We start from the raw sequence: 57,671 nt of genomic DNA, 5'->3' as shown, positions 1-57,671 counted from the left end.
AAAATTGGACGACAATGGTGCTCAAAACGCTTTGGTAGAAAATATTCTTAATAAATCTAACCTTAACTAATCAGGATGCTGACATCTAAAGTAGCTAAAAGATACGCACAAGGTTTACTGGATTTCACACAGGAATCTGGTAATACAGAATCTGTTTTCAATGAGATGAAAGACATTGTTAAAATAATGTCGCAATCTAAAGACCTGAATCAGTTTTTCAGTACACCCATCATTGATGCAAGAAAGAAAGAAGCAATTGCTTTAGAAATATTCAAGGATTTTTCACCTGTTGCTAAAAATATCATCAGATTGATCATCAAGCAAGGGAGAGAATCTCAGCTCAAAGGTATTGCTCAGGAATTCATTAATAAAGTAGAAGACATCAAAGGGACTCAGAGAATTTCTTTGACAAGCGCTTCTAAGTTATCAGAACAAAATATTCAAAAGATTATTGCTGATTCCAAAATGGTCAATGTTACTAACTATGATTTGGAAACGATTATCAAACCAGAAATTCTCGGAGGTTATATCCTGAGAGTAGGTGATCAGCAAATTGATGCTTCAGTTAGAACTAAACTTAGCAACATCAAAAAAGAATTTCAACTTAATTAAGAAAAAACAACCATATAATGGCAGAAATAAATCCGGCAGAAGTATCAGCGATACTGAAGCAGCAATTAGCAAATTTCGATACTCAATCTAACGTAGAAGAAGTTGGTACTGTTCTTACAATAGGTGATGGTATTGCTCGTGTTTACGGTTTAGAAAACGTTCAGTACGGAGAATTGGTAAGATTCGAAGCTGGTGTAGAAGGTATCGTTCTTAACCTTGAAGAAGATAACGTAGGTGTTGCTCTTCTTGGTGAATCCAAATTGGTAAAAGAAGGCGATACTGTAAAAAGAACTAACAGAATTTCTTCTATCAAAGTTGGAGAAGGAATGCTTGGTAGAGTTGTTGATACTCTAGGAAATCCAATCGATGGTAAAGGATCTATCGAAGGTGAGCTTTACGAGATGCCTTTGGAAAGAAAAGCACCAGGAGTTATCTTCCGTCAGCCGGTAACTGAGCCCCTTCAGACTGGTATCGTTGCGATTGACTCAATGATTCCTGTAGGAAGAGGACAAAGAGAGTTGATTATTGGTGACAGACAAACTGGTAAAACGGTTGTAGCTATCGATACCATTATCAATCAAAAAGAATTTTATGATGTTGGTCAGCCAGTATATTGTATATATGTTGCAATTGGACAAAAAGCTTCCACTGTAGCACAAATCGTTAAAACGTTAGAAGATAAAGGCGCTTTGGCTTACACTGTGGTTGTGGCTGCAAATGCTTCTGACCCAGTTCCAATGCAGGTTTACTCTGCAATGGCAGGTGCTTCTATCGGAGAATATTTCCGTGATACTGGTCGCGCTGCTTTGATCGTTTATGATGATTTATCAAAACAAGCGGTTGCTTACCGTGAGCTTTCTCTTCTATTAAGAAGACCACCAGGACGTGAGGCTTACCCAGGAGACGTTTTCTACTTACACTCAAGATTGTTGGAAAGAGCAGCAAAAGTAATTGCTGATGATTCTATCGCAAAACAAATGAATGATTTGCCAGAATCTCTTAAGCCAATCGTGAAAGGAGGTGGTTCATTAACAGCTCTTCCTATCATCGAAACTCAAGCTGGTGACGTTTCTGCATACATTCCTACAAACGTGATCTCAATTACAGACGGACAGATTTTCCTAGAGTCTGATTTGTTTAACTCAGGTGTTCGTCCAGCAATTAACGTTGGTATCTCTGTATCTAGAGTAGGAGGTAACGCTCAAATCAAATCAATGAAAAAAGTGTCTGGTACCTTGAAATTAGACCAGGCTCAATATAAAGAATTGGATGCGTTTGCTAAATTCGGTTCTGACCTAGATGCTGCAACTTTGGCGGTAATCTCTAAAGGAGAAAGAAACGTGGAGCTTTTGAAACAGCCGGTGAACTCTCCACTTCCTGTAGAAAGCCAAGTGGCTATGATTTATGCAGGAACAGAGAATCTATTGAGAAATATCCCTATCAGAAAAGTGAAGGAGTTTCAGGTAGAATATGTTGATTTCCTGAGAAATAAACACCCAGAAGTTATGTCAGCGCTTAAAGCTGGTAAGATTGATGACTCAATCACAAGCACTTTGAAACAAGTTGCAACTGACCTTACAGCGAAGTATAATTAATAAAATTAGTTGATGGTTTTTGGTTGATAGTTGACAGAATTTTCTAAAACTAACAACCAACAACCGACAACCAACAACTAAATATATATGGCAAACTTAAAAGAAATACGAGGCAGAATTTCATCTATATCTTCTACGATGCAAATTACCAGTGCTATGAAAATGGTTTCCGCTGCGAAACTAAAGAAAGCACAAGACGCAATCGTAATGCTGAGACCTTACTCAGAAAAACTTCAGGAGATTATAGAGAACGTAAGTGCTGCTTCTGATGCAGAAAACATCTCTGAGTTCGCAGTAGAAAGAGAAGTGAAAAAAGTCCTTTTTATTACCGTAACTTCCAACAGAGGTTTGGCTGGTGCTTTCAACTCTTCTGTTATCAAAGAATTGAATACTCAGTTCGCAGCTAACGAAAATGTAGAAGTTGAAGTTTTAACCATCGGTAAAAAAGCTTTTGATGCGTTGAGAAAAAACAGAACGGTTTATGAAAACCACAGTTCTCTGTTTGATAACCTTTCTTTCGACTACGTTTCAAATATGACGGGCAAAGTAATGGCGGATTTCAAAGCAGGAAAATTTGATAAAGTCTATGTTGTTTACAACAGGTTTATCAATGCTGCAACGCAGGAAGTGGTTACTGAGCAGGTTTTGCCAATTGCTGTTTCAGCGGAGAAAACTACATACGAGGTTAACGTAGATTACATCTTCGAACCTGGAAGACAAGAGATTTTGGAAACATTGATTCCTAAGTCTATCAAAACTCAAATCTTCAAAGCTGTTTTGGATTCTGTAGCATCAGAACACGGTGCAAGGATGACAGCAATGCACAAGGCAACCGATAATGCAGAAGCACTTAGAAATGACCTAAGAATCTTCTACAACAAAGCAAGACAGGCAGCCATTACCAATGAGATATTAGAAATTGTTTCTGGAGCAGAGGCTCTTAAGAACAGTTAAGAAAAATAAGTTAAAGTTAGTAGTTAGTTATAAAAAGCATTGGAGGTCAAACTTCAGTGCTTTTTATTATTTTGGGCAGCTTTATCCGCCCTCCGCTCCCAAACCTAACGAAGTGGTTCGACGAAGTCAATCTTTTCACTCCACTGCGTTGCGTAAAAAGGATTTCCGCTCAAATCGAGGAACGAGATTCATCGATTCAAATGAAAAAATATATAAATAGGAGATAAGTCGGGCTGCGAGCGATTCAATGTTTCAATCATTTTCTCAGACTTAATACACAGTACAAATTCAAATTAAAAAAAATATCTATCTTTGCAGATATTGTATATAACAAAATTAAATGGACCCCGATAGTTTAGTCAAACTTCTCATTGCATTATTTTTAGTTCTTCTGAATGGCTTTTTCGTAGCCGCCGAATTCTCAATCGTCAAAGTACGATACTCTCAAATCCAGTTAAAAGCTGCCGAGGGAAACACAATGGCTAAACAAGCCGAAAACATTATCAAAAATCTTGACGCTTACTTGTCAGCAACTCAGTTAGGAATTACCCTGGCATCATTGGCGTTAGGTTGGGTTGGAGAAAGCGCTTTGCATCATATCATAGAATCTATTTTCCATTCATTGAATATAGAATTAGCTGAAGCTACAGTAACAACAATCTCTGTAGTTTGTAGTTTCTTGTTGATTACTGTGATGCACATTGTTTTTGGAGAATTGGTTCCAAAGTCGATTGCTATTAGAAAGTCTGAAGCTACAACACTTTTCATTGCATATCCGTTGCATTTATTTTACAATGTTTTCCGTCCATTTATTTGGTTGATGAATTCATTATCTAATGGATTTTTAAGAGTGATTAAAATTCATCCAGCTTCGGAACAAGATATTCACTCTACAGAAGAACTTCAGTTGTTGGTAAAACAATCTGCTGACAGCGGAGAAATAGAAGAGGAAAATTACGAAATCATAAAAAATGCATTTGATTTTACAGACCACAATGCAAAGCAAATTATGATTCCGAGACAAAATATCTCTTCTATCGATATCGAAGATAGCACGGAAGAAATTATTTCTCAAATAATGGACAGCGGATATTCTCGTATTCCTGTTTATGAAGGTTCTATTGATAATATTGTAGGTATTTTCTATACCAAAGAAATCATCAGAGAATACATCAAAAGCAAAGGCGAATTGACTCACGAAGATTTGAAAGGGCTTATGAGAGAAGCGTTTTTTGTTGTGGGAAGCAAGAAAATTTCTGATTTGTTGAAAGTATTCCAATTCAAGAAACAACATATGGCGATTGTCATTGATGAATTTGGTGGAACCGAAGGTATTATTACGCTGGAAGATATTCTGGAAGAGTTGGTTGGAGAAATCCAAGATGAGGAAGATGAAGAAGAGAAAATCGTTGACAAAGTAGGAGAGAATACTTTTTGGGTAAAGGCAACGCAACCGTTGGACGAAATCAACGAGCAACTACCAAGAAAAATTCCGCTTTCTGAAGAAGGAGAATACAACACGTTAGCAGGATTTATTCTAAATGAGTTACAAGATATTCCAGAAGAAAATCAAGAATTCGATTATGACGCTTATCATTTTAAGATTCTTAAGATGCAGAATAAAAGTGTGGAATTGGTAGAATTGTTCTACAACAAATCTTTGATTGAAGATATTACAGACGAAATTACAGAAGCTTAAAAATGAAAATCTATAATAACAAGTCTTATGACCAGCCAAAACGCCAGTACGAGGAAGAAGTATTGGTGATGGAAGAAGTAGATGAAGTGTATAAATTGGTGCTTCATAATGACGATGTCAATACATTCGATTTTGTGATAGAATGTTTGATTGAGATTTGTGAACATACTTTGGAACAAGCGGAACAATGTACAATTCTAGTTCATTACAAAGGAAAATGTACCGTTAAAACAGGCGCATTAGAAAAACTTAAACCAATGAATCAGGCGTTGCTTGACAGAGGATTAAGTTCAGAAATAGTTTAAAATAAAGCGATTGCAGAGGTAATCGTTTTTTTTAGTTTATTAACTTCATTTTCAAAATACAAATATTTGTCTGCGATTTATATTATAGTTAATTTCGTTAAACAATAATTAGTACTCTAAATATTTTAAATTATGATTTCTTACAACGTTACTATTCCAGATGAGAAACAATCTTTTTTTCAAGAATTTTTGGAAATTATTGGAGCAGATTATGAAAAAAAACAAAATGATTTTCAACTATCTAGCGAACAGAAAAAAATCTTGGATGAAAGATTGAAATCAGATAAAAAAGATTTTGTCCCAGCTAGAGAAGCTTTGAATAAACTTCGTCAAAAATATGAATTATAATCTTGTAATTCCAGACCAAGCGCAAGAGGATAAATCAAGCTTATGAATATTACTCTGAAATTTCCTTATCTGTATTACAATCTTTTGATGGCCAATTAGAAAGAGTTTATCAATCTTTAGAAATAAATCCATTCTTCCAATTTCGATATAAAAAATTAAGAGCTTTGCCTTTTAAATCTTTTCCTTATATGGTTTTCTTTGATATAAATGAACAAGAGAAAGCAATCTATATCTATTCCGTTTTCAATACCAACCAAGACCCAGAAAAATACCCAAAGGTGAAATAAATATTGTTTTAATGAAATCTATAATTGGCTTCGGGCAAGATATTATTCTTCAGAAATTCCTCATATTCTGGCGAAAGTGTTGCTCTTCCATAAGTGTTTTTTCCAGACATTCCACCCAGACGAATTTTATCTTTCCCATATTTTGAATTAAGCTTGTCGATGGCTTTCATAATAGGAATATGTTTAGAATCAATGTCTTCTTCAAAAAGATTAATCAATCTTTCATTATCTGGAACAAAACTTGAAACCATAACACCTGCTTTTTTATAATGAAATCCTTCTTTGAAAATCGCTTCAAAAATCGAATTCGCATACTTTGCCAGAACAATAGACGAACTGCTCGGATTCGGCAAAACAATAGAAAATCCGTCTTTATATTCGCCTAACTCTTTTCGGAATCGGTTGGTTTGAATAAAAACACTGATAACTTTACAGCAAGAATTTTGTTTCCTTAATTTCTCGGCACAATAGATTGCAAAAGTTTCTATACGTTCTGCGATTTCTTCTTTGTTGGTAAGCATTTTCATAAAACTTCTGCTCACAACAATCGATTTTTTTGCAGACGGAGAATCGAGTTCTAGTTGAGGAATGCCTTTTAGTTCATTAATCATTCTAACACCTTGGATTCCCATTATTTTCCGAATCCACATCTCGGGTTTATCGAGCAAATCCCAAGCTTTATAAATACCGTGATCCATCATTTTAGCTGCTGTTCTTCTCCCGATTCCCCAAACATCTCCGATATCCAAATCTTTCAATGCAGATTCAATTTTCTCTTTTGTATCCATTATATAAACACCATTGGAATATTTCTCGGTATTCTTTTTTACAATATGATTAGCTACTTTACAAAGTGTTTTCGTTGGAGCTAAACCGATGCTGACAGGAAGCTTGAGTTCGTCTTTAATCTGTTTTCTGATTTGACAACAATATTGATTCAAATCAAAATATTTGAAACCGTGGAAGTCAAGAAATAATTCGTCAATACTATAAATTTCATAATCTAAAACAAAGCTTTTTGCCATTTTCATTACTTGTTGGCTACAATAATTATAAAGTTCAAATTTTGCAGAAAATGCTTTCACATTATGTTCCGCAAACAAATCTTTGTATTTGAAAGCTGGCGCACCCATCGGAATTCCCAATGCTTTAGCTTCGTTGCTTCTGGAAACCACGCATCCATCATTATTAGACAAAACAACCACAGGCTGATTCTCTAGCGTAGAATCTAGAGTTCTTTCGCAGGAAACAAAAAAATTGTTACAGTCTAGGAGTGCATACATATCAAAAATAATGGATTGAATTTCTTAATGTCAAAATTAGTTACATTTTAAAACATTATTATTATATTTGTCGTTACAAATTATAACAATGTCTATTTTTTCAGATAACATCAGGTTTTTGAGAGCAAAGAAAATGACAACTCAACAAGAGCTGGCAGACACATTAATTATAACAAGGTCGAGATACGTTTCGTATGAAGATGGACGTTCAGAACCTCCGTACGATGTTTTGATTACAATGTCTAAGTTCTTTCATATCAGTATCGATTTGCTTTTGACAGTGGATATTAGGAAATATCCTTTGGAAGAAATGATGAATCTGCCGGATAATAGAATTGTCCTTCCAATTATAGTTGATGAGTCAGGAAATAACAGCATCGAAATCATACCTCAAAAAGCTTCGATGGGTTATTTGTCGGGTTACAGCGACCCTGAATATATAGAAAGTCTTCAGAGAATTTCTTTACCGTTTTTGACTAATGGAAAGTACAGAGCTTTTCCTGCACAAGGTGATTCTATGCCTCCTTTCAAAGATGGTTCGTTTATTATTGGAAAATATGTTGAAGATATTGAGGATTTGAAAATTAATAAAAGCTACATTTTCGTGACATTGAATGACGGGATTTCTTACAAACGATTCAAAGGTCAAAAGAAAAAATCTATCGAAGTTTCGGCAGACAATACTTTTTATCAACCTTATGAAATTCCGTTAAGTGAGATTGTGGAAATCTGGCAATATGCATCGGGAATTTTTCCTGAGGATTTTGAACCAGATAATTTTGATAATTATAATCTGAAGGATATGTTTTTGGAAATTAGAAGAGATATCAAAGAGTTGGATAACAAAGTTTCAAATGCAAAATAATTTTAGGACATATAGCACAAATATGCAACTCAGTTTGTTTGATGCAGGCGAATATTATCAGTTTCCTACTGAGTTATTAGATTACACCGAACATTTTTTGTCAGAGGAAAGGGCCACAGAAATCGAAAAAAATCTTATAAAAAATGTGCCTTGGAAACAAAGTACACAGAAATTATTTGATAAAGAAGTTCTGACGCCACGTTTGACAGCTTGGTACGGTGATGATGAAAAATCGTATCATTTAGGAGGCAATGAGTTCAGTGTCAATGCTTGGACACCCGAACTTCTGGGTTTGAAATATAAAATTCAAAAGCTGACAGGACATCAGTTTAATTCTGTTTTGCTCAATTTTTATAGAGATGGTAATGATTCGGTCGCTTGGCATCGGGACAAAGAAAGCGAATTAGGAAATCGTCCGGCAATTGCTTCAGTCAGTTTTGGGCAAGTAAGGAATTTCGATTTTAGAAAAAAAGATAATCATCAGAATAAATATAGTTTACCTTTGCAACACGGCTCTTTGCTTGTTATGAAAGGTGATTTGCAAACCCATTGGGAACATCGTATCGCCAAATCTAACAGACCAATGAAACCTCGAATTAATTTGACGTTTCGCCAAATCCGTGAATTGTAAATATAAAAAAAACCGATTGATAATTCAATCGGTTTTTTCATTTGGTTAGAATTTTACTGTGAATACTTTTTCTTCTCCGTTACGTTTTACGGTTACAGGATGTTCTTCTCCAGAATTCACTTTTGCCAGACAATCCATATAAGAATAGACTTCTTTCACCTCGCAAGTTCCGATTTTTGTGAGAATATCGCCTTGTAGGATTCCAGCATTGGCTGCTGGTCTATTATCTATTACACCATCGATTCCCATTCCGTCTTTGGTGTCTGCGTAATTTGGCATAATTCCTAGACTTACTTTGTATTTTGGGACAGATTTGGTTGCGGCAACTTTGGTTTTGGTGAAAGGAATTTCTTTCTCATTCCCTAAAGCATTCGCTAAATTGAAAACATAATTAGTGATAGTTTTTTGTCCAGGATAATTAATTTTTTCAGCATCATCAGTTGGTTTATGATAATCTGTATGAGTTCCTGTAAATAAAAACAAAACCGGGATATCTTTCAAATAAAATGACGTATGATCGCTTGGTCCAACACCAGATTCATCAAGAGATAAGTTAATACTTTCTGGTTTATATTTTTTCACCAAGTCAGGAAGAATAGGAGAGGTTCCAACACCACCAACTGTTAGATTGTTATCTTTATTCAGGCGTCCAACCATATCCATATTAATCATAAAAATGGTATTTGGATAATTGGTTTTGATGGTTTCTGCCAATTTTTTAGAACCCATTAATCCATCTTCTTCGCCTGAGAACAAAGCGAAAATATAATTGACGTTTTCCTTGGTTTTATTTTGCGAAAATAGACGTGCTAATTCCAAAACAGCTGCAGTTCCAGAAGCGTTATCATCAGCACCATTATGGATTTGGCCTTGCGAGTTTGCTAATGTCGAATTATGGTGTTCGTTAAGTCCAAGATGATCGTAATGTGCGCCAATTACAATCGTTTTCTCAGCTTTGTTGTCTAGAACGGCGATTACATTTTTGCCTTTTACTGTTGTAGATGTTTTATCATCGTGAGGATTGAGTTTTACGTTATATTCAAAATTTTGGATAAATTCCTTTCCTTCATAAAGCTTTAATCCTAATTTTTTGAACTCTGCTGAAAGGTAATTAGCAGCCTTTGTTTCGCCTTCAGAACCTGTCAGTCTTCCTTGTAATTCATCGGAAGCCAAATAATAAATATGCTTTTTGAGATTCTCTTCATTGACTTGCTCAGAGTTTGATTTTTGTTGAGAATAATATAACGTAGAAATTCCTAATAATGAAAGTATTGATACTTGTTTTAGTTTGGTTATTGATAAAAACACAAATTCTAATTTTTATTAAGAACAAATCTAATGTTTTTTGATTGATTTATTATCCCAATATTTATCATAAAAAATCCCGAGATATTTCTCAGGATTAATATTTGAAAGCATTTTAATTATTCAATAATAATTTTCTTGGTAATCTTATTATTTTCAATGGTCATTGTTCCAAGATAAACGCCAGGTTTCAGTTGAGAAATATTGATTTGATGACTATTGTCTTTGCTAGTCAAAATGTGATTTCCATTCATATCAATCATTTCAAATGTAAAATTCTTAACTGAGTTATCAATTTTCAAATTCAAAATATTCTTAGCTGGATTAGGATAAAACTTCACAGATTCCAATTTTTTTGATATTGATGAATCTTCTGCAGCCAAAGTCGTAGTAGAAGCTACTGCAAAATGCTGTATAGAACCCACAGCGGATTTTCCAACATTCAAAACGTAAACAGGATCCATATTGATTAAAAGATCATTGGCTGTATGGACATATGGATTGTTGTAACCGCCTTCATATTCCCAATAGCCTGTGATGATTTCTCCATTCTGTTGGAAAGGGACATAATCTGTGCTTTCCGCAGGATCGAAATCTACTGCTAATGGAGAATATAATAAAGTACAATTAGCTAATTCCTGAACTGCAGTAGCTGCTGCCGCATTATTGCTTGATGGATTGCTTTGATCTTTATCATGGTAAAGTTTGGTATTCGCTTTTGATGCTAATCCTCCGACTTGATCCAGATTTACTACAACCTTGATATCCATTTTGGGATTTGTTCCATTGACTACTTGAGAGACATATCTTGAACTACCCAAGAGACCTTGTTCTTCGCCGGAGAAATGAATGAACTTGATAGAATACTCAGTTGGGATGTCTTTTAAAATTCTTGCTAATTCCAAAATGATAGAAGTTCCGCTTCCGTTGTCATTAGTTCCCGGACCATTGATCGAATCAAAATGTCCGCAGACAATCACAAATTTATTGGGATAAAGAGTTCCCGTTTTGGTAACGATAAGGTTTTTAGAAGAATAGCCACTTGCTGTCCAAGAATGTTCAAAAAAATCTGCTGTTGTATAACCTAAAGCTGTGTATTTGGTTTTTAACCAATTGAACGCATTAGTATTTTGAGTCGTTCCGGTTCTTTTTACTCCGAGAGCTTCAAATTCTTGCAAATAAGTATTGATATTAGTTTGAGAAATCTGATTAGCCCTGTCTTGATATGCTTGTATAAAAGTCTGTGCTTTGGAAATCTGAACAGATGCGATTAATATAAAAGAGAAAATAGTTCTTTTTATCATTATTGAAAATTTATTAACAAAAATAAAAAATCCTGAGATATTTCTCAGGATTTGATATTGATAACAAAGATTTGTAATTATTTTACTTGATCTACAACAGCTTTGAAAGCTTCAGGGTGGTTCATTGCAAGGTCTGCAAGAACTTTTCTGTTAAGCTCGATGTTGTTTTTCTTAAGAGCTCCCATAAACTGAGAGTAAGATAATCCGTGCTCTCTAGCACCCGCGTTGATACGAGTTACCCAAAGGCTTCTGAAGTTTCTTTTCTTCTCTTTTCTACCACGGTAAGCATATTGCATTGCTTTTTCTACCGCGTTTTTAGCTACAGTCCAAACGTTCTTTCTTCTACCGAAAAAACCTTTAGCTTGCTTAAGTACTTTTTTTCTGCGCGCTCTAGACGCTACAGCGTTTACTGATCTTGGCATAATGTTAATTGTTTTTTTGAAATGTGCGGTAACTATTTCATTACTCTTAGTGGCTCCATTTCAGGGTTAAATTGTTGAATTTGTTTTGAATTCTTATAAACCGAATATAGATTTATAAAAACTACTTAATTGCTAATTGTCTCAAAACACTCTTTGTGTCCACAGCAGCAACGTAAGAAGTTTGCGTTAGATTTCTCTTTTGCTTAGTTTCTTTCTTTGTCAAGATGTGGCTTTTGAAAGCATTTTTTCTTTTGATCTTACCTGTTCCAGTAAGAGCAAAACGCTTTTTAGCACCTGATTTCGTTTTTAATTTTGGCATTGTTCTGCTTTTTATAGTTTGTTATCAATATTCTATTTTGATTCCTAAAACATAATTAGGAATAATAGTTTGCAAAATTACAAAAAAATTCTGAAACCATAACTTTAATAATTATGGAACAAATGAAAAACCTCAAAAATTAATTCGAGGTTTTATATATCATTGAATTTTATCAATATTATTTTGCTGGCTTCTTAGGGCTCATCATCATAATCATTCTTTTTCCTTCAAGCTTAGGAAGCTGATCTACTTTCCCAACGTGCTCTAGTTCTTGAGCTAATTTCAAAAGAAGAATCTCTCCTTGATCTTTGAAGATGATAGAACGTCCTTTGAAGAAAACATAAGTCTTCAATTTGGAACCTTCTTCCAAAAATTTTTCAGCGTGCTTTTTCTTGAAGTCGTAATCGTGATCATCAGTCTGAGGACCAAATCTGATTTCTTTTACAACTACTTTTACTTGCTTCGCTTTTAGTTCCTTTGTCTTTTTCTTTTGCTCGTACAAAAATTTTTTATAATCCAAAATACGAGAAATGTAAGGCTCTGCTTTATCAGAAATAACGACAAGGTCAAGCTCTTGCTCTCTTGCTATTTCTAAAGCTTTTGCTAATGGATAAACTCCTGGTTCAACGTTTTCTCCTACAAGACGTACTTCTCTTGCACGAATTTTATCGTTGATTTGATGAAGGTCTTCTTGGACTGGACGTCTCATCGGACCTCTGCTGTTGTTTCTTTTTAGTGCTATGGTTGTAAAATTTTAAAATTAATATTCTTTATAAGGTTTTATTAATTTGAGCCTAATTCAAATGCTGGTTTTGCCTGCTTTTTGAAATAAGTGATGAATGCATCAATCGTCATTTCTCCCAAATCTCCTTCGCCTCTTCTTCTTACAGAAATCGTACCGTTATTTTCTTCATTTTCACCTACAATAAGCATAAATGGAAGTTTTTTTAATTCGGCATCACGGATTTTTTTACCCGTTTTCTCGTTTCTGTCGTCAATCAATCCGCAAATATCGTGAATTTCCAATGATTCTGAAACTTTTTTTGCATAATCTGCATACTTTTCACTGATAGGCAAAATCGTAAACTGTTCCGGACTCAGCCAAAGTGGGAAATCTCCCGCTGTATTTTCAATCAGAATCGCAATGAATCTTTCCATAGAACCAAACGGCGCTCTATGAATCATCACTGGTCTGTGTTTCTCATTATCATTACCATTATACCAAAGGTCAAATCTTTCAGGTAAGTTGTAATCTACTTGGATTGTTCCAAGCTGCCAACTTCTTCCCAAAGCATCTTTTACCATAAAGTCAAGCTTCGGACCGTAGAAAGCGGCTTCACCGTATTCAGTTACAGTTTTAAGACCTTTAGCTTTTGCTGCAGATACGATGGCGCTTTCTGCTTTCTCCCAGTTCTCATCGGAACCAATATATTTTTCTTTGTTTTCTGGGTCTCTTAATGAAATTTGAGCTGTAAAATCAGCAAATCCAAGGGAACCAAAAACATACAATACAAGGTCAATAACTTTTTCGAATTCCTGCAATAATTGGTCAGGCGTACAGAAAAGGTGAGCATCATCCTGAGTAAACCCACGAACTCTTGTCAAACCGTGTAATTCTCCGGACTGCTCATATCTGTAAACTGTTCCAAACTCTGCATAACGTTTTGGTAAATCTTTATAAGACCATTGCTGCGCTTTATAAATCTCGCAGTGGTGTGGGCAGTTCATTGGTTTCAACAAAAACTCTTCACCTTCATTTGGTGTTTTGATTGGCTGAAAACTATCTTCGCCATATTTCTCCCAATGTCCGGAAGTGATATATAATTCTTTCGCTCCAATGTGTGGAGAAATCACGAATTCGTAGCCTTGTTTTTTCTGAGCTTTGGAAAGGAATTCCTCTAATTTTTTTCTAAGCGCAGCTCCTTTTGGCAACCAAAGTGGAAGTCCGGCACCAACTTTTTCTGAGAATGCAAAAATCCCCAATTCTTTCCCGAGTTTTCTGTGGTCTCTTCTTTTCGCTTCTTCAAGTCTTTCAAGATATTCTGTCAGTTCTTTTTGTTTTGGGAAAGAAACGCCGTAAACTCTTGTCAATTGCGGGTTTTTCTCGTCACCTCTCCAGTAAGCTCCAGCTGCGTTTAATATTTTTACAGCTTTTACAATTCCAGTTGAAGGGATGTGACCACCTCTACAAAGGTCTGTGAAGTTGTCGTGCGTCACAAAAGTGATTTCGCCATCAGACAAATTTTCAATCAATTCAGTTTTAAAAGGATTGTCTGCGTATTCTTTTAGTGCATCAGCTTTTGAAACTTCTCTAAGGTTGAAAGTGGAATTTTTCTTAGCGTTTTCTAAGATTTTCTTTTCCAGTTTTTCGAAGTCATTTTCAGACAAAGGCTTTCCTCCGAAATCTACATCATAATAGAATCCGTTTGCGATTGCAGGCCCGATTGTCAGCTTTGCGTCAGGATAAAACTCCATAATTGCCTGAGCCAAAAGGTGGGCAGAAGAATGCCAGAATGCTTTTTTACCCATATCGTCATTCCACGTCAAAAGCTGCACTGTAGAATCCTCCGTTATCGTGGTTTCTACTTCTGTCTGTTTTCCGTTAACGATTGCAGAAATGGTATTTCTTGCCAAACCGTCACTTATACTTTGCGCAACTTGTAGTGGAGTAACTGCTCCTTCATATTCTCTGATGCTGCCATCAGGAAGTGTAATTTTTAGCATTATGACTGAAATTTTTTAGGATGCAAAAATAGTGATTTTTTTAAAGAAAATTAATATTTATTTGGTCTTAACTTTCTCTTTTATAATCTCAATAACATCTACATTTCTCACTTTCGATATGATCCATCCGTGGATATCGATGTACATCAGCGTTCTTTTGTCGTACCGGTTGTTTTCGGATTCTTCCAGTTGTGTTTCGAATTCTTTGAAAGCCAACATCTGTTCTTTCGAATTTTTATCACCGATTTGCTTGAAGAAATTCACAATATTGAAATGTAAATCCGAAGGGTTTTTCATCTTTTTAGCAAACTTCAATGTGTTTTTTACGAAGTCATCATAATCGTCATCAAAACCGGCTTCGAATTTTGCCATCAAAATCAAAATCCTCGTGTGGAAAAGCAAATCCTCCTGAATATTTCCTTTCGAATTAATGATTTTCAAACCGTATTTAATGGTGTTCTGATAGTTTTTACTTCCAAAATACATTGATGCAATTTTCAGATAAAGTATCAGCAAATGATGTTCATCCACTTTATCACGGAATTTTTCTATTTTCAATTCCAGTTCAGGAATCAATTTTGTGCCTTTGAAAAAATCTCCTTTGATGAAATACAGATTCATTAAAGTGTTATAATAATTAAGGAAAATCAAAGACTGTGAATTCTCGTTATGAACAAAAATCTCAGATTTAACAACATTATTAAACTTTTCAAAACTCTTCTCAATTCCTCTGATGCTACCATAAATAAACAAAATCTTGAACAGATAAGTATTTCCTTTGATATACCAAACCGGGTGGCTTTTTATCATTTCAGGATTCTGATGAAACAATTCTACCCATTGATAGGCATATTTCAGAGTGTATTTATAATCCTGCAAAAGCTGATTTTTCCAAACGTGAGCTTTGTAATACCAAAGTTTTTCTGTGAAATTCAGTTTGCTAAGGTCTATTTTTGTTACTTTTTTATCAAAAAAATCAATGGTTTTTTCTCGGTCTTCATCATTTTTGATGTAACCGTGCGTCAGCATTTCGCTGTATAATTTCAAGGACAAATTAGAAAGTTTGGTTGCGTATCTGTTTTGCTGACTTATTTCACTGGATTGTCGGATAAGTTCGTCTGCTCGTCCAACGATGCTTCGTGTAATAAATTGAGATTCAATGACTTTTTCGAGTTCAATGATTTCGGAAGCGATTGTTTTTTCATCCAATTCCAAAGCCGATTGTTTGGCTTTGTCTAAGATTTTCAAAGCTTGTTTGTGTAAACCTTTTTGATAAAGAATATTGGCAAAATCAAGTTGTTCCCGAAGTTGCATTCTATTATTCTGATGACTTGGATTGAGTCTCAGACTTACCAAAATCTGCTTGTAAAGATGCGCTTTCAGATTCGAAAGCTGTTGTTTCGAGGATATTTTTTTCTCAAGAATGATTTCCTCATTGTATTCCTTCATTTTGTCCAATTCAGAAAAGAGCAGAAGAAATTTTGCATCGACATTAATCCCGAGGCGATTGACGTATAGCTTAAATTGTCTCTTTTCCGAGGTGGAAAGTGACTTAATAAGGACAAATAAAAAATCTTTCTGTAATTCTGACATTGTAAAAATTAAATATTTAAATACTTGATAATTAATTTTTTATAAATTATTTTGAGCAAATCGAATATTGTATTTTTTAGAGTGTTTCTATTATAAACAATAAATCAAATTCTACTTTTGAACATCAAAATTAGATAAAAACTCTATTATGAATCCTGAAAAAATTGAAATTTTTGATACGACACTGAGAGATGGGGAACAAGTCCCAGGATGTAAACTGAATACGGAACAGAAATTAGTTATCGCAGAGAAACTCGATTTTTTAGGTGTTGATATTATAGAAGCAGGTTTTCCGATTTCCAGTCCTGGCGATTTTCAGTCGGTTCAGGAGATTTCAAAAATCGTAAAAAATGCTAAAGTCTGCGGATTGACGAGAGCTAATAAAAAAGATATTGAAGTTGCGGCGGAAGCTTTGAAATATGCTAAAAGACCAAGAATCCATACAGGAATCGGGACTTCGGATTCTCATATCAAATTCAAATTCAATTCTACAAGAGAAGAGGTTTTGGAACGTGCAGTTGAAGCTGTGAAATATGCCAGGAATTTTGTAGATGATGTTGAATTTTATGCGGAAGATGCAGGAAGAACGGACAATGATTTCTTGGCAAAAGTTTGTGAAGAAGTTATTAAAGCAGGAGCAACGGTTCTTAATATTCCTGATACGACAGGTTATTGTTTGCCGGAAGAATACGGAAGAAAAATCAAATATCTGAGAGATAATGTAAAAGATATTGATAAAGCTATTTTATCTTGTCATTGTCATAATGATTTGGGAATGGCAACCGCCAATTCGATTTCAGGCATTATCAACGGCGCCAGACAAATCGAATGTACAATCAATGGACTTGGCGAACGTGCCGGAAATACAGCTTTGGAAGAAGTGGTGATGATTATCAAACAACATCCAGACCTTAATTTCTTCACTGATATCAATTCCAAAATGCTGAACGAAATGAGTTATCTCGTTTCTGACTTGATGGGAATGCCGGTTCAACCGAACAAAGCGATTGTTGGTGCGAATGCATTTGCTCACAGTTCAGGAATTCATCAGGATGGCGTCATCAAAAACAGAGAAACTTACGAAATCATCGACCCAAGAGAAGTCGGAATCAATGAATCTTCTATTGTTTTGACTGCGAGAAGTGGACGTTCTGCTTTAGCATATCGATTCAAAAATATTGGTTTTGATGTGACAAAAGTAGAGTTGGACTTTTTGTATCAGGAGTTTTTGAAAATTGCCGATACTAAGAAAGAAGTTAATAATGATGATTTAAGTTATATGATGAAATCATTTAATCAAAAAATTGGATAGAAATAAAATGAGCCAAAACAAAACATTATTTGATAAAGTCTGGGATGCGCACGTTGTAGAAACCGTTCCGGATGGACCTCAGGTGATTTATATAGACAAACATTTGATTCACGAAGTGACCAGTCCGCAGGCTTTTGCAGAGTTGGAAGCGAGAGGTTTAGAAATCTTTCGTCCGAATCAGATTGTTGCAACAGCAGACCACAATGTTCCGACTTTGGGACAAGAACTGCCTATCAAAGACGAATTATCAAGAACGCAAGTTCAGCAATTGACTGAAAATTGCAAAAAAAATAACATCGAATTATACGGACTTGGACATCAATATCAAGGAATTGTTCACATCATCGCACCGGAATTGGGAATTACTCAACCGGGAATGAGCATTGTTTGCGGTGACAGCCATACTTCCACGCACGGCGCATTTGGTTCCATCGCTTTTGGAATCGGGACAAGTCAGGTAGCACAGGTTTTTGCAAGCCAATGTCTGTTGATGAACAAGCCAAAATCTATGCGAGTTTCTGTGAATGGAAAACTGAATAAAGATGTTCAGGCAAAAGATGTGATTCTTTACATTATTTCAAAAACCGGAACCGATGCAGGAACGGGATATTTCTGTGAATATGCCGGAAATGTCTTTGAAGAAATGTCGATGGAAGGAAGAATGACAGTTTGTAATATGAGTATCGAAATGGGGGCTAGAGGCGGAATGATTGCACCAGACGAAACTACTTTCAATTATATCAAAGACAGAACATTTGCACCAAAAGGAGAGGAGTGGACCGAGAAAGTAGCGTATTGGAAAACTTTGAAATCTGATTCTGATGCGGTTTTTGATAAAGAATTTGAGTTTGCTGCAGAAGATATCAAACCAATGATAACTTACGGAACCAATCCGGGAATGGGAATTTCCATCGATTCTAAAATTCCGACTGCTCAAAACGAATCTGAGGAAAAAGCCTTGAAATATATGGGTCTTGATGCCGGACAATCAACAGCGGATATCAAAGTGAATTATGTTTTCATTGGAAGTTGTACTAATGCTAGAATTGAGGATTTCCGTTCTGCCGCAGATTATGTTAAGGGAAAACAAAAGGCTGAAAATATTGTGGCTTGGCTGGTTCCAGGTTCACAACAAGTGGCAAAACAAATTTATGATGAAGGTTTGGATAAAGTATTTAATGAAGCGGGTTTTCAAATCCGTCAACCGGGATGTTCGGCTTGTTTAGCAATGAATGAAGATAAAATCCCGGAAGGTGAATATTGTGTTTCCACTTCCAACAGAAACTTCGAAGGTCGACAAGGTCAAGGTGCAAGAACACTTTTAGCAAGCCCGTTAACTGCGGCGAAAGTTGCTGTGGAAGGTAGAATTCCCGCTTTTGAAAACTTGAATTAATTATACACTGGAATTTAAAACATTGAATTTTAAATTTTGAACACTGAATTATAAGTATGCAAAAATTAGTTTTAATCAATTCTCAGGCTGTTCCATTGCCTAGTGAAAATATAGATACAGATCAGATTATTCCGGCGCGTTTCCTGAAAAGTATCAGCAAAGAAGGTTTCGGAGAAAATCTTTTCAGAGACTGGCGATATAATGTTCATACAAATGAGCCAAACGCTGATTTCGTTCTGAATAATTCTAAATATTCCGGAGAAATATTAGTGGCAGGAAGTAATTTTGGATGTGGAAGCAGTAGAGAACACGCGGCTTGGGCGCTCACAGATTACGGTTTCAAAGTCGTTGTGTCCAGTTATTTTGCAGATATTTTCAAAGGAAATGCGCTTAACAATGGACTTCTTCCTGTGAAAGTTTCGGAAGGATATCTTAAAGATTTAATAGAAACGATTACTCAAAATCCTTCAACTCAAATTACTGTGGATGTTGAAAAACAAACCATTTCTTTTAATAATAGAACAGAAAATTTCGAACTCGATTCTTATAAAAAAATATGTCTTTTGAATGGCTATGACGACATCGATTTTTTAACCAGTAAGAAAGAAGCTATCCAAAAATTTGAACAACAAACACAGAAAGTATATGAGCAAAACTTATAAAATAGCAGTTTTAGCAGGCGACGGAATCGGTCCTGAAGTTACCAAGGAAAGTGTGAAAATATTGAAAATAATCGGTGAAACTTTTCAATATAAATTCCAATTCGATTATGGAAGTGTGGGAGCAGAAGCTATTTATCAGACAGGAAATCCACTGCCGGATGAGACTTTGGCATTGTGTAAAAATTCTGATGCTGTTTTGTTTGGAGCAATTGGTGATCCAGCATTTGACAATAATCCTGATGCAAAAGTTCGTCCGGAGCAAGGTTTATTGAAATTGAGAAAAGAATTAGGATTGTTTGCGAATATCAGACCGATAAAAACCTACGCTTCTTTGATTAAAAAAAGTCCGTTGAAAAAAGAAATCGTTGATGGAACGGATATTCATATTTATCGTGAGCTGATTAGCGGAATTTATTTCGGGGAAAAATTCACGGATGAAAATGGTGAATATGCTTACGATCTTTGCAAATATTCCAGAGAAGAAATCATTGGAATTACACATTTGGCATTCCAAGATGCGCAGAAAAGAAAGAAAAAACTGACATTGATTGACAAGGCTAATGTTCTAGATACATCCAGACTTTGGAGAAAAATCGTCAAAGAAATAGCTCTGGAATATCCGGATGTTGAATTAGATTTTATGTTTGTGGACAACGCTGCGATGCAAATGATTCTCAATCCAAAACAGTTTGATGTGATTCTTACAGAAAATATGTTTGGTGATATTATTTCAGACGAAGCCAGTGTAATTGGCGGTTCAATCGGATTATTGCCGTCAGCTTCTATTGGTGAAAATAATGGACTTTTTGAGCCAATCCACGGTTCTTATCCTCAAGCAAAAGGAAAAGGAATTGCAAATCCAATTGCTTCAATTTTAAGTGCTGCGATGTTGTTGGATTACCTTCAATTAAATGTCGCTGCAGAGAAATTGCGTCAAAGTGTAGAACACGCAATCGAAAGCAAATTTGTAACCGTTGATTTGAATGCTGAACAAAATTACTCAACTTCAGAAGTTGGAGATTTCATCGCAGATTACATCAGTTTCTCGGAAAAATCTTATTATAATTACGAAAATATCCAATTGGGAAAATCCACAATTGTATAAATATTAATATGAAACCAATAAAAAAGAACCGAAGAAATTCGGTTCTTTTTTTGCTATTTATAAAAATTACTCCCTTCAGGATTGGGGAAATAATTTTTTAATCTTTATTTCCCAAAGAATCCATTTCATCTACCATTCCTTCTTGTATAGTTGTCGTCGCTTTTCTGTCATCTGTGAAATACAAATCATTTTTAGCCTTGGCAATGATTCTTGCTTTTTTTGATTCGGAAATGGGATATTCTGTATGAGTATTTGGATGTTTTCCAGCCAAGTAACCTCTGGTTTTTTCTTCCACATCTATTGCGCCATTATCGTCTAGGATTGCTTTTGCTGCATTGGCATCTTCTTCGGTTTCTGTATAAACTGTAATGGTGTTGCTATCGATACTCGCGTATTCATAACGGTCTTTTTCAACAACATCTCTATCAAATAACCAGTCAAAAAAACTTGGCTTCTTCTCAGTATCAACTTTTTCAAGCGCTTCGATTTCGGACTTCGAAATCGTATATTCGTACAAACCCGCGTCTTCCAGTTTTGTAATCACATCTCTGCTTTCTGTTTCATTGGGGAAAATCCCGATAATCGTGTAAGACATAATAATATTTTTTTGGTGTTAAACATATTTGTCATTTGTTAAACAAAAATTGTGGCAGAAAGCAGAAATTCATTATTATTTAACAAATTTTAAGGTTTTGGGCGCCTTTATCCGTCCTCAGTTCTCGCTTTGTCACTGTCTTAGGTGCTCTTAATCATTTTACTTGAATTTTGTAAATACCAATCCATCGATTTCATCAGATATTCTTTTTTCGTGATGAGAATGTGGTTTTCTATTGTTTGTAAAGAATAGATTGTTCTTAGCTTTTGCAATGATTTTGGCATTTATACTTTCAGAATTCGAATAATTTTGTAACGTTTCGGAATGATTTTCAAACATATAGTCTCTAGTTTTCTCTTCTACATTCACTGCGCCATTGTTGTCTAGGATATCTTTCACGATGTGAGCGTCTTGTTCTGTTTTCAGATGTACGGTAATCGTGTTGTGGTCAATACTTGCATATTCGAAACGGGCAATATCGAGGTGGTCATCATCAAATAACCAATTCCAAAACCCATTTTTCTTCTCAATGGCTGCATTTTGTGAAATTTCCTCATCAGAATGAGAAAGAATGTAGTCATTGTAACCTGCGTTTTCCAATTTTAAAAGGACTTTATCAGCTTCCATCTGATTCGGGAAAAGTCCTACTACAATATAAGACATAGCTGTAATGTTTTTAAGTGAAACGGAATTTAAAGAACACAGCGAAATCAAATTGTTAACGTTTGATTTTCAGTGTTAAATATACATTAATTTCTTAAACAAAATCAGTTTTACTAAACTTTTTATGGTTTTTAGATTAAACAGATGTTTTATTTTGACAATTTTCAATAAAAAATCCTTTCAAAATTTTGAAAGGATTGATGAATTATTTTAATAAATAAATTACTTTTCTGTATTCTCGGTTTTTCCGTCTTTATTGATTTTCGAACTTTTGTCAATATCTTGTTTATCAATATCAGGCGGATTTTTTTTATCAGAAGCAGCAGGAATATTTTTAAAATCTTCGGTCTGCTTTTTATTTTCAGAATTGTTACTGTTTTCGGATTTTTTATCAGGATTCATAACGTTGGTTTTTTATAATTCGGTGGAAGGAAAAGTGTTAGTTTTGTCTTCTATCGAATAATGCAAGGCTTTTGCCAAAACAAAAATTTCGTTAAGATTTTCTTTAAGTTGTTTTTTACTTTGCTGTTTCAGACTTTCTTGATTCACGCTTTTTGCCATATTTTTCTTGGCAGATTCCATAATGCTGTTGATATCACTTTGTTTGAATCTATTCACCGCATAATCATCCATAAAATGAATTTTCACATCGGGAAAAATTTTGATTTCGGGTTGGGGCAATTCATTAATAATCACTTTTTTGCTAACTGTATCGATATCGATTTTCATTCTTTTCAAGTCGTAGGAAACCTGAGCTTTTGCAGTGGTATAAAGAACCATTTCTCTTGGCAGAATATCAAAACCTGCAACTGTGGCAGCAGAACTTTTGTGTGTCTGAAAACTGGAAAAATCCTGTTCCAAAACTACCATTTTGTTCATTTTTTGGATTTGATTCGTAATCAGATAATAATCTTGATTTACGAGTGCGCCTTCATCTTTTTTGTTGCAACTTCTCCACGACAGAAAAACGAAAACAGTTAAAATGATTCCGAAAATAAATGAAAGTAGTCCTGTGTATTTATTCATTGATTTAGAATTTATCAGCAATGTTTAATTAATAAAAAATATAAAACCACATAGGCACATAGAAAAAATAATTCTAAAAAAGATTAAATAGAAATAAAATACTATTTAATCTTTTAGCTATGTGTCTATGTGGTAAAAAAAAACATTTTGAATAATTTAGTTTTATTTAAACAAGCCTGAATTATTATCTTTTTTCAGAATGTTAAGCAAATCTCTTTCCAAATAGCCTGTTTCTGGCATTTCTGTGATTCTTCCGATTTCTTTTCCATATTTTTTCACGATGATTGTCGGAACTAGAGTGATGTTATACAAACCTTCTTCGCCGGCCGGAGATTCTTTTTTTCTATTGACTGCGATAATTTGCATTTTCTCAGTATTGTATTTCAAGGTTTCCAGAATTTTAATCAATCTCGGAAATTCTCTATGGCTATCCTCGCACCAGCTTCCCACAAACACAACCAAACTGTAAGAATTAAGTTTTTCTTTTTTCAATTCTGCCAAACTCGATTGATCAATCTGATAACGATTATATTCTTCATCAAACCAAGTTTTGAAAGGTTCTTTTCGGAATTGGTCTAGCGTCTGAGTTCCAAGCAACATTTTGCCATCATTTTTGGATTCTACTTCACGATTGACAATCACTCTTTCTGCACAAGAATTAATAGTCATTAATGCAATAATTCCCAATAAAATCGAAATTTTTTTCATCCTGAGTTTTTTATTTTAATAACGAAGCAATGTCCGCAGCAGAATAATATTTGTTCTTAAGAACTTTGTTGTCTGCAACTCTGTGAACATTGTATTTGTTCCCAGATTTTTCGTAATAAGCATCGGTTCCTTTGTCTTTGTAGAATTCTACAGTTTCCTGAGCCTGAACTTCATTATCACAAGCTTTGGACATATTAGAACGGTGAACTTCATTGAACAACTCCACGAATTTTTCTCCCAAACCAAACTCCAAAACAGCACCGCTCAAAACATACTGCAAATCACAAAGTGCATCAGCAACTTCTACCAAATCATTGTCTTCAATGGCTTTTTTTAGTTCGTCCAATTCTTCTTGTAGAAGACTAACTCTCAATGCAGCACGTTCTTTTGAAGGAATCTGTGGCGTGTCAAGAATTGGAGCATTGAAGGTTTTGTGAAATTCGGCTACCTGATTCAGGCTATCTAATTTTTCCATTATTTTTCTAAAATTTTAACAAATATAAAAAATGCCGTCCAAGGAGACCGCATTTATTTTTTATTAACCACAAAAGCCACAAAAGAAATTTAAAAAAAATAAAAGTTCAAAAAAGTCTAATAATTTAATTAGTTTCTTTTTGAACTTTTAAAATAAACTTAAAGCTTTTGTGACTTTTGTGGTTTATTAAAATATATTCTAATCACAAATATCCCTTCCAATCACCAATCTCTGGATTTCAGAAGTTCCTTCGCCAATTGTACACAATTTAGAATCTCTATAGAATTTTTCCACTGGGAAATCTTTTGTATAGCCATAGCCACCGAAGATTTGAACAGCATTGTTAGAAATTCTTACGCAAGCTTCGGAAGCGTATAATTTTGCCATTGCACCTTCGCGCGTCATTTTTTGTTTCGCATTTTTCAGGTCAGATGCTCTTCTGATTAACAATTCTGATGCATCAATTTCTGTTGCCATGTCCGCCAACATAAAGTTAACCGCTTGGAAATTCGAAATTGCTTTTCCGAACTGATGTCTTTCCTGAGCATATTTAAGAGCAGCTTTGTAAGCACCTCTCGCAATTCCCAAACTTAATGCTGCAATAGAAATACGGCCTCCATCCAGAATTTTCATTGCTTGTTTGAAACCGCTTCCAACTTCGCCCAATCTATGAGAATCTGGAACACGAACGTTGTCGAAAATCAACTCAGCAGTTTCGGAAGCACGCATTCCTAATTTATTTTCTTTTTTACCAGAAGTGAAGCCAGCCATTCCTTTTTCCAAAACAAATGCTGTGGAATTATTTTTTGCGCCTTTTTCTCCGGTTCTTGTCATTACAACTGCAATGTCTCCGGAAATAGCGTGTGTGATAAAGTTTTTGGCCCCGTTGATGATCCATTCATCACCATCTTTTACAGCTGTGGTGGACATTCCGCCTGAGTCAGAACCTGTGTTGTGTTCTGTCAATCCCCAAGCTCCAATCACTTTACCGGATGCTAATTGTGGCAGCCATTTTCTTCTCTGTTCTTCATTCCCGAATTCATAAATATGATTCGTACAAAGTGAATTGTGTGCCGCAACAGATAATCCGATGGAAGGGTCAACCTGAGAAATTTCGTCCAAAATGGTCACATATTCCTGATAACCAAGACCAGAACCGCCATATTCTTCGGGAATTACAATTCCCATAAAACCCAATTCTCCCAATTGATGAAACAATGCTACAGGAAAAGTCTGGCTCTCATCCCAATCCATAATGTTCGGGCGAATATTTTTTTCAGCGAAGTCTTTTGCCGTTTCGGCTATCATTTTTAAGTTATCCATAGTTTGGGTTTCCATATTTTTATCTTTGTGCCAAAATATAGAAAAATTAGGCTAAGCACAATTTTTTTTAAAAGTTTGTTTTTTCTTCTGTAAGAATCAAGGTTTTCATTATTTTAGCGCATAAATCTTCATCAATGAATCCAAAACTGAAAACCCTGTTTTTCTTTCTCATCGGCGCATTTGCCGGAATATTGACTATGTATCTCATTTCGAATTACCGAATCGAAAGGAAGTCGGACGTTGGAAGTCAGAAGACCGAAGTTGCGCAATCTGAGAATAAATCCGAAACTAAATTTGGTGCTGAAAAACCTTCTGAAGAAAGTTCATTAGAAGATTTGACAAATGAAACAAAAGTTATTTCTTTCGTCAAGTCCAATCATAAATTGCCCGATTATTATATCACAAAATCCGAAGCGAAAAGTAAAGGCTGGATTCCGTCCAAAGGAAATCTATGTGATGTTTTAAAGGGAAAAGCAATAGGCGGCGATAAATTCAGTAATCGTGAAAAACAATTGCCAAAAGGCGAACAATATTACGAAGCTGACGTCAATTATAATTGTGGAAACCGAAATGCAGACCGAATTGTCTTTACTAAAAATGGAGAAGTTTGGTTAACAAAAAATCATTATAAATCGTTTGAGAAACAATAATTGATTTGAAATGAAAATTTTGTTGGTAAACTTTCTTTTTGCAGTTCTTTTTTTAGTTTCGTGTAATGAAAATCAAAAAACTGAAATTACAAAAACAACTGAGAGAATTGTAATTCAGCTTCAGCCTTTTAAAGATATGAAGATGAATGAAGTTGATAATATTGCAAACCATATTGAAAAGATTTATCCGAATGTTGAAGTTTTGAAGGAAATTGATTTTCCGAAAAATTCATATTATCAACCTAGAAATAGATATAGAGCAGACTCAATAATAAAGTTTTTGAGTTCTCAAACAAAAGATAATTTTATCAAAGTTGGACTGACAACAAAAGATATCAGTGCAACGAAAGGAAGTGTAGAAGATTTTGGAATAATGGGCTTAGGATATCGTCCGGGAAAAGCTTGTGTTGCATCATCTTTTCGATTAAATCCTTCAAAAAGAAAAGAGCAGTTTTATAAAATAATCATTCACGAGATTGGGCATACTCAAGGGTTGAAACATTGTCCGGAAAAAACTTGTTTTATGCGAGATGCGGAAGGTGGAAATCCAACAGATGAAGAAACCGATTTTTGTGACAATTGTAAAGATTTTTTAAAGAATAAACATTGGAAATTTAATTAAAATGAAAGAAATATATATTGACTTCGCTAACATTGGCGATTACGAAGATTTTTATACAGAACTGAAATCTAAATTAGAATTACCAGAATATTTCGGAGATAATCTGGATGCGCTTTCGGATGTGATTTCCGGAGAATTGGAAATGCCACTTCATATCGAATTTGTCAATATGAGTGTGGACCAACTGGAAACTTTTGAAGACCTTCTAACAACCTTGGAAGATGCAGAAGATGAGGTAGCAGGTTTCACCTTTACTTATTACCTTGAACAATACGAAGATGAGGACGCAAATTCTGATGATGATGAAGACTAATACAAGAAAAGCGACCATCGACGATTTGTCTCAACTCGCACAATTGTTTGATGAATACAGAATGTTTTATCATAAAACATCTGATTTTTCAGCAGCTCAACAGTTTTTGTCCGAGAGATTGCAAAACAATGATTCTGAGATTTTTGTAGTGGAAGAGGACGGGAAATTGGGCGGTTTTGTTCAATTATACCCATTATTTTCATCCACAAGAATGAAACGTTATTGGTTGCTGAATGACCTTTATGTAAATTCAAATTCTCGTGGAAAAGGTTATTCTAAAGTTTTGATAGAAGAAGCAAAAGTACTTTGCAGAACATCCGATTCTTGCGGAATGTATTTGGAAACCGGAAAAGAAAATAGGATTGGAAATCAGTTATATCCAAGTGCAGGTTTCAAAAAATATGATGAAGTGAATTTCTATGAATGGGAAGTTGGTAATTAATTATGAATGATAAATTATAAATGATTATTGATTTTATTCATATTGAAAGGGCTTCGAGAGCCTTAGCCTGACAACAGACAACTATAAACCAACAACTAAACTATGACAGAATTCGATAAATACATCCAACGTTACCTTGATTTGGTTCCTTCGGAAAACTGGATTGAAGAACTTAAAATAACTTCAGACGCAACTTTAGAAATCTATGAATCACTTTCCGAAGAACAAGGAAATTATGCTTATGCAGAAGGGAAATGGAGTTTAAAAACACTCTTGCAACATCTTATTGATACAGAAAAAGTATTTGCTTATAGAGCTTTGAGGTTTTCAAGAAAAGACCAATCCTTAGTTTCGGGATTTGATGAAGAAGCTTGGGCGGACAATTCTTATGCAGAAACTCGAACTTTAAAAAGTCTGATTAAAGAATTCAAATTAACCAGAAAATTATCGATTAAATTCTTTAAAAATCTTCCCGAAGAAGCACTTCAATTGATTGGGATTGTGAACGGAAATGACATCAAAGTAGAAACAATCGGAAAACTAACCGTTGGTCACAACATTCACCATTTGAATATCATTAAAGAAAGATATTTACCGAATCTTTGAATTTGAGAGTCGGAGAGTTTTAGTGTGTTAGAGTTTAAGAATAACCCTCAAATTTCCTCACACTAAAACTCTCCAACTTATTATTTCTTCCTCGTCAAATATTTTCTACCAGGAATAAAAAGTAACAAGGCTCCAATTACGAAAAGACAAAGTCTGGAAAGAAAATCTCCACTTTTGGTGTAGAACGTTTCTTTGTCAATCAAATTAACTTTTGCTGTCAAAGCCCCTTTTGCACCATAAGGTAAATCATCTACGATGTCTCCTCTGGAATTGATATGAGCACTTGTTCCGCTGTTTGCCGCTCTAGCGATTTCTCGCCTTGTTTCTATCGCTCTTAGTTTGGCGTAATCCAACAATTGCTTATGTCCTTGTGAATATCCCCACCAAGAATCGTTCGTTACAATTGTTAGAAGATTTGCGCCTTTTTTGACATAATCTGTCACGAATTCTCCGTAAATACTTTCATAGCAAATAATCGGCGCGATCACAGATTTGTTATAAGGATTGGCGAAGACTTTTCTTTCTTTAGAAATCCCAAGTGAACGTGTTGTTCCACCTAAATCCAACATCACGTTTCCTAAGATTGGTTTGAAGAAATTGATGTAAGGAAAAATCTCAACACCGGGAACGAGCATTGCTTTGTGATAAACTTCCGGTTGTTGATTCGGGATGATTTGTATTGCCGAATTATATTCGTCCACCCAGATTCCTTGTCTGTCGAGATAGCTTGCTGTTACAGGTTTTTCTTCGTCTTCTTTGTAAACATAATAGCTGGAAATCCCGCCTGAGAAAACAGATTTCGGATGTTGAGAAAGAAATGCCTTGATGTTATTGATCAACAAACTATTATGAAATCCTCTTTCACTGAAACCTCCAATTCCGGGAAGTGACGTTTCCGGGGAAAGATATAAATCGATTTTTGACTTTTTATCACTCTGTAAAACCGAATTTTCTGAAGCTAATTTCAACAAATCATTTTCAATCGTCAAACTATCTTTTTGATATTTTTCATTATAAGGATCAAGCGCAGGCTGAAGCATCGTTACATTGATTGAACCAACAGTTTCCGGCGAATAATTGTAATATTTAACTAAAGAAATGACCATCGGTAAAATGATAAAACCTGCCGTCATTAAAACATTTTTGATTAGTGATTTTCTAATTCTTCCAGCTTCCCAAATTCTTATCGTATAAAAAACTAAAACATTACAAACCAAAATCCAGAAACTTCCACCTGTTGCGCCCAAAGTATCATACCATTGGATAAACTGATGATAATCTGCAAAAACATTTCCGAGATTCAGCCAAGGCCAAGTGAATTCCCAAACAAGATGAAGTTTCTCAAAACACATCCAAATCGCTACAAAAAATACCAATCCAAAATAAGTTCCCTGACTTTTCTTATAAAAGTGATAAGCCAAGAAAACCAAAGCCATAAAAAATGAGTTGGTCAAAACAGGAAACAGAACTGCTAACAGAGACTTGCTTCCGTCAGGCAATTGTGAATTATAAAGCCAGCCGGTTGTAACCCAATTCCAAATCAAAAAAGTAAGATAGGAGAAACCAAAAACTGCCAAGCTTTTCTTCTTGATATTACTGAACTTAGTGATATTATGTTCCGCCATCAAAAGCGGAACCCAAGCAAAAAATATAAAAAACGGAATCCCATAAGTAGGCCAGCAGATGGCTAACAAAACTCCGGAAATTAAAGCTAATAAAAGGTTTTTCATAATAAGTTGTTTTGAATATACAGAAATCCTTCGACAAGCTCAGGATGACATCTCTAATACTATCTATTATATTTCTTTTTGTCAGGCTGAGCCTGTCGAAGCCTTTGCATTTACGAAAACATTTTCTTTCTAAGAAAATAAAAGACAGCTCCCAAAACTCCCAAAATTCCTAAAGGTAAAAGCAGATTAATCCATTGCCATTTTGAGCGTTCTTCCTCTATTCTTTCTCGATCTAGTAAACGGATTTCAATCGTTCTGTTTCGGAGTTCCATCAGATTGCTGTCATCCAAAAGATAGTCTAATGCATTTCTTAGGAATTGCGCATTTCCATATTGAGCTTTGGTCAAAAGATCTTCTCCCAAAGGAAGCGATTTTCCTTTCCAGATTTGGTTTCTTGCAACATCGCCATCGGCAATTACGAGCATTTTATTTTCTGGACTTTGAGCTTTGAAATTAGGATAAGAATTTTTCTCGCTTCTCGTTGCATAAGCTGATTTGAATTTTCCTTCCAAAGCTACAGCAAAAATCTTCGGAGGAGTAGGACGTTCCATTTCTCCAATGCTGTCTGTTCTTACGATTTCAGATAGAGCAACATAGTTCGGAACCGTTTTGCTAATAGTTCTTTCGCTGGATTCGAAAAGAACTTTGGTTTTGATATTTGGTCTTCCCAAAGTATCAATCGAAGTTGGAAATTCGAATTTTACAGGATTGATGTTTTTCGTAATTGGATTTTTGGTTTCAGCAATTCCTAATGGAAAATATGGCCAAAGAAAACTACTATATTGCGGATTGCCGGCAATTTCACCAGAAACAATTCTTACTAAAGCCGATTTTTTCATATCCTTGGTCAAAGCAGGATTGATTCTCAGTCCATAATTGAACATAAAATCAGTCAGATTAAGGTCAAGCGGATAAGCCATTATTTTCTTGGCTTGGAAAAGAGTGTCCATTTCCGCATTCACGGCATCAATCATCCAAAGTGTTTTTCCGCCGTTCATAATATATTGGTCGAGAATCACTTTTTCATTATCTGTAAAAGCTTTTCTAGGCTTTGCGATGACAAGGGCGTCCATTTGTTTCAGCTTCGGAACGTCGGCTAGAGACAATTCAGTTTTGTTTTCAGGAATTATTGGTCCAATGTTATAGTTTTCCATCGCAACATCCAAGAATCCTCGGAATTCATCTGGTCCTAACTCCTGTTGATTCACTAAAAAACCTACATTTTTCACCGTTTCTTCGGTCATTCCTTTTATTGTGGAAACGAAGTTGTATTCTAAGTTTTCAATGGATTTATTAAGCTGAGTCGGCGCATCAATTCCGGATTGCTGAACCATTAGTGGAATAGAAGTTCCATAGCCATTATATTTGACCGCTGCATAAGGATAAAGAATGATCTGAGAATCTTTTCCTGCTTTTTTATCTACCAGTTGAGAAGGCTGAATTCCCATTGCCTGCAGAGTATCCATCGGGATTTTCTCAGCAATTGGATCACGGAATTTGTAATCGATTTTTGGATTGATTTTTCGGAACTCGTCCAGCATAAATTTGGTTTCGTTCTGAAGCTGTTTGAAAGAAGCTGGAAAATCACCATCCAAGTAAACTTCAAAAGTCATTGGTTTGTTGATGCTTTTCAAAACTTTAATAGTGGAATCGGAAAGTGTGTAGCGTTTTTCTGCCGTGAGATCGAAACGTTTATATATGAGTCCGCTCATCCCGATAATAAGAATGACAGTGATGATAATGAGCGCGATTTTATTTTTTTTATTCATTTTTAATATTAGTTGACAGTTGTTAGTTGTCGGTTGTCAGGCTAAGCTTCTAGAAGCCTTTTATCTTTTTACTTGATTCTTTTATTTCTTTTTACAAACAAACCAGCTTGCCAAGCCTAATCCTAAGAATATGACGAAAAGAAAATAGAAAACATCTTTGGTATCAATCTGTCCTCTTGTGAAAGCTAGAAAATGCTGATAAAATCCGATGTTTTGCAAGATATAATCTGCTCCTCCTAATAGTTTGTAACTCGCTAATTGTTCTATCCCAAAGTATGAAATGAAACAAATAAAAACGCCTAATAAATAAGCAGTAATTTGATTAGATGATAAAGATGAAGCCAAAATCCCAACAGCGGAAAATGAGGCAATCAGAATAATTAAACCAGCATAACTTCCGAAAGTCATACTTCCATCAATATTACCTTCTGGAACGCCCAAAACACAAACTGTGTAATAATAAATCAATGATGGTAAAAGGCAAAGAATCCCAACCAACCATACGGAAAGGAATTTTCCACCAACAATATCTGTGATTTTTACAGGTTGCGAAAATAACCAGAATAATGTTCCCGATTGTTCTTCCTCAGCCAAAGTTCTCATACTGATAGCCGGAATGATGAACATAAAAAGCCAAGGCGAAAGCACAAAGAAACTTTGTAAAGTAGCACTTCCAATATCGAAAATATTAAAATCGTTCTCGAAAAAAAATAGGAACAGTGCGGAGATGATGCTGAAACCAGCGATGATAATCCACGCGCTCCAGTTTCCGAAAAAATTCCAAAGTTCTTTTTTGAATATAGCTAGCATAAATGGGTTGTAGAGTTTGAGTGTATTAGAGTTTTTTGTTTAGTTCTTTTTTTGTCAGGCTGAGGTTCTCGAAGCCATTAATCCTGATTCTTTTGCCTTTTTTCTTTTATCTTATTTCTATTGACCAATTTGACAATGGATGTTATCAGGAAAATGATTCCGAAAAATCCGAGTAGTAATTGCCACCAATATTCTATAACGTAATATTTGAGAATAACTGTAAAAACAACAGCGAATAAAATAAAAGTTGCAATCTCATTGAATTGTCTAAGCTTGATATTAGGAGTTTGAAGAGTGTTCCCGTTGAGTTTTTTGAGTTCTTTCACTTTTTTCCAACACCAAAAATGATAAACTCCCAACCCAACCAGAAATGTTAGTTTCAAATGAAACCAAGGGGTTTTCATTAATCCTGAATTATAATAAATCATCGTCAATCCGCTTAATAACATTAAAACTCCTGCAGGAACAGTAATAATATTCCAAAGCCTCACAGCCATAAAACTATATTGATTTCTGAGAATATTTTGTTTGACATCATCAAACTCGTCAGTATCTTTATAATAAACAAACAATCTCACCAGATAAAAAATCCCGGCAAAATAACTTACCATAAAAATAATGTGAATCGCCTTAATAATAGAATACAGCATTGAAGCAATATTTTTTTGCAAAGATAGCTTAATGTACAAAAAACTAACACATATTTATTATTCAATATTTAGAATGTAAAAAAATGATATATTCTTAGTTTAATTGATTAATAATTGCTTTTTTTGTAAAGATTTAAAAAAAAGTTTATATGAAAAGAATTTTACAACTGTTTTTAACGGTTTTTGTTTTTATTCTTTCTTCTGCGCAGGCTGGTTTAAAACCTATAGCAAAAGAAGTAAAGGATTTTCAAAACAAGAAAGTAGTATTTAAGAAAGTCAATCCATTCACGTTGGATAATACAAGTGGTAAGCAGATGGTTTATCAACTAGCTGCGAGAGATGCTAAGGTGTTAAATTTGGATAAAAAACAATTAAGAAATTTGATAAGTGAAAAACCTGAAGCATTGGAGATGGATTTTCCTTTTGAAGATAGGCAGCTTACAGTAGAAATGGTAAGGGTTGATATTTATTCTCCAGAATTCAAAGCTGAGACCAACAAAAGACAAATTACTAATTATAAAAAAGGGGTTTTTTACAGAGGGATTATCAAAGGAGACAATACATCTGTAGTTGCATTTAGTTTTTTTGATAATGATGTAGTAGGTATTGCTTCTGCAAATAATATTGGAAATGTGACTTTGGGAAAAGCTGTTAACTCAGAAGATTTCGTAGTTTATAATGACCAAAAATTAACTGGGAAAAATCCATTTATCTGTTCTGCTGATGAATTGATGGAAAATGAAACTCAAAAAGTAAGATTCGATCCGCAAGCCTCTAAAGCACCTCAGATGACAGATGCTTGTGTAAGAGTTTATTATGAGATTTGTTACAAGCCTTTCCAACAAAATGGAAGTGATGTGACTAACACAATCAATTGGATATCTGCTGTTCACAATAATATCAATACATTATATGTAAATGATGGTGTTAAAATGTCTCTAAAGACCGTGTATGTTTGGGAAACGGCAGATCCTTATACAGGTAGTTATAGTGCAAACTTATCTGCATTCCGTTCAAATAGAACAACTTTTGAAGGCGATCTTGCCCATCTTGTAAACTACCCATCTACGACTAGTGTAGCATATCTTAACTCCTTGTGTACAAACAATCGTTATGCATATTCAGGAATTAATATGACTTTTAATGATATTCCAACATATTCTTGGACGGTTATGGCAATGACACACGAGATGGGACATGCTTTAGGTTCTCCTCATACGCATGCTTGTTCATGGAATGGAGATGGTACTGCTATCGATGGATGTGCTCCAACTTACAACCCTGATCTTGCTGAAGGTGATTGCCCTATTGGTCCAATCCCGAGTGATGGAGGTACTATTATGAGTTATTGTCATTTGGTTTCAACTGGAATCAATTTTACAAAAGGATTTGGTGAACAACCAGGAGCTCTAATAAGACAAACGGTTGATTCTAAGGCTTGTTTGAGTGGGAATTGTGTGACGGCTTGTTCAACTACAGTTACTGGGTTGTCTGTTCCGACAGTTGCTAAGACTACAGCGACGGTTGCTATTACTGATGCTACTTCTACTGAATGGAAATATCGAGTGAGTTTAAAGGATGGAACTGTGGTTCAATCAGGTAATACAATAGAGAAAAATTTCAATATTCAAGGTCTTTCCCAAGGGACTTTTTATAAAATAGAAGTAGGTACGGATTGTTCACCAGCATATCAAAGATCTCAAATTATTTTGACAGATGATGATTGGTGTGGAAAAACAATAACAGATACTGGTGGTGCTGATGGTAATTATTCTGATAGCGAGACTTGGAGCAAAACATTCTATCCAGATAATGATGCTCAAAAATTAAAAATAACTTTCCAAGAATTTAATTTGGAGCAAGGTTATGATTTCTTGACTGTTAGAAATGGTCCTTCTACAACTTCACCTATTTTTTCGGGATCTAATAATATGTCAGGAACTACAATTAGAGGACCTTTTGAATCTACACATGAGACAGGCGCAATTACATTGGTTTTTAGATCTGATGCAATGGTCAATGAAGCTGGTTTTAAAGCGATATTAGAGTGTTCTGTATTAGGGTTAAATGAGGCTTCTACTCAAAAATTAGTTTCAATATCTCCCAATCCAGTTAAAAATCAATTTAAAATTGATGGAATACAAAAAATTGAAAATGTAAAAGTTTTTGATCAATCAGGTAAACTGGTAAAAGAGTTTAATTCTGACTCAGTTTCGAGGAATAATTTTGATGTTTCAAGATTAAAGACAGGAACATACATTGTAACAATTAAATCTCAAAAAGGAACTCTTAATAAGAAATTAATCAAGCAATAATGTTTACTTTAAATCAATAATATTAAAACCGACAGCCATGTCGGTTTTTTTTATTCAAATTCTACATAGATTTTTTCACCTGTGCTCATCCCGAAAAGTGTAGAAGCGCCGTTCAAAACGCTACCTTTGTAAATGGTGATTTCCAGCAAATCGGTATCGTTGAAGATCACAGACGATTTTCCGTGAAACTCTTGTTCTCTATTCCAATCAGTCACAACATCTGTATATTGGTCTAATATTTTGGATGTCACGATATTCCTGAATTTAACGGTGAATTTTTGATAAATTGAAGCGTATTTTTCAAAAAACTTGCGACTGATATTAGATACAACATTTCCAAAGTTGTCAATGTACATTACTTCTCCAATAATCATTTTTTCACCTTCATTATAGATTGCATTTGGAAAAGAGATATCTTTTATTGTTTTGATTTTTCTTCCAATCACTTCTGGTAAACCTCCTTTGTAGATGTGCATTGCAGCTGGTACAAATATATCGGTTGCAGGGAAATTGACTTTATCATCAAAACGATTATTAAGTGTTATTTCATAGATAGCTTCTGGCTTTATATCAAAAAAAATCAGATTTGTGATTCCGTTATCAGCGGAAATAAAATAATGTCCATCTATTTTTGCAATAATATTCTTTCTGGATTTATGATAAAAACTATCAACAGCAATGATATGAATGCTGCCTTCTGGGAAAAACTTGTAAGCATTGCGTACGATGTAAGCTGTCTGTAAAAGATTGTAAGCCGATATGTTATGAGTAATGTCAACTACTTTTACCTCCTCGCTCCAGCTTAGGATTTTACCTTTGATACTTGCGACGCGATGATCTACAAGTCCATAATCTGAAGTAAGAGTAATAACCGACATTTTATAATATTTGTTGCAAATTTAATATAATTCAATTTTTAAAGACGAATATCATATCAAATCTATTCATATATTTGTTAGACTAACCACTATTATAATCTATGTTCGAAATCAATTATGAACTTGAAGGCGTTGACAACAAAACGTTTTATGGTGTTCAAAATCAAAATTTCAATCTAATAAAATCCAGCTTCCCAACACTTAAGATTACAGGTAGAGATAACTTTGTTTTCGCAATGGGGAATAGGGAAACCTTGGACTTGTTGAAGAAAAAATTGGATGATATTTCAGATTATATTTCCAAGCACAATTCTCTTGAGATAAAACAATTGGAATCTCTTCTTAAACTCAAAGATGAATCTGAAAAACATCTGGTATTTGATCAAGATATTATAGTAAAAGGCGTCAACGGAAAGGTTATTAAGGCTAAAACTACCAATCTTAAAAAACTAGTAAAGGCATCTGAGAAAAAAGATATGGTTTTTGCTATCGGTCCAGCTGGAACGGGGAAAACATACACTAGTGTTGCTCTTGCAGTAAGAGCTTTGCGAGATAAAGAAGTTAAAAGAATCATTTTAACAAGACCAGCGGTAGAAGCAGGTGAAAGTCTAGGTTTTCTTCCGGGAGATTTGAAAGAAAAACTAGATCCTTATATGCAACCTCTTTACGACGCTTTGCGCGATATGATACCGCACGAGAAGTTGGAAGGTTATATGGAAAAAAGAATCATAGAAGTTGCGCCTTTGGCTTTTATGAGAGGTAGAACTTTGGATGAAGCTTTCGTAATCTTGGACGAAGCGCAAAACACTACCCATTCTCAAATGAAAATGTTTCTTACCAGAATGGGGATGAATGCTAAATTCATCATTACAGGTGATCCGAGCCAAGTAGATTTGCCTAAAAATCAACAATCCGGACTTAAAGAATCTATGACGATTTTAAAAGATGTCGAGGAGATTGGATTTGTGCATCTTTCAGAAGAAGATGTGGTAAGGCATCCTGTTGTGAAGAAAATTATTATGGCCTATAATAATGTTGAGAAAAAATAAAATCTTGTTTTGGTATAAATCTTGGTAAGGATAGTTTGAAAAATTTAAATTTTTGAAACTATGAAAAAGATTTTTTTAGCTGCAGCTATTGCGGTTTTTGGGTTTACAAATGCCCAAGAAGGTTTTAAATTAGGTGCCCACATCGGTGTACCAACAACAGATAACTCTTCTTTTACATTAGGACTTGATGCTGCGTATAGATGGAATATTGCTAAAGGCTTTGATTTAGGGGTTGCAACAGGATATTCTCATTACATTGCGAAAAGCTACGATTATCAAGGTCGGTCTTATAAAGGAGACGATTTTGGATTTATTCCTGTAGCCGTTTCAGGAAAATATTCCTTTCCACAAGCGCCAATTGGTGTAGGATTGGATTTGGGATATGCCATCTCAACTACCGATAATATCAACGGAGGTTTATATGCCTTTCCAAAATTCTTTTATAATATGCCAACAGGTGAGCTATATCTAGGATACCAAAGTGTTTCTAGCAAATATGATTACGATGGCTTTTATGATAGAGATATTACAGAGACAACAGGAGCAGTTGTTGTTGGTTATAATTTCTATTTAAACTAAAATCAACCTCACATAAATTGTACAAAACTTCGATTTTTAATCGGAGTTTTTTTGTTTGAGAATATAAGGCAATCTCATTTTTAGACATCGTAAAAAAATTGTATTTTCGCAATAAAGTAAATCTTAAATAATGAGCAAATCAATAGAAGAGCTGAAAAGCCTTTCAACACAGATTAGAAGAGACATTCTTAGAATGGTTCACGCGGTAAACAGCGGCCACCCAGGTGGATCTCTTGGTTGTACAGAATATTTCGTAGCACTTTACGGGGAAATCATGAATTACAAATTACCTTTTACAATGGAAGGTAAGAACGAAGATTTGTTTTTCCTTTCAAACGGGCATATTTCACCGGTATTTTATAGTACATTAGCAAGATTCGATTTCTTTCCGGTTGCAGAATTGGCAACTTTTAGAAAATTGAATTCAAGATTACAAGGTCACCCAACAACGCACGAAGGTTTACCAGGAATCAGAGTAGCTTCTGGTTCATTAGGTCAAGGTTTGTCGGTTGCTTTAGGTGCTGCTCAGGGTAAAAAATTAGACGGAGATAACTCTCTAGTTTATACACTTCACGGGGACGGCGAGTTGCAAGAAGGGCAAAACTGGGAAGCATTGATGTATGCAGCAGCAAAAAAAGTTGATAATATCATTTCTACGATAGATTATAACGGAAGACAAATTGATGGAGATACAGACGATGTTTTGTCTTTAGGAGATTTGAGAGCTAAATTAGAAGCGTTCGGATGGTTGGTTCTTGAAGAGAAAAACGGAAACGATTTGGAAGCAGTTATTGCAATTCTAAATAAAGCGAAATCAGAAACAGGCAATGGAAAACCTGTTGCGATTCTTCTTCATACAGAGATGGGAAGTGGAGTTGACTTTATGGTTGGCAGTCATGCTTGGCATGGGAAAGCACCTAATGATGAGCAGTTGGAAACAGCTTTCAAACAATTGTATTTAGAAGCACCAGCTGATTATTAATCCGTTTTAATTAAGATCAAAATGAAATATACATACACAGAAAAAAAAGATACACGTTCCGGTTTTGGAGCAGGATTGGCAGAACTAGCTGATACAAATCCAAATGTAGTTGCACTTTGTGCTGACCTTATTGGTTCTCTTAAAATGGAGAAGTTTATAGAAAAAGCACCGGAAAGATTTTTCCAAACAGGTATTGCGGAGGCTAATATGATTGGGTTAGCAGCAGGTCTTACAATCAATGGAAAGATTCCTTTTGCAGGAACATTTGCCAACTTTGCAACATCTAGAGTTTATGATCAGATTCGTCAGTCTGTGGCGTATTCTGGAAAGAATGTGAAAATTGCAGCTTCTCACGCTGGGGTAACTTTGGGTGAAGATGGAGCGACGCACCAAGTTTTGGAAGATATCGGAATGATGAAAATGTTACCGGGAATGACGGTTATCAACCCTTGCGATTATAACCAGACAAAAGCTGCAACATTAGCTGCTGCTGCTCACGAAGGTCCAGTTTACTTGAGATTTGGACGTCCTGTGGTTCCAGTTTTCATTCCGGAAGATATGCCTTTCGAGATTGGAAAAGGTATTCTTTTACAAGAAGGGACTGATGTTACGATTGTTGCAACCGGACATTTGGTTTGGGAATCTTTGTTAGCTGCTGACGAATTGGAAAAAGAAGGGATTTCAGTAGAAATTATCAATATTCATACAATCAAACCTTTGGATGAAGAGATAATCTTGAAATCTGTAGAAAAAACAGGTAAGATTGTAACGGCTGAGGAACATAATTATCTTGGTGGATTAGGAGAATCTGTTGCTGGAGTTTTGGCAAGAAGAAGACCAACACCTCAGGAGTTTGTAGCTGTACACGATACTTTCGGAGAGTCTGGAACACCTGCAGAATTGATGAAAAAATATCAAATTGATGCAGAAGCTGTAGTAAAAGCAGTTAAAAAAATCATCGAGAGAACAAAATAATTTTTTAAAATTATATCTTACAAAATCCACCATTTTTGGTGGATTTTTTGTTTGTAGAATTTTTAGGAGCTTATTGACTCTGTCGAATAGCAACTTTTTTAAATTTTCAATTAGGAGCTATTTCCCGCTATCCGCTATATCTTTTTTGTCATTGCGAATGAAGTGAAGCAATCTTTTGAACTATTCAATAATCGCAATAACAAAAAAGGATGCCGCTACTATCGGGGCTAAGGTATTTGTAATCCCAATCAAGTTTTCCAGCTTAAAATTTTTATTCTAAATAAAATTGGCTAAATCTACAGAGAAAAAATCCTATAAATTTTCGTTCTAAACAAAACTTAAGTAATTTTGAAAATGCTTCAAATTCCGGAATATAAAATCCCAATTGTCGAAATCAAAATTGATTTTGATGTTAAGATTTTTATCAAAAGAGAAGACCTTATTCATCCAAAAATTTCTGGAAACAAATTCTGGAAACTCTTCTTTAATGTCAATCAATATCTGGAATCGAAACCTGAAAATCCTTTGCTAATTTCTTTTGGTGGCGCTTTTTCTAATCATGTTGCGTCGGTTTCTGCATTTGGAAAACAATTTGATATTCCAACGATTGGAATTATCAGAGGAAAGGAGTTAGAAAATAATTGGCAAGAAAATCCAACACTTTCCGAAGCATCCGAAAACGGAATGCAATTCTTTTTTGTTTCCAGAGAAGATTATCAGAATAAAGGAAAATTAACCAAACAATTTTCCGAAAAATATCCAAACGCACTTATTATTCCCGAAGGTGGAAGTAATGAAATGGCGGTTGAAGGTGTCCAATATATGTTGGGAAATGACACCAAAGATTTTGACTATCTTTGCACCGCAGTTGGAACCGGAGGAACAATTGCAGGAATTTCGAAGTTTGCAGAAGAGAATCAGAAAGTTGTCGGAATCAAGGTTGTGAAGGATGATTCTTTGCAAAAATCAATTTCGGAATGGAGTAGTAGAAGCAATTTTGAATTGATTGATGCGGATGAAAACAGATATGGGAAAATATCGGATGAGAATATTCGTTTTATAAATTGGTTTTATGAAGAATATGAGATTCCGCTTGACCCAATTTATACAGGAAAGATGATGCAGAAGGTTTTTGAATTGGCAAAGAAAGATTTCTTTCCGAAAGGTTCAAAGATTCTGACATTTCATACGGGCGGATTACAGGGAATCAAAGGAGCTAATCAGTTTTTGAAAAGTAAAAATAGACCGTTAATTCATTTTGAAAATTCGATTTTTTGACAAAAAGTGAATTGATGTGGAAACCCATAGCCCCGATAGTAGCGGCATCCTTTTTCTTTTTTGCAAAAAAAGGAAAAGATATAGCGGATAGCGGGATTAAGCTCCTGAAAAATTAGAAGATAAATATTTTAAAATATTGAAAATGAGAAAATTATTTGGAATTGGTTTGTTGTGTGTTCTGGGATTTGTGAAAGCGCAAACTTGGAAAACAGAAGACCAATATGTCCAAAAATTTGCACCTTATGCGGTGGAAGAAATGGAGAAATATAAAATTCCAGCGAGTATCACTTTGGCTCAAGGACTTTTGGAAACAGGAGGCGGACAAAGTCGATTGGCACAATTGGGGAAAAATCATTTTGGAATCAAATGTAAGGAAGATTGGACGGGAAAAACAATGAGCCACACAGATGATGCTCCCAACGAGTGTTTCCGAGTGTATGAAGACCCGAAGCAATCTTACGAGGATCACTCGATTTTTTTGGCGACTAGAAAGTATTATACCAAATTGTTTGACCTAGATCCAAAAGATTATAAAGCTTGGGCACACGGACTTAAAAAAGCTGGATATGCGACCAATCCCAAGTACGCACATATCTTGATAAGCAAAATTGAAAAGTATAAACTTTATGAATTTGATAATACGACCAAAGATGAGGTTTATTATGCGATTCTGAAATTGTATCCAAGTCTTAATAATGATGCTGTTTTTATGGCTCAATTGGGGCAGGAAAAACAAAATGATAAAGTTACTCCGCCAACTGTAAAAGTACCTTATTCACAAGGCTCTTATGCGAAAAAAAAGTCTGAGGTTTCTGATATTATAGATTCTAAAACTAAGGTTGCTCTTTTGAAAAATATCTTGGTTAAAAACCATCCCAATGGTGATTTGAAGTTTTTTATAATGCCTGTGGATGCTAATGTTTCTGATATTTCTAAAAAATTCGGAATCAGTGAAAAACGTTTGATCAAGTATAATGAACTAGAAAATTCTAAACTTGAAAAGAATGATATTATTTTTCTAGAAGGTAAAAATTCATCTGGAAATACGGCAACTTACAAAGCAGGAATTGGCGAAACAATGCACGATATTGCTCAGAAATTCGGAATCAAATTGAAAAAGCTCTATTCTAAAAACAGGATGGAAGCCGGACAAGAACCAAAAGCCGGACAATTGATTTATCTGCAAAGCAAGAAACCAAGGTAATTGTACAATATATTATGTACAAAGTAATAAACAACAATCAACAATAATGTTATACCAAAGAAGTTCAGCGCTTTTTGAAGAAGCGTACAAATATATTCCGGGCGGTGTTAATTCTCCGGTTCGTGCTTTCAAATCTGTTGGAGGTGTTCCGATTTTTATGAAATCTGCAAAAGGTGCTTACCTTACAGATGAGGATGACAGATCTTACATCGATTATATCAATTCTTGGGGACCGGCAATTCTAGGTCATACACATCCTGAAGTTTTAGAAGCTTTGAAATTACAAGCTGAGAAAGGATTTTCGTTTGGAGCACCGACAGAATTGGAAACTGAGATTGCAAAATTCATTGTAGAAAATGTTCCTAATGTTGACCAAATCAGAATGGTTTCTTCCGGAACTGAAGCTTGTATGAGCGCGATTCGTTTGGCTAGAGGTTATACTGAAAGAGAAAAAATCATCAAGTTCGAAGGTTGTTATCACGGACATTCGGATTCGTTTTTGATTCAGGCGGGAAGTGGAATGGCAACTTTTGGAAGTCCCAATTCTCCGGGCGTTACTCAAGGAACGGCGAAAGATACATTACTTGCCGAATACAATAATATCGAACAAGTTGAAGAACTTTTCAGAAACAATCCTGAGCAAATAGCGGCGATTATCGTAGAACCGATTGCCGGAAATATGGGTTGTATTTTGCCGGAAAATCAATTCCTTCAAAACCTTAGAAGAATTTGTGATGAGAACGGCGCATTATTGATTTTTGATGAGGTAATGACAGGTTTCCGTTTGGCTTTTGGTGGCGCGCAGGAAGCTTTGGGCGTGAAAGCGGATTTAGTAACTTATGGAAAAGTCATTGGTGGCGGATTGCCGGTTGGTGCTTTTGCAGGAAGAAACGAAATTATGAACTGGCTTTCTCCAAGAGGACGCGTTTATCAAGCCGGAACTTTGAGTGGAAATCCTCTTGCAATGAGAGCCGGACTAAAAACTTTACAGTTAATAAAAGAAGATGTTGATTTCTATAAAAAATTAGATAAGACAACCGAAACTTTGGATTTTGAAATCGGGAAAATTCTGAATGAAAAAGGAATCCGACACAGAATTAACAGAAAGGGAAGTATGATGTCGATTTTCTTTGATGTGACTTCTGCGAGTAATTTTAATGAAGTGAATAATTCCAATATTGGTTTGTTCAACAACCTGTTTCATCAGGTTTTGGAACAAGGGATTTATCTTCCGCCAAGTGGCTATGAGACTTGGTTTATTTCGTCTGCGATTGGCGATACAGAGATTGATAAAACGCTGGAAGCTTTTAGGAAGTTTCAGTATTAGATAAAGAAAAACCTTTCCGATTTTGGAAAGGTTTTTTTGTAGTGCAGATTTGAAGTTAAGTCTTTTTTATCGTAACTTACTAATGTGAATTTTCTATACTTAAATCGTGGTTAAGGAAAATAATTATATAATCTTGGATGACGTCAAGTGACAAATCTATTTTTTATAAATTTTGTCAAAATCAGTAATTAATGCTCTCATAAGCATTTCACCATTTTCACCAAGACCTTTATTTTCTAAGCCTATGTCTTTTCTCATTTCAAACATAATTTTTGTGATTAAGCTCAAGTGTAACTTTAAATCTTCCTTTTTATCTTGGTCATATAAATGTTGAAAATAATCAGAAAAAGCTTTAATAACATTTGGAGAAGCAAATAAAACATACTTTTTGTAGAATTCGTATAATTGTTTCAAATTCTGATCCGATGAATTTTTTTTAAATTTAGTATTAGCAAAAATATCTATTATTAAGTTTACAAAATTTTGATAAATTTCTCTTCTTTGTTTACTTAATTCGTTATTGAGCTCTTTCTTTTTCTCAAGTTGAGATTTAATAAGATATCCGACGCCTGCACCAATTAATGGTAGCCCAATTGTAAGTATTGTTATTAATTGAGTGTTATCCACGATATTGTTTATTTTGATTTTTGCAAAAATTTTGTTTCACTCCTAGCGTTAATCCGAATAATAATCTTATTAAAAATAATTAAATAAAAACTAACAACAAATGTTAGATAAAAACCAACATCTTTAATAACGAAACGTTATCCAAATCTTGATAAAATTAAGATAGAAGAATTTCCGCCTAGATTTTTTAATCTAGTTTTCCTTATTCATATCCTTAACCAATCCAACTGCAAAATAACCAATAATTGCTACCGCTAAAACAATACAAATCCACATAAACAAAGGGGTTTGCCAGAAGGTTTTTTCGGTTTCTTTAGATTTTGATTGCTCAATTTTTTCTAAATTCGATAGGGTTGCGACAGGATAATTTTGATTAAAATCGATTCCGGAACTGGCGAGGTCATATTGTGGTGCAGACCAAGTGGAATCAATTGATTAATAATAATAATTTCATTACCCAATTGATAAATTACTTTACAGGTTTTGCTCTCAAATATTGATGCGGATAAAAACAATCATCGCCATTTTTCCAAGAAGATTGAACTGCGAAATAAGGATTTCTCAAAATTTCTCTAGCCAAGAAAATCAAATCTGCTTGTCCGTTTTCTAAAATTTCTTCTGCTTGTTCTGCAGAAGTGATTAATCCAACTGCTCCAGTTTCAATTTCTGAAATTTTCTTAACATCTTCTGCTAAAGGAACCTGATAACTTGGTCTCAAAGGAATTGTAACACCGTTGATATTTCCACCACTGGAAACATCAATCAAATCTACATTTTTAGCTTTTAAAGCTTTTGAAAGTTCAACACTGTCAGATATTTCCCAACCGTTTTCTGCATACTCGGTTCCAGAGATTCTTACGAAAAGCGCTTGATTTTCTGTAATTTCAGAATTAACTGCATCCACAATTTCCATTAAGAATCTTGCTCTGTTTTGTGGATTTCCACCATATTCATCGGTTCTGATGTTTGATAATGGTGATAAAAACTGATGAATCAAATAACCGTGCGCACCGTGAATTTCCAAAACATCAAAACCAGAATCTACAGCTCTTTTCGCTGCTTTTCGGAAATCTTCCACCAAATTTTTGATTTCTTCAACAGATAATTCGTGAGGAATTCTTTCTGAATGATGAAATGGAATTGGACTTGGAGCAATAGTTTCCCAGCCTTCTTCCAAACTCATTTGTCGGTTGGTTTCAGCAGAGACAGAACCTTTTCTTCCTGCGTGTGCCAACTGAATTCCGATTTTACTTTCCGAATTCTGATGAACAAAATCAACGATTTTTTTCAACGCCGAAGCTTGTTCATCATTCCAGATTCCAAGGCATTTGTTAGTGATTCTTCCGCGTGGTTCAACGCCTGTTGCTTCTACGATAATAAGTCCTGCGCCACCCTGAGCGCGACTTCCGTAATGAACAAAATGGAAATCATTCGCAACGCCGTCTTCTGCAGAATACATACACATTGGCGACATTACGATTCGGTTTTTCAGTTCTATATTTCTGAATGTTATTGGTGTGAAAAGTTTCATTTTTAGATTTTTTATTATTGAAAGGCTTCGAGAGCCTCAGCCTGACAAAACTTACTGCTATAGATGTCGAACTAGGCTTGTCGAAGTGTCTTTATTATTTAATTAGTTGTTGAAATAGAAAGGAAAACTCAATGTGTTTCCATAATTGGTCCAAGTTCCTTCGAATTTCAATTGGTTTTTGTCTGCTGATTTTTTGAGTGTTAATTCTCCGGAAAAGATGCCGTTGTGTTTTCCGTTTCCTTTTTCCGACAGTTTCAAATCGTAGATTTTGGATTGGTCTTTTGAGTTTTGAGTTTTTTCTGCATCCAAAATTATAGTTCCTTCGAAGTAAGCTTTTGTTCCTTCTACATCCGAGAAACCAAAAACTTTGTAAGTGTCTTTTTCTTGATTTTCTGTAGAGATAGTTTCGAAAAGAACTTTCAGATTGGTTGAATTATCAATTTTTCCAGTGAAAAACTCGTTGTTATTTTTGATTAATTTCTCAACTTCTTGTGCGTTGAAAATTGTAAATCCGAAAATAAAGACTAAAAGAAAAATTACGTTTTTCATAATCATAATTTTTAAACATTGAATCACTCGCAGCCCGGCTTGAGCGGAAATCCTTTTTTGCGTGGATTTCGAGTTCTATTTAAACCGAAATCGTCGACAAAAAAGATTGGGAGCGGAAGGCGGATAAGTTGCCCTAAAAATTAAACTCCAAATTGTGTCAAATGATGGTCGAGATGTTTGGACATCATATTGTTCCATTCGGTTGCAGTGAGTTTTCCGAAGTTGAAACTCTCTTTTCCATCAAAAGCTTCTGCTCCTAATTGTTGTGTTTTTTGGATAAATCCTATGATTCTTTTTCTCTCTTCTTCAAAGATTTTGTTGTCTGTTATCACAAACATTGCGGAAGTTGGAGAGTTATGTTTGTAAGGAACTTCGTTTACGACTTTTGGTTTTACAAATTGTTTCAGAACCCATTTTGTGAGACGATTTGGTTTCTTATGTTTTTCCTGTTCGTAGATGAGTTCATAAGTCACATTACAGTGAGCCAGCATTTTATCAACGGACATTACGCCCCATTTCGGGAAAGAATCTTCCGTGAGTGCATTGATTCTCTTGATGAAATGAGAGGTGTCGTTTTGGTCAAATATATTCTTCATTTTTTAAGTCGCGATTTTATGTTTTATTAACTTGTAAAGTTACGAACTAAAATTGTTTTTTAGGTCTAGATGCTTTAACTTTGCACAAACCTAATCTAATGAGTAAAAAAGAAACGAAATACATCTTTGTGACAGGAGGTGTGACATCGTCACTGGGTAAAGGAATCGTCTCAGCTTCTTTGGGACTTCTACTGAAATCTCGCGGTTTCAAAGTTACCATCCAAAAACTTGACCCTTATATCAACATCGATCCAGGAACGCTTAATCCTTATGAACACGGCGAATGTTATGTGACCGAAGACGGCGCAGAAACAGATCTAGACCTTGGACATTACGAGAGATTCTTGGATTCTCCAACTTCACAAAACAACAACGTTACAACCGGAAAAATCTACCAAACCGTTATTGAAAAGGAGCGTAAAGGAGATTTTCTTGGAAAAACTGTTCAGGTGATTCCTCACATTACCAACGAAATCAAACGCAGAATCAAAATGCTTTCCAAAAAAGACTATGATATCATTATCACAGAAATCGGAGGAACAGTTGGTGATATCGAGTCGCTTCCTTATATAGAAAGTGTTCGTCAGTTGCAATGGGAATTAGGTAAAAATAATTCTATGGTCATCCATTTGACATTGTTGCCTTATTTGGCTTCCAGTGGAGAACTGAAGACAAAACCTTCTCAGCATTCTGTTCGTCAATTGATGGAAAGTGGGATTCAAGCAGATGTTTTGGTTTGCAGAACCGAGCATCACATTCCGAAAGAGCAGAAAGCAAAATTAGCTCAGTTCTGTAACGTAGGTATCGAAAGTGTTATCGAATGTATCGATATGCCAACTATTTACGAGGTTCCATTAGATTTACAAAGACAAAAATTCGATGAGGTTGTTCTTAAAAGATTTAATCTACCTGTTGGAAAAGATTCAAACCTGAAAGACTGGAAATCATTCCTTAAAAAATATAAAAACCCGAAAAAAAGTGTAGAAATCGCTTTGGTTGGGAAATATGTCTCGCTTCAGGATTCTTATAAATCCATTGCAGAAGCATTCATCCACGCAGGAGCAGATTTGGAAACAGAAGTGAATGTAAGATGGGTTTACAGTGGCGATATCGAAACTGAAGGTGCAGAAAAACTCTTGAAAGGCGTTGACGGAATCCTTGTCGCTCCAGGTTTTGGCGATAGAGGAATCGAAGGTAAAATTCAAGCTGCGAAGTATGCAAGAGAGAACAAAGTTCCATTGTTAGGAATTTGTCTGGGGATGCAGATTATGACGATAGAATTTGCCAGAAATGTATTAGGATTAGCTAAAGCCAACAGTATGGAATTCGATACTTCTACGCCAGATCCGGTAATATCTCTAATGGAAGAACAGAAAAATGTGGTGGAAAAGGGCGGAACAATGCGTCTTGGTGCTTGGAAATGTGCTTTGAAGCAAGGTTCAAAATTGGCTGAAATCTACGGTGCAAAAACCATTTCGGAACGTCATCGTCACAGATATGAATTCAATAGCGATTACAAAAAAGACTTCGAAGATAAAGGTCTTGTTCCAACAGGACTTAATCCGGAAACAGGCTTGGTCGAAACGTTAGAACTGAAAGACCATCCTTTCTATGTAGGCGTTCAATATCATCCGGAATATAAGAGTACGGTTGCAACACCGCATCCTTTATTCAAAGCGTTTGTAAGCGCTGCGGTGAAGAATAAATAAAAAGTATTAACATAATGTACAGTGTATAATTCAGAATAAGGAAAAATACATTGTACATTTTACTTTTTACATTAATACATCAGAGTAAAGTATTTCCTTGAGCCATTCGTCTTTATAACGGAATCTGAAAAATAAATCCTATTTTTGCAGACCGAAATAGAAGATTTGAAATTTGAAATTTGACATTTACTATCAACTTCAAACTTCAGACTTTAAACTTTAAATTTTTTTCTATAATGCAACAAAACAACGGATTAGATAAAAAACAACTGATTAGCTTCGGTATTTTTTCTATGATTCTTATCGGTTTTATGTTTTATTTCCAAAACAAAAACGCCAAAGCTGAACAAGAACAATTGGCTCTAGATGCCAAAAAAACAGAGCAGACTGCAAAAGCAAAAGTCGCAGCAACCAATCTGAACGCTGCAACAGTAACATCTACTTCTGTTCAGAAAGTTAATCTTCAGAATGATGAGTTAGCTTTGGAATTCTCTAGCGTTGGTGGGCAATTGAGTTCTGTTAAATTGAACAAATTCAAAGCTTACGGAGATAAACCACTTTATCTTTTTAATAACAATAATTCTAATTACGGATTTGAGTTCAAAGATAAATCAGGTAAGGTTTTCAATACTAAAGATTTGGTTTTTGCGCCACAAGTTGCAGGAAATGTTGTAACATTAAGTTCAAAAGTAGGGAATGCTGTTATTCAATTCATTTATACATTGAAGCCAAAATATGCATTAGATTTCCAAGTTAAAACACAAGGTTTGGCTAGCATCGTGAATGACGGTAAAGCTAATTTCGTTTGGAATTACAATGTAAGAGGTGCTGAAAAAGGACGTTCGCAGGAAGAAACTCACACCGAGTTTTCTTATGCATTCAACAATTATAAAGACTACGATTACGACGCTCGTTCTGATATGGATGAGCCGGACGAAACGCTGAACTGGATTGGTGTAAAACAACAGTTCTTCGCAGCGGTTATCGAAGCTAAAAATGGATTCACAAAATCAAAAGGAAACCAGGAAGCTATTCCGGAAGGTGAGTTTTTGAAGAAATTCAATTATGACGGACAGGTTAATTTGGCTGGAAACGAGTTGAATCAAGACTTCACTTGGTATTTTATGCCATTGGATATGGATTTGTTGAAATCATTTGACAAAAACTTTGACGAGATTATTCCACTAGGCTGGTCATTCATCGGTTCATTGAACAGATATGTATTTATGCCGTTGTATGATTTGCTTTCTAGTTGGGGAATTGCAGCAGGTTGGGCTATTTTCTGGATGACGATTATCGTTAAATTAATTTTGTCTCCGGTAATGTTCAAACAGCACAAGCTAAGTGCAATGATGAAGGTAATTCGTCCTGAGATTGATGAGGTTAATGCCAAATTCAAAGACGCTGACCCAATGAAGAAGCAACAGGAAACAATGGCGGTTTATCGAAAGGCCGGCGTGAATCAAATGGCGGGTTGTTTACCGGCGTTGGTTCAGATTCCTTTGTTCTATGCGCTCTTCCGTTTCTTCCCGAATATGTTGGAGCTTAGAGGGAAAAGCTTCTGGTTCGTGCCGGATTTGACAGCTTATGACGACATTATCAGTTGGGGAACCAACATTCCGTTGTTAGGAAATCACCTGAGTGTATTTGCGATTGCGTGTACGATTGTGATTTTGATTTATACAATTATGACTTCAGGTAACATTCAGCAGCCTCAACAAGAAGGAATGCCGAATATGAAAGTCCTGATGTACATCTTCCCAATCACGTTCTTATTCTTCTTGAATAGTTCTGCATCCGGTCTATCTTGGTACTATTTTGTATCCAATGCGATTAACATTGTGATTATCTTGGTGATTAAATATTTCATCCTTGATGAGAAAAAAATCCACGCTCAGATTCAGGCTAACAAACAGAAGGAACCTAAGAAAGAAGGTAAATTCCAAAAGAGAATGAGAGAGATGATGGAGAAAGCACAAGAGCAACAGAAAGCTCAGGAGCAAGCTAGAAACAAAAGAAAATAAATATTAAGCGGTAATTTTTTACCGCGTTTTTATTTTAATAACCCTTTCAGAGTTTCAAACTCTGAAAGGGTTTTCATTTGCGTAAGTTAACTTTGATGGGTTTTACCTCTTTGTTAACCTTAAAATATTTTCAATAATTTCAAAAAAATCTTTGCGGACTTTGCGTTAAAATCTACATTTTATAAAAAGAAAAATCCCGAAATTTGCAACTTAATTTAAACCCAAAACCTTGAACTTAGAATCCACTTACGAATATCTCCAGCAATTCCTAACACCAGAACGTTTCCAAAAAATCGAACATTACTCCAAAGAAAGTTCCGATTTTGTTCTGCCGGTGATGGAAGATATTTACCAGTTCCGAAATGCTGCGGCGATTGTTCGTTCTGTAGAAGCCTGTGGATTTCACAAAGTAATTGCGATGGAGAAAGAAAATTTCTTTGAACCGAATCTGAAAGTCACAAAAGGCGCAGATACTTGGGTAGAAGTAGAGAAGATGCCGAGAACAATAGAATCTCTACAAAACATCAAAAACCGAGGTTACAAGATTGTAGCAGTTTCTGCAGAGAACAATGCAAAAATGCTTCCCGATTATAAAATCGAAGAACCTTTGGCTTTGGTTTTCGGGACAGAATGGGAGGGAACAACAGATGAATTATTAGATTTTGCAGATGAGACTTTAGCTATTCCGATGTTTGGATTTACGAGAAGTTTCAATGTTTCTGTTGCCGCCGCAATCTGTATGTACGAGCTTAAACAAAAGCTTCTAAAATCTGATATTGATTATAAATTATCCGAAGAAAAATTACTTCAAATGAAAATCCGATGGGCAAAAAACTCGATTCCGAGTGGTGATATGATTTTGGAAAAGTATTTGAGGGAGAATCAGATTTAAAATATCTTATCATAGTTCCAAGCTGCAACAAAAATTCCTGCAGTTTCTGTTCTCAATCTTTGATTTCCTAATGAAACCGCTTTAATTCCTTTGTCCGCTAACAATTGAATTTCTTTATCCGAAAAATCACCTTCCGGTCCAATTAGAAAAGTATATTGCGAAAAAGTCTTTGAGAGCCTCAGACTGACATCGTTTGAACTATTAGCTTTGTCATTCTGAGCTTTTCGAAGAATCTCTAAATCATTCAGATTAATTCTTTCTAAGCTTTCATTACAATGGGCAACAAAAGTATTTTCTGGATTAAGGTTTTTCATAAAATCAGAAAACTTAATCAAATCATTGACTTTCGGAAAATGAAATCTGTGACTTTGTTTTGAAGCTCCAATAGCCTGTTTTCTCAGTTTATCAATGCTGATGTTCTTGCGTTCGGTTTTTTCTGTGAGAATAAAAGTAATTTCCGCGATTCCCATTTCTACTGCTTTTTCAACAAAAAATTCGATTCTGTCGATGTTTTTTGTCGGCGCAATTGCGATATGAAGTTTTGGTGAAAAATCGGGAAGATTTTCTTTGATTTCAGAAACATCTAATGAGACTTTTTTACCTTCGAAAACGAGATTGCCTTTGGCTAGATTTCCTTTTCCGTCGGTTACGAAAATCTCTTCACCTTCGCGCATTCTGAGAACTTTGGTGATGTGTTGTTGTTCATCAGAATCAATCAATATTTCGGGGAAAATCTGTCCAAAGAAAAGCTTCATATTTTGTTAAATCGTTTATTTGTTGAATCGTTAAATCGTAAACTTGTTTATTTGTTGATGGATTTGTTTAAAGAATTAATTTGGTTAGTTATAAATTCTGATTTTTCTCGCAATTGTCTATAATTTTCATCATTTAAAAACCCTAAGTCGTTTGACAAAATTAAAAAATTGATTACCTCGATTGTTGAGCCAAATGCGATATTCAAAAATCTAGATTTTTCTTTGTTAGATTGCCTTGAAAAACCTTCTGCAATATTGGCTGAAATACTTGTTGAAGCGCGTCTCAGTTGATTGGTAATTCCAAATTTTTCGTTTTCTGGAAAAGCAGTTGTTACAATATAAATGTCTTTTACCAATCGTCTTGAATTTTGCCAAACCTCTAATTTCTCAAAATAAAACTGATACATATTTAATATAATTATTTCAACAACAATTAAACGATTTCACAATCTTACAAATTAGCGATTTAACAAATCTACGATTCTACGATTTTACTAATTTAAATATCTTTTTTCCAACTGTTGCCAACAAAACCGCAGCTAAACCAAACACAAATCCCAAACCTAATTTTGAAAGAACATTTTCTGGAAGTAAATGATGTATATAGTCGATATTATGAAGGAAGATTTCACCAGAAACCAATAACAGAGCGATTGTCCCAACAACGCCAAGAATTTTGATAACTATCGGCAAGGCCTTAATCAAAACTTGTCCAAGACCAGAGAAAAATCCTTTGTTTCCTGACTTTTTCATAAGGAAAAATCCTGCATCATCCATTCTGACAATCAAAGCAACAATTCCGTAAACGCCTACTGTTGCAATAATAGCTACAAACGAAACACTCAGAATCTGAGTCAAAAGGGGATGTTGTTTTTCGATTACGGTTCCTAATGCGATGATGACAATTTCCAAAGAAAGGATGAAGTCTGTTTTGATAGCGGAACTGATTTTCGATTTTTCTGATTTCTCATCTTCTTCTGGTAAAGTGCTTTCTTCTACAACCTCGTGTCCTTTTTTATTCCTGTGAAAAAGAAATTCAACAATTTTTTCGACACCTTCGTAAGCCAAATAAATCCCACCCAGAATCAAAATATAAGTGATTGCAGGCTCATAAAGCCATTTGAGTAAAAATATAAAAGGGATGATAATCAGTTTGTTGATAAAAGAACCTTTGGTGATTGCCCAAAGAACGGGAATTTCTCGTGAAGAAAGAAATCCGGTTGCTTTTTCTGCGTTCACTGCAAGGTCGTCGCCAAGAATTCCGGCAGTTTTTTTTGTTGCTAATTTGCTGGTTACTGCGATGTCGTCCATCAATGCACCAATATCGTCTAAGATTGCGAAGAATCCTGAAGCCATAACTTTTTTATTTTGATACAAAAATAAGTTTTAAACTTTAAAAGTCAATGCTTAAAGTTAATGGACGTATTATTTTTATTTGATGTTTTGAAATGCGATTTCATTCTCACTGATGAAAGCAATACCAGTTTTCGAGGTAGTGTAGATGTCTGTGTCACATTCTCGGTAAGAACACATGTAGACTTCCTCAATCCAAGTGTTGTTGAGGAAAATCAGACTGAGGTATTCGTTTTTTTTAAGGTTGTTTTTGATGGAAAGAAAATCACCTTCTTTGGGCTCGTATGGAAAACTGAATACATTTTCAGAATTGATAGTTTCCAATATTTCTTCTTTGATATCTTGTATAAAACCGTTTTCAGAACTTATCAAACCAAAATCTTCCGTTTCGCTTGGCGTTTCAACTTTACCCGTAATGGTTTCCAGAATCCAATAATATTTTGAATTCTTTTTAGATTGCGTTCCGAGTTGTTTTTCTTCTAATAGTAGTTTCATAAATTCTGTTTTAACTTTGTTCGCTAGTGCGAGCGTCTCGCTCGTACTGTGTTCACGAGCAAGATGCTCGCGCTAGCGTGGGTTGGGTGTTAGAATTAATTTTTATTTTCCTAATTTTTTTTGTAGATAATCTTATCCGAAGTGAAACTTCGTGAGAAGCATTTTTTTGATTTAGAATATTTTATCATATCAATTGTGTCAAACCAAATATTAAAACGATAAGTAGCTTTTGCTTGTGTCAAAATTTCTTTGAAAAATTTTGAATCATTTATATTAATTGAATAAGATATTGTAGTGTTTGGTTTTACATTTTTGAATTTACCAAAACAATTTAGACAGTTAACATCTATGATTGATTTTGGAATTTTATCAAATTGATTTAAGTTTTTTTCAAATTTCTCTACATTGATTGGTTGAATTCTAACTTCACTAAATTCGTCGGAAATCTTTAATTTGACTAATTCATTATTAGTGATATTTAATCTTAATATGCCTGTTTTTGAGAGCCCAACGGTATCAATTTCGTATTTGAGATTGCAATAATCAATATTAACTTCTTGTGCATAAGAATTGAAAAATTGAAATATTAGCATTATAATTAATATTCTTTTCATATTTCAATTTTCAAATAAAATCTAATAATTACAAATCATACTTGGCAGTCGCAGTCGTCCTGATATCCGTAAACTCGCCACGTTCGTATTTCAATTTAGCAACCATTGCAATCATTGCAGCGTTGTCTGTAGTATATTCGAATTTTGGGATGAAGATATTCCAGCCGAGTTTTTCACGATTGTCTTCCATTGCTTTTCTAAGACTAGAATTGGCAGAAACTCCACCGGCAATGGCAACATCTTTTACATTAAGATCAGTGGAAGCTTTTTCCAATTTATCCATCAAAATTTCAATAATGGATTTCTGAACAGAAGCGCAAAGGTCATTCAGATTGTCTTTAATAAAATCAGGATTTTTCCTCACTTCTTTTTGGATAAAATATAAAACAGAAGTCTTAATCCCACTGAAAGAATAATCGTAACCTTCCATTCTCGGTTTGTTGAATTTGAAGGCATCAGGATTTCCTTCTTTGGCTAATCTGTCCACAATGGGGCCGGCAGGATAATCAAGATCAAATATTTTTCCGATTTTGTCGAAAGCTTCGCCTGCGGCATCATCAATGGTTTTTCCGATAATTTCCATATCGAAGTAATCCTTAATCAAAACAATCATTGTATGACCGCCAGAAACTGTTAAACATAGAAACGGAAACGTGGGCGGTGTAGGATTAGCATCTTCAATAAAATGGGCGAGAATATGCGCCTGCAAATGATTGACTTCTATCAATGGAACGTCCAGACTCATCGCAAGTGATTTTGCAAAAGAGGTTCCGACCAAGAGTGAACCCAAAAGTCCAGGACCACGTGTGAAGCCAATCGCGCAAATGTCATTTTGTTGTATATTTGCTTTCGAGAATGCTTTTTCTACGACAGGAATAATGTTTTGCTGGTGAGCACGAGAGGCTAATTCTGGTACAACACCACCATATTCGTTATGGATTTCCTGATTGGCAGCAATGTTGGAAAGGATTTTGTTATCCCTGATGATTGCTGCGGAAGTGTCGTCGCAAGAAGACTCGATACCTAAAATAATTGACTCGCTCATAATAGATGGCAAAGTTAGAAAATAAAAATATAAATAACGAAGAACCAATCAATGACAAACCAGTCATCAAGAAGAAACGTTCGCTTTTTTTAACAATTCTGAGCACTGTTTCTTACAGCATTATTGCATTGGTTGCTTTGATTCTGATTATCATTAATCTTCCTGTTACCAAACGTTACATCGCCAATCAAGCCATAGATTTTCTGAATAAAGACCTGAAAATGGGAATGTCTATTGATGATATTGACGTCAATTTTTTCGGAGATGTTACGATAAAAGGTTTACATATCAAAGATTATAAAGGTAATGAGTTTGTAAAAGCAAAAGAGATGCGAGTAGCGTCGGACTGGATGGCTTTGGCTTTCAATACAAGAGATATCAAATTCAATCAAGCAACCGTTATCGAGCCAACTATTCGTGTCATTACTTATAAAGGAGACAGCATCAGTAATTTTATCCGATACGTTGATAATTTTGATGACGGGAAACCTCGTGATTCAAAGAGGAAGCCTTTCAAAATGGGGATGAAGTTTGATATCATCAATGGGATTGCAAGTATCATTAATGAAAATAGTCCGGGAGAAGCGGGAAAATGGCTAGATGCAAGAAAAGTTAATCTAAATGTGACTTCTCTAAAAGTGGAAGGCGCAGATGTTTCTGCAGATATTAGAAACTTCAATTTCATTACAAAACGATACGGAAAAGAACACGTTGTCGATACTTTTTCTACCAATTTTGAATTGACAAAAAAGCATCTGAAATTAGGGAATTTGACCTTCAATACAGACCATTCTTTACTTCAAGGAGAAGTAACGATGAATCTTGACCCGGTTACCAAGTTTGGTGATTTTGGAAACAAAGTCAAATGGGATTTGAAAATGATTCCGGGAAGTCAGATAAGTGGTTATGATTTGAGTTATTTTGTGCCAGATTGGGACAATTATACGCCAATCAATATTTCGGGAACAATGACTGGGCCACTTAATGATTTTACTTTAAATAATTTCTTAATTAGGTCACAAGAAATCAATCTGAATACCAACAAGATGACCATCTCGAGTGTTTTGGATAAGAAATTTTTCATCGAAAGTAAAAATGTTTCTGCCGATTTTACTTATAAAGGTTTGAAACTCTCTTTGCCAAAGTTTATCTCCTCCAAAATGGGGAATTTTGCCGATGATTTCGGAAGATTAAAATATAACGGTTCTGTAAAAATCAATCCAAAACAAGTTTTTGCAACAGGCAACCTGATTACGGGAATTGGGCAAGCAAAAGTAACCAATTTTAATCTCGTAGATTACAGCTCAAAACGTCCAAAATTTAAAGGATTAGCCGAAGTCAAAGATTTGAATGTAACCGCGTTGACAAAGAACAAACAAGTTGGTTTGATTTCTGGTAAATTCAATGTTCAGGGAGAAGGTTTTGATGTTAATACGATGTATGTGAAAACTACTTCCGATGTCAATCATATCGATTTGATGGGGAAAAGCCTTAATAATATTTCGATTGACGGAATCCTTAATAAAAAACGATTTACAGGAAATGTTAATTCCAACGATGCTCACGCCAAATGGACTTTCAAAGGTTTTGTAGATTTCAGCACCAAAAGATTACTGGCGGATTTTGATGCGGATATCAAATATGTGGATTTGAATTATTTTGGAGTTTCTGCAGGCGATACGAATTCTGTAAGTGGACATCTTGTAGGAAAAGCGGCGATGACGAATCTGAATGATTTGAATCTTGATACAAGTATTCAAAACCTAACGCTTAATTCTTCGTCTCAAAAACTTC

General features: G+C 35.0%; 60 protein-coding genes (2 of these 60 cut by a window edge). 30 read left to right on the top strand and 30 right to left on the bottom strand.

Annotated features, from left to right (window positions below):
* The 7 genes from atpF to DRF58_RS02735 all read left to right on the top strand — a co-directional run.
* Positions 1–70, top strand: partial view of a F0F1 ATP synthase subunit B gene (gene atpF / locus DRF58_RS02765; RefSeq protein ID WP_116032555.1) — the 3' portion only. Its footprint begins 419 nt before the window's first position; the window shows 70 of its 489 coding nt (coding positions 420–489); its start codon lies off the left edge, out of view; the stop codon is at positions 68–70.
* Between the two features lie 5 nt (positions 71–75).
* Positions 76–612, top strand: a complete 537-nt coding sequence (atpH, locus tag DRF58_RS02760) for an ATP synthase F1 subunit delta (protein ID WP_116032553.1) — start codon at positions 76–78, stop codon at positions 610–612.
* Positions 613–629: 17 nt separating this feature from the next.
* On the top strand, positions 630–2,207 hold the full coding sequence (gene atpA / locus DRF58_RS02755) for a F0F1 ATP synthase subunit alpha (protein ID WP_116032550.1): 1,578 nt from the start codon (positions 630–632) through the stop codon (positions 2,205–2,207).
* Between the two features lie 87 nt (positions 2,208–2,294).
* Positions 2,295–3,161, top strand: a complete 867-nt coding sequence (gene atpG / locus DRF58_RS02750; protein WP_116032549.1) for an ATP synthase F1 subunit gamma — start codon at positions 2,295–2,297, stop codon at positions 3,159–3,161.
* 340 nt (positions 3,162–3,501) lie between these two features.
* Positions 3,502–4,860 (top strand): hemolysin family protein, encoded by a 1,359-nt coding sequence (locus tag DRF58_RS02745; protein ID WP_116032546.1) that lies wholly within the window; start codon positions 3,502–3,504, stop codon positions 4,858–4,860.
* 2 nt (positions 4,861–4,862) lie between these two features.
* Positions 4,863–5,165: an ATP-dependent Clp protease adaptor ClpS gene (locus tag DRF58_RS02740; RefSeq protein WP_116032544.1), complete on the top strand. Its 303-nt coding sequence runs from the start codon at positions 4,863–4,865 to the stop codon at positions 5,163–5,165.
* A 132-nt stretch (positions 5,166–5,297) separates the two neighbouring features.
* Positions 5,298–5,513: a hypothetical protein gene (locus tag DRF58_RS02735; protein WP_116032542.1), complete on the top strand. Its 216-nt coding sequence runs from the start codon at positions 5,298–5,300 to the stop codon at positions 5,511–5,513.
* A 295-nt stretch (positions 5,514–5,808) separates the two neighbouring features.
* On the opposite strand, the gene DRF58_RS02725 is transcribed toward DRF58_RS02735, so the two are convergent.
* On the bottom strand, positions 5,809–7,083 hold the full coding sequence (locus tag DRF58_RS02725) for a Y-family DNA polymerase (RefSeq protein ID WP_116032537.1): 1,275 nt from the start codon (positions 7,081–7,083) through the stop codon (positions 5,809–5,811).
* Positions 7,084–7,171: 88 nt separating this feature from the next.
* Here DRF58_RS02725 and DRF58_RS02720 point away from each other — a divergent pair, with 88 nt between their 5' ends.
* Together DRF58_RS02720 and DRF58_RS02715 are read left to right on the top strand one after the other, a co-directional pair.
* A complete protein-coding gene (locus DRF58_RS02720; protein ID WP_116032535.1) occupies positions 7,172–7,948 on the top strand; it encodes an XRE family transcriptional regulator in 777 nt (258 codons plus the stop codon).
* A gap of 22 nt (positions 7,949–7,970) precedes the next feature.
* Positions 7,971–8,579, top strand: coding sequence for an alpha-ketoglutarate-dependent dioxygenase AlkB family protein (locus tag DRF58_RS02715; RefSeq protein ID WP_116032532.1), 609 nt, complete (start codon positions 7,971–7,973; stop codon positions 8,577–8,579).
* Positions 8,580–8,624: 45 nt separating this feature from the next.
* Here the strand turns inward: DRF58_RS02715 and DRF58_RS02710 are convergent, their stop codons facing one another.
* The 7 genes from DRF58_RS02710 to DRF58_RS02680 form a co-directional block, all read right to left on the bottom strand.
* On the bottom strand, positions 8,625–9,887 hold the full coding sequence (locus DRF58_RS02710; protein ID WP_116032530.1) for a M20/M25/M40 family metallo-hydrolase: 1,263 nt from the start codon (positions 9,885–9,887) through the stop codon (positions 8,625–8,627).
* Positions 9,888–10,003: 116 nt separating this feature from the next.
* Positions 10,004–11,188, bottom strand: coding sequence for a M28 family peptidase (locus DRF58_RS02705; protein ID WP_116032528.1), 1,185 nt, complete (start codon positions 11,186–11,188; stop codon positions 10,004–10,006).
* 77 nt (positions 11,189–11,265) lie between these two features.
* Positions 11,266–11,610 (bottom strand): 50S ribosomal protein L20, encoded by a 345-nt coding sequence (rplT, locus tag DRF58_RS02700; protein ID WP_074233035.1) that lies wholly within the window; start codon positions 11,608–11,610, stop codon positions 11,266–11,268.
* A 121-nt stretch (positions 11,611–11,731) separates the two neighbouring features.
* Positions 11,732–11,929 (bottom strand): 50S ribosomal protein L35, encoded by a 198-nt coding sequence (gene rpmI / locus DRF58_RS02695; RefSeq protein WP_027384637.1) that lies wholly within the window; start codon positions 11,927–11,929, stop codon positions 11,732–11,734.
* A 178-nt stretch (positions 11,930–12,107) separates the two neighbouring features.
* Positions 12,108–12,638, bottom strand: coding sequence for a translation initiation factor IF-3 (gene infC, locus DRF58_RS02690; RefSeq protein WP_116032525.1), 531 nt, complete (start codon positions 12,636–12,638; stop codon positions 12,108–12,110).
* A 74-nt stretch (positions 12,639–12,712) separates the two neighbouring features.
* Positions 12,713–14,653: a threonine--tRNA ligase gene (thrS, locus tag DRF58_RS02685; RefSeq protein WP_116032524.1), complete on the bottom strand. Its 1,941-nt coding sequence runs from the start codon at positions 14,651–14,653 to the stop codon at positions 12,713–12,715.
* Positions 14,654–14,710: 57 nt separating this feature from the next.
* Positions 14,711–16,246 carry a hypothetical protein gene (locus DRF58_RS02680; RefSeq protein ID WP_116032521.1) on the bottom strand — a complete coding sequence of 512 codons (1,536 nt, stop codon included), beginning with the start codon at positions 16,244–16,246 and terminating at the stop codon, positions 14,711–14,713.
* A gap of 148 nt (positions 16,247–16,394) precedes the next feature.
* Here DRF58_RS02680 and DRF58_RS02675 point away from each other — a divergent pair, with 148 nt between their 5' ends.
* The 4 genes from DRF58_RS02675 to leuB are packed head-to-tail and all read left to right on the top strand — an operon-like array spanning position 16,395 to position 20,718.
* Complete coding sequence (locus tag DRF58_RS02675) at positions 16,395–17,558, top strand: 2-isopropylmalate synthase (protein WP_116032519.1); 1,164 nt, start codon at positions 16,395–16,397, stop codon at positions 17,556–17,558.
* Positions 17,559–17,565: 7 nt separating this feature from the next.
* Complete coding sequence (leuC, locus tag DRF58_RS02670) at positions 17,566–18,951, top strand: 3-isopropylmalate dehydratase large subunit (protein ID WP_116032643.1); 1,386 nt, start codon at positions 17,566–17,568, stop codon at positions 18,949–18,951.
* Between the two features lie 56 nt (positions 18,952–19,007).
* Positions 19,008–19,613, top strand: coding sequence for a 3-isopropylmalate dehydratase small subunit (gene leuD / locus DRF58_RS02665; protein ID WP_116032517.1), 606 nt, complete (start codon positions 19,008–19,010; stop codon positions 19,611–19,613).
* Positions 19,597–20,718, top strand: coding sequence for a 3-isopropylmalate dehydrogenase (gene leuB, locus DRF58_RS02660; RefSeq protein ID WP_116032515.1), 1,122 nt, complete (start codon positions 19,597–19,599; stop codon positions 20,716–20,718). Before leuD ends, leuB begins: the two co-directional genes overlap by 17 nt.
* Positions 20,719–20,815: 97 nt before the next feature.
* Here the strand turns inward: leuB and DRF58_RS02655 are convergent, their stop codons facing one another.
* The 7 genes from DRF58_RS02655 to DRF58_RS02625 all read right to left on the bottom strand — a co-directional run bounded on the left by DRF58_RS02655 (position 20,816) and on the right by DRF58_RS02625 (position 25,523).
* Entirely contained in the window at positions 20,816–21,313 is a 498-nt protein-coding gene (locus DRF58_RS02655; RefSeq protein ID WP_116032512.1) for a hypothetical protein, read from the bottom strand.
* A 159-nt stretch (positions 21,314–21,472) separates the two neighbouring features.
* Positions 21,473–21,976 (bottom strand): hypothetical protein, encoded by a 504-nt coding sequence (locus DRF58_RS02650; RefSeq protein ID WP_116032511.1) that lies wholly within the window; start codon positions 21,974–21,976, stop codon positions 21,473–21,475.
* A gap of 222 nt (positions 21,977–22,198) precedes the next feature.
* Entirely contained in the window at positions 22,199–22,378 is a 180-nt protein-coding gene (locus DRF58_RS02645) for a hypothetical protein (protein ID WP_116032508.1), read from the bottom strand.
* 12 nt (positions 22,379–22,390) lie between these two features.
* Entirely contained in the window at positions 22,391–23,002 is a 612-nt protein-coding gene (locus DRF58_RS02640; RefSeq protein WP_116032506.1) for a DUF4230 domain-containing protein, read from the bottom strand.
* A 162-nt stretch (positions 23,003–23,164) separates the two neighbouring features.
* The gene (locus DRF58_RS02635; protein ID WP_116032504.1) at positions 23,165–23,710 is read right to left on the bottom strand and encodes a TlpA family protein disulfide reductase; all 546 of its coding nucleotides are present in this window, start codon (positions 23,708–23,710) and stop codon (positions 23,165–23,167) included.
* Between the two features lie 10 nt (positions 23,711–23,720).
* The gene (locus tag DRF58_RS02630) at positions 23,721–24,185 is read right to left on the bottom strand and encodes a pyrophosphohydrolase domain-containing protein (protein ID WP_116032502.1); all 465 of its coding nucleotides are present in this window, start codon (positions 24,183–24,185) and stop codon (positions 23,721–23,723) included.
* Between the two features lie 198 nt (positions 24,186–24,383).
* A complete protein-coding gene (locus tag DRF58_RS02625; RefSeq protein ID WP_245955351.1) occupies positions 24,384–25,523 on the bottom strand; it encodes an acyl-CoA dehydrogenase family protein in 1,140 nt (379 codons plus the stop codon).
* A 119-nt stretch (positions 25,524–25,642) separates the two neighbouring features.
* On the opposite strand from DRF58_RS02625, the gene DRF58_RS02620 reads away from it, so the two are divergent.
* The 5 genes from DRF58_RS02620 (at position 25,643) to DRF58_RS02600 (ending at position 28,141) form a co-directional block, all read left to right on the top strand.
* Positions 25,643–26,158 (top strand): ribonuclease domain-containing protein, encoded by a 516-nt coding sequence (locus tag DRF58_RS02620; protein WP_116032499.1) that lies wholly within the window; start codon positions 25,643–25,645, stop codon positions 26,156–26,158.
* Positions 26,159–26,168: 10 nt separating this feature from the next.
* Positions 26,169–26,780 (top strand): zinc-dependent metalloprotease family protein, encoded by a 612-nt coding sequence (locus DRF58_RS02615; RefSeq protein WP_116032496.1) that lies wholly within the window; start codon positions 26,169–26,171, stop codon positions 26,778–26,780.
* A gap of 1 nt (position 26,781) precedes the next feature.
* A complete protein-coding gene (locus tag DRF58_RS02610; RefSeq protein ID WP_116032493.1) occupies positions 26,782–27,093 on the top strand; it encodes a barstar family protein in 312 nt (103 codons plus the stop codon).
* A complete protein-coding gene (locus DRF58_RS02605) occupies positions 27,059–27,535 on the top strand; it encodes a GNAT family N-acetyltransferase (RefSeq protein WP_245955350.1) in 477 nt (158 codons plus the stop codon). Before DRF58_RS02610 ends, DRF58_RS02605 begins: the two co-directional genes overlap by 35 nt.
* A gap of 102 nt (positions 27,536–27,637) precedes the next feature.
* A complete protein-coding gene (locus DRF58_RS02600; RefSeq protein ID WP_116032490.1) occupies positions 27,638–28,141 on the top strand; it encodes a DinB family protein in 504 nt (167 codons plus the stop codon).
* An 80-nt stretch (positions 28,142–28,221) separates the two neighbouring features.
* Here DRF58_RS02600 and lnt read toward each other — a convergent pair whose 3' ends face one another.
* The 4 genes from lnt to DRF58_RS02580 form a co-directional block, all read right to left on the bottom strand.
* Entirely contained in the window at positions 28,222–29,871 is a 1,650-nt protein-coding gene (gene lnt, locus DRF58_RS02595; RefSeq protein ID WP_116032489.1) for an apolipoprotein N-acyltransferase, read from the bottom strand.
* A gap of 110 nt (positions 29,872–29,981) precedes the next feature.
* The gene (gldG, locus tag DRF58_RS02590; RefSeq protein WP_116032485.1) at positions 29,982–31,640 is read right to left on the bottom strand and encodes a gliding motility-associated ABC transporter substrate-binding protein GldG; all 1,659 of its coding nucleotides are present in this window, start codon (positions 31,638–31,640) and stop codon (positions 29,982–29,984) included.
* 81 nt (positions 31,641–31,721) lie between these two features.
* Positions 31,722–32,450, bottom strand: coding sequence for an ABC transporter permease (locus tag DRF58_RS02585; protein WP_116032482.1), 729 nt, complete (start codon positions 32,448–32,450; stop codon positions 31,722–31,724).
* A gap of 77 nt (positions 32,451–32,527) precedes the next feature.
* The gene (locus DRF58_RS02580) at positions 32,528–33,100 is read right to left on the bottom strand and encodes a CopD family protein (protein WP_116032480.1); all 573 of its coding nucleotides are present in this window, start codon (positions 33,098–33,100) and stop codon (positions 32,528–32,530) included.
* Positions 33,101–33,249: 149 nt separating this feature from the next.
* Here DRF58_RS02580 and DRF58_RS02575 point away from each other — a divergent pair, with 149 nt between their 5' ends.
* The gene (locus DRF58_RS02575; protein WP_116032478.1) at positions 33,250–35,415 is read left to right on the top strand and encodes a M12 family metallo-peptidase; all 2,166 of its coding nucleotides are present in this window, start codon (positions 33,250–33,252) and stop codon (positions 35,413–35,415) included.
* A gap of 50 nt (positions 35,416–35,465) precedes the next feature.
* Here the strand turns inward: DRF58_RS02575 and DRF58_RS02570 are convergent, their stop codons facing one another.
* The gene (locus tag DRF58_RS02570) at positions 35,466–36,293 is read right to left on the bottom strand and encodes an SAM hydrolase/SAM-dependent halogenase family protein (protein ID WP_116032476.1); all 828 of its coding nucleotides are present in this window, start codon (positions 36,291–36,293) and stop codon (positions 35,466–35,468) included.
* 101 nt (positions 36,294–36,394) lie between these two features.
* Between DRF58_RS02570 and DRF58_RS02565 the strand changes: the two genes are divergently transcribed.
* The 7 genes from DRF58_RS02565 to hemL all read left to right on the top strand — a co-directional run bounded on the left by DRF58_RS02565 (position 36,395) and on the right by hemL (position 43,687).
* Positions 36,395–37,342 (top strand): PhoH family protein, encoded by a 948-nt coding sequence (locus DRF58_RS02565; protein WP_116032474.1) that lies wholly within the window; start codon positions 36,395–36,397, stop codon positions 37,340–37,342.
* A gap of 60 nt (positions 37,343–37,402) precedes the next feature.
* Positions 37,403–37,921 carry a hypothetical protein gene (locus DRF58_RS02560; protein WP_116032472.1) on the top strand — a complete coding sequence of 173 codons (519 nt, stop codon included), beginning with the start codon at positions 37,403–37,405 and terminating at the stop codon, positions 37,919–37,921.
* A gap of 130 nt (positions 37,922–38,051) precedes the next feature.
* Positions 38,052–38,903, top strand: coding sequence for a transketolase (locus DRF58_RS02555; RefSeq protein ID WP_116032469.1), 852 nt, complete (start codon positions 38,052–38,054; stop codon positions 38,901–38,903).
* Between the two features lie 21 nt (positions 38,904–38,924).
* Complete coding sequence (locus DRF58_RS02550) at positions 38,925–39,878, top strand: transketolase family protein (RefSeq protein ID WP_116032467.1); 954 nt, start codon at positions 38,925–38,927, stop codon at positions 39,876–39,878.
* Positions 39,879–40,232: 354 nt separating this feature from the next.
* On the top strand, positions 40,233–41,156 hold the full coding sequence (locus DRF58_RS02545) for a 1-aminocyclopropane-1-carboxylate deaminase/D-cysteine desulfhydrase (RefSeq protein WP_116032464.1): 924 nt from the start codon (positions 40,233–40,235) through the stop codon (positions 41,154–41,156).
* Positions 41,157–41,298: 142 nt separating this feature from the next.
* Positions 41,299–42,360 carry a glucosaminidase domain-containing protein gene (locus DRF58_RS02540; RefSeq protein WP_116032462.1) on the top strand — a complete coding sequence of 354 codons (1,062 nt, stop codon included), beginning with the start codon at positions 41,299–41,301 and terminating at the stop codon, positions 42,358–42,360.
* 46 nt (positions 42,361–42,406) lie between these two features.
* On the top strand, positions 42,407–43,687 hold the full coding sequence (hemL, locus tag DRF58_RS02535; protein ID WP_116032459.1) for a glutamate-1-semialdehyde 2,1-aminomutase: 1,281 nt from the start codon (positions 42,407–42,409) through the stop codon (positions 43,685–43,687).
* A 156-nt stretch (positions 43,688–43,843) separates the two neighbouring features.
* On the opposite strand, the gene DRF58_RS02530 is transcribed toward hemL, so the two are convergent.
* The 4 genes from DRF58_RS02530 to DRF58_RS02515 form a co-directional block, all read right to left on the bottom strand.
* Entirely contained in the window at positions 43,844–44,314 is a 471-nt protein-coding gene (locus tag DRF58_RS02530; protein ID WP_116032456.1) for a hypothetical protein, read from the bottom strand.
* A 469-nt stretch (positions 44,315–44,783) separates the two neighbouring features.
* Positions 44,784–45,845: an NADPH dehydrogenase NamA gene (gene namA, locus DRF58_RS02525; protein ID WP_116032454.1), complete on the bottom strand. Its 1,062-nt coding sequence runs from the start codon at positions 45,843–45,845 to the stop codon at positions 44,784–44,786.
* Positions 45,846–45,947: 102 nt separating this feature from the next.
* Positions 45,948–46,394 carry a hypothetical protein gene (locus DRF58_RS02520; protein ID WP_123902348.1) on the bottom strand — a complete coding sequence of 149 codons (447 nt, stop codon included), beginning with the start codon at positions 46,392–46,394 and terminating at the stop codon, positions 45,948–45,950.
* A 140-nt stretch (positions 46,395–46,534) separates the two neighbouring features.
* Positions 46,535–46,990: a DUF1569 domain-containing protein gene (locus tag DRF58_RS02515; protein WP_116032448.1), complete on the bottom strand. Its 456-nt coding sequence runs from the start codon at positions 46,988–46,990 to the stop codon at positions 46,535–46,537.
* Positions 46,991–47,088: 98 nt separating this feature from the next.
* Between DRF58_RS02515 and DRF58_RS02510 the strand changes: the two genes are divergently transcribed.
* The 3 genes from DRF58_RS02510 to DRF58_RS02500 all read left to right on the top strand — a co-directional run bounded on the left by DRF58_RS02510 (position 47,089) and on the right by DRF58_RS02500 (position 51,615).
* Positions 47,089–48,699: a CTP synthase gene (locus DRF58_RS02510; protein ID WP_116032447.1), complete on the top strand. Its 1,611-nt coding sequence runs from the start codon at positions 47,089–47,091 to the stop codon at positions 48,697–48,699.
* 236 nt (positions 48,700–48,935) lie between these two features.
* On the top strand, positions 48,936–50,723 hold the full coding sequence (gene yidC / locus DRF58_RS02505; protein WP_116032444.1) for a membrane protein insertase YidC: 1,788 nt from the start codon (positions 48,936–48,938) through the stop codon (positions 50,721–50,723).
* A 229-nt stretch (positions 50,724–50,952) separates the two neighbouring features.
* On the top strand, positions 50,953–51,615 hold the full coding sequence (locus DRF58_RS02500; protein ID WP_245955349.1) for a TrmH family RNA methyltransferase: 663 nt from the start codon (positions 50,953–50,955) through the stop codon (positions 51,613–51,615).
* Here DRF58_RS02500 and DRF58_RS02495 read toward each other — a convergent pair.
* The 6 genes from DRF58_RS02495 to tsaD all read right to left on the bottom strand — a co-directional run bounded on the left by DRF58_RS02495 (position 51,612) and on the right by tsaD (position 55,877).
* On the bottom strand, positions 51,612–52,370 hold the full coding sequence (locus tag DRF58_RS02495; protein WP_116032443.1) for an RsmE family RNA methyltransferase: 759 nt from the start codon (positions 52,368–52,370) through the stop codon (positions 51,612–51,614). The genes DRF58_RS02500 and DRF58_RS02495 overlap by 4 nt on opposite strands.
* A gap of 47 nt (positions 52,371–52,417) precedes the next feature.
* Positions 52,418–52,777 (bottom strand): four helix bundle protein, encoded by a 360-nt coding sequence (locus tag DRF58_RS02490; protein ID WP_116032440.1) that lies wholly within the window; start codon positions 52,775–52,777, stop codon positions 52,418–52,420.
* A gap of 76 nt (positions 52,778–52,853) precedes the next feature.
* Positions 52,854–53,726 (bottom strand): DUF808 domain-containing protein, encoded by an 873-nt coding sequence (locus DRF58_RS02485; RefSeq protein ID WP_116032436.1) that lies wholly within the window; start codon positions 53,724–53,726, stop codon positions 52,854–52,856.
* Between the two features lie 75 nt (positions 53,727–53,801).
* On the bottom strand, positions 53,802–54,218 hold the full coding sequence (locus DRF58_RS02480; RefSeq protein WP_116032434.1) for a hypothetical protein: 417 nt from the start codon (positions 54,216–54,218) through the stop codon (positions 53,802–53,804).
* Positions 54,219–54,328: 110 nt separating this feature from the next.
* Positions 54,329–54,832, bottom strand: coding sequence for a hypothetical protein (locus DRF58_RS02475; protein ID WP_123902347.1), 504 nt, complete (start codon positions 54,830–54,832; stop codon positions 54,329–54,331).
* Between the two features lie 28 nt (positions 54,833–54,860).
* Positions 54,861–55,877, bottom strand: a complete 1,017-nt coding sequence (gene tsaD / locus DRF58_RS02470; RefSeq protein WP_116032430.1) for a tRNA (adenosine(37)-N6)-threonylcarbamoyltransferase complex transferase subunit TsaD — start codon at positions 55,875–55,877, stop codon at positions 54,861–54,863.
* 5 nt (positions 55,878–55,882) lie between these two features.
* Here tsaD and DRF58_RS02465 point away from each other — a divergent pair, with 5 nt between their 5' ends.
* Positions 55,883–57,671 carry the 5' end (the start) of a translocation/assembly module TamB domain-containing protein gene (locus DRF58_RS02465; RefSeq protein WP_116032427.1) on the top strand. It continues 2,876 nt past the right edge of the window, so the window shows 1,789 of its 4,665 coding nt (coding positions 1–1,789); the start codon lies at positions 55,883–55,885; its stop codon lies off the right edge, out of view.

This window comes from Epilithonimonas hispanica (assembly GCF_003385395.1).
GTDB classification, from domain to species: domain Bacteria; phylum Bacteroidota; class Bacteroidia; order Flavobacteriales; family Weeksellaceae; genus Epilithonimonas; species Epilithonimonas hispanica.
This window is presented reverse-complemented; position numbering and strand designations above follow the sequence as displayed.

Excerpts from the sequence above, each read along its gene's own strand:
- DRF58_RS02475 (WP_123902347.1), bottom strand. The coding sequence starts at position 54,832 with ATGAAAAGAATATTAATTATAATGCTAATATTTCAATTTTTCAATTCT.
- DRF58_RS02720 (WP_116032535.1), top strand. The coding sequence starts at position 7,172 with ATGTCTATTTTTTCAGATAACATCAGGTTTTTGAGAGCAAAGAAAATG.
- namA (WP_116032454.1), bottom strand. The coding sequence starts at position 45,845 with ATGAAACTTTTCACACCAATAACATTCAGAAATATAGAACTGAAAAAC.
- DRF58_RS02605 (WP_245955350.1), top strand. The coding sequence starts at position 27,059 with ATGAGGACGCAAATTCTGATGATGATGAAGACTAATACAAGAAAAGCG.
- atpG (WP_116032549.1), top strand. The coding sequence starts at position 2,295 with ATGGCAAACTTAAAAGAAATACGAGGCAGAATTTCATCTATATCTTCT.
- DRF58_RS02485 (WP_116032436.1), bottom strand. The coding sequence starts at position 53,726 with ATGGCTTCAGGATTCTTCGCAATCTTAGACGATATTGGTGCATTGATG.
- DRF58_RS02740 (WP_116032544.1), top strand. The coding sequence starts at position 4,863 with ATGAAAATCTATAATAACAAGTCTTATGACCAGCCAAAACGCCAGTAC.
- DRF58_RS02610 (WP_116032493.1), top strand. The coding sequence starts at position 26,782 with ATGAAAGAAATATATATTGACTTCGCTAACATTGGCGATTACGAAGAT.
- DRF58_RS02520 (WP_123902348.1), bottom strand. The coding sequence starts at position 46,394 with ATGAAAAACGTAATTTTTCTTTTAGTCTTTATTTTCGGATTTACAATT.
- DRF58_RS02705 (WP_116032528.1), bottom strand. The coding sequence starts at position 11,188 with ATGATAAAAAGAACTATTTTCTCTTTTATATTAATCGCATCTGTTCAG.
- tsaD (WP_116032430.1), bottom strand. The coding sequence starts at position 55,877 with ATGAGCGAGTCAATTATTTTAGGTATCGAGTCTTCTTGCGACGACACT.
- DRF58_RS02615 (WP_116032496.1), top strand. The coding sequence starts at position 26,169 with ATGAAAATTTTGTTGGTAAACTTTCTTTTTGCAGTTCTTTTTTTAGTT.
- yidC (WP_116032444.1), top strand. The coding sequence starts at position 48,936 with ATGCAACAAAACAACGGATTAGATAAAAAACAACTGATTAGCTTCGGT.
- lnt (WP_116032489.1), bottom strand. The coding sequence starts at position 29,871 with ATGAAAAACCTTTTATTAGCTTTAATTTCCGGAGTTTTGTTAGCCATC.
- DRF58_RS02620 (WP_116032499.1), top strand. The coding sequence starts at position 25,643 with ATGAATCCAAAACTGAAAACCCTGTTTTTCTTTCTCATCGGCGCATTT.
- DRF58_RS02640 (WP_116032506.1), bottom strand. The coding sequence starts at position 23,002 with ATGAATAAATACACAGGACTACTTTCATTTATTTTCGGAATCATTTTA.
- leuB (WP_116032515.1), top strand. The coding sequence starts at position 19,597 with ATGAGCAAAACTTATAAAATAGCAGTTTTAGCAGGCGACGGAATCGGT.
- DRF58_RS02560 (WP_116032472.1), top strand. The coding sequence starts at position 37,403 with ATGAAAAAGATTTTTTTAGCTGCAGCTATTGCGGTTTTTGGGTTTACA.
- DRF58_RS02655 (WP_116032512.1), bottom strand. The coding sequence starts at position 21,313 with ATGTCTTACACGATTATCGGGATTTTCCCCAATGAAACAGAAAGCAGA.
- DRF58_RS02510 (WP_116032447.1), top strand. The coding sequence starts at position 47,089 with ATGAGTAAAAAAGAAACGAAATACATCTTTGTGACAGGAGGTGTGACA.
- DRF58_RS02565 (WP_116032474.1), top strand. The coding sequence starts at position 36,395 with ATGTTCGAAATCAATTATGAACTTGAAGGCGTTGACAACAAAACGTTT.
- DRF58_RS02735 (WP_116032542.1), top strand. The coding sequence starts at position 5,298 with ATGATTTCTTACAACGTTACTATTCCAGATGAGAAACAATCTTTTTTT.
- DRF58_RS02680 (WP_116032521.1), bottom strand. The coding sequence starts at position 16,246 with ATGTCAGAATTACAGAAAGATTTTTTATTTGTCCTTATTAAGTCACTT.
- DRF58_RS02540 (WP_116032462.1), top strand. The coding sequence starts at position 41,299 with ATGAGAAAATTATTTGGAATTGGTTTGTTGTGTGTTCTGGGATTTGTG.
- DRF58_RS02575 (WP_116032478.1), top strand. The coding sequence starts at position 33,250 with ATGAAAAGAATTTTACAACTGTTTTTAACGGTTTTTGTTTTTATTCTT.
- DRF58_RS02550 (WP_116032467.1), top strand. The coding sequence starts at position 38,925 with ATGAAATATACATACACAGAAAAAAAAGATACACGTTCCGGTTTTGGA.
- thrS (WP_116032524.1), bottom strand. The coding sequence starts at position 14,653 with ATGCTAAAAATTACACTTCCTGATGGCAGCATCAGAGAATATGAAGGA.
- DRF58_RS02715 (WP_116032532.1), top strand. The coding sequence starts at position 7,971 with ATGCAACTCAGTTTGTTTGATGCAGGCGAATATTATCAGTTTCCTACT.
- DRF58_RS02675 (WP_116032519.1), top strand. The coding sequence starts at position 16,395 with ATGAATCCTGAAAAAATTGAAATTTTTGATACGACACTGAGAGATGGG.
- DRF58_RS02635 (WP_116032504.1), bottom strand. The coding sequence starts at position 23,710 with ATGAAAAAAATTTCGATTTTATTGGGAATTATTGCATTAATGACTATT.
- atpH (WP_116032553.1), top strand. The coding sequence starts at position 76 with ATGCTGACATCTAAAGTAGCTAAAAGATACGCACAAGGTTTACTGGAT.
- rplT (WP_074233035.1), bottom strand. The coding sequence starts at position 11,610 with ATGCCAAGATCAGTAAACGCTGTAGCGTCTAGAGCGCGCAGAAAAAAA.
- hemL (WP_116032459.1), top strand. The coding sequence starts at position 42,407 with ATGTTATACCAAAGAAGTTCAGCGCTTTTTGAAGAAGCGTACAAATAT.
- DRF58_RS02490 (WP_116032440.1), bottom strand. The coding sequence starts at position 52,777 with ATGTATCAGTTTTATTTTGAGAAATTAGAGGTTTGGCAAAATTCAAGA.
- leuC (WP_116032643.1), top strand. The coding sequence starts at position 17,566 with ATGAGCCAAAACAAAACATTATTTGATAAAGTCTGGGATGCGCACGTT.
- gldG (WP_116032485.1), bottom strand. The coding sequence starts at position 31,640 with ATGAATAAAAAAAATAAAATCGCGCTCATTATCATCACTGTCATTCTT.
- DRF58_RS02725 (WP_116032537.1), bottom strand. The coding sequence starts at position 7,083 with ATGTATGCACTCCTAGACTGTAACAATTTTTTTGTTTCCTGCGAAAGA.
- leuD (WP_116032517.1), top strand. The coding sequence starts at position 19,008 with ATGCAAAAATTAGTTTTAATCAATTCTCAGGCTGTTCCATTGCCTAGT.
- rpmI (WP_027384637.1), bottom strand. The coding sequence starts at position 11,929 with ATGCCAAAATTAAAAACGAAATCAGGTGCTAAAAAGCGTTTTGCTCTT.
- DRF58_RS02545 (WP_116032464.1), top strand. The coding sequence starts at position 40,233 with ATGCTTCAAATTCCGGAATATAAAATCCCAATTGTCGAAATCAAAATT.
- DRF58_RS02630 (WP_116032502.1), bottom strand. The coding sequence starts at position 24,185 with ATGGAAAAATTAGATAGCCTGAATCAGGTAGCCGAATTTCACAAAACC.
- DRF58_RS02515 (WP_116032448.1), bottom strand. The coding sequence starts at position 46,990 with ATGAAGAATATATTTGACCAAAACGACACCTCTCATTTCATCAAGAGA.
- DRF58_RS02555 (WP_116032469.1), top strand. The coding sequence starts at position 38,052 with ATGAGCAAATCAATAGAAGAGCTGAAAAGCCTTTCAACACAGATTAGA.
- DRF58_RS02580 (WP_116032480.1), bottom strand. The coding sequence starts at position 33,100 with ATGCTGTATTCTATTATTAAGGCGATTCACATTATTTTTATGGTAAGT.
- DRF58_RS02495 (WP_116032443.1), bottom strand. The coding sequence starts at position 52,370 with ATGAAGCTTTTCTTTGGACAGATTTTCCCCGAAATATTGATTGATTCT.
- DRF58_RS02645 (WP_116032508.1), bottom strand. The coding sequence starts at position 22,378 with ATGAATCCTGATAAAAAATCCGAAAACAGTAACAATTCTGAAAATAAA.
- DRF58_RS02625 (WP_245955351.1), bottom strand. The coding sequence starts at position 25,523 with ATGGAAACCCAAACTATGGATAACTTAAAAATGATAGCCGAAACGGCA.
- DRF58_RS02745 (WP_116032546.1), top strand. The coding sequence starts at position 3,502 with ATGGACCCCGATAGTTTAGTCAAACTTCTCATTGCATTATTTTTAGTT.
- DRF58_RS02600 (WP_116032490.1), top strand. The coding sequence starts at position 27,638 with ATGACAGAATTCGATAAATACATCCAACGTTACCTTGATTTGGTTCCT.
- infC (WP_116032525.1), bottom strand. The coding sequence starts at position 12,638 with ATGAGACGTCCAGTCCAAGAAGACCTTCATCAAATCAACGATAAAATT.
- atpA (WP_116032550.1), top strand. The coding sequence starts at position 630 with ATGGCAGAAATAAATCCGGCAGAAGTATCAGCGATACTGAAGCAGCAA.
- DRF58_RS02585 (WP_116032482.1), bottom strand. The coding sequence starts at position 32,450 with ATGCTAGCTATATTCAAAAAAGAACTTTGGAATTTTTTCGGAAACTGG.
- DRF58_RS02650 (WP_116032511.1), bottom strand. The coding sequence starts at position 21,976 with ATGTCTTATATTGTAGTAGGACTTTTCCCGAATCAGATGGAAGCTGAT.
- DRF58_RS02480 (WP_116032434.1), bottom strand. The coding sequence starts at position 54,218 with ATGAAACTACTATTAGAAGAAAAACAACTCGGAACGCAATCTAAAAAG.
- DRF58_RS02570 (WP_116032476.1), bottom strand. The coding sequence starts at position 36,293 with ATGTCGGTTATTACTCTTACTTCAGATTATGGACTTGTAGATCATCGC.